This is a genomic window from Actinosynnema sp. NPDC050436 (genome assembly GCF_040655415.1).
In the GTDB taxonomy this organism is placed as follows: Bacteria; Actinomycetota; Actinomycetes; order Mycobacteriales; family Pseudonocardiaceae; genus Actinosynnema.
Window position 1 is genome coordinate 340,969 of the sequence record NZ_JBFAJV010000006.1, and the last position, 47,324, is coordinate 388,292.

45 protein-coding genes (1 of these 45 running past the window's edge) are annotated in these 47,324 nt (G+C 72.7%); 11 read left to right on the top strand and 34 right to left on the bottom strand.

Annotated elements, in window-relative coordinates; translation table 11 throughout:
* A protein-coding gene (locus AB0I60_RS18370) for an acyl-CoA synthetase (RefSeq protein WP_360731266.1) crosses the window boundary here: on the top strand, positions 1-1,138 show its 3' portion. The gene continues 188 nt to the left of window position 1, outside the view; 1,138 of the gene's 1,326 nt are visible here — the last part of the coding sequence; its start codon lies beyond the left edge, outside the window; the stop codon is at positions 1,136-1,138.
* A gap of 109 nt (positions 1,139-1,247) precedes the next feature.
* On the opposite strand, the gene tsaE is transcribed toward AB0I60_RS18370, so the two are convergent.
* From tsaE to glmS, 5 genes are read right to left on the bottom strand one after another with little or no spacing between them, the layout of a single operon-like run.
* Positions 1,248-1,715 carry a tRNA (adenosine(37)-N6)-threonylcarbamoyltransferase complex ATPase subunit type 1 TsaE gene (tsaE, locus tag AB0I60_RS18375; protein ID WP_360731268.1) on the bottom strand — a complete coding sequence of 156 codons (468 nt, stop codon included), beginning with the start codon at positions 1,713-1,715 and terminating at the stop codon, positions 1,248-1,250.
* Positions 1,697-2,800, bottom strand: a complete 1,104-nt coding sequence (locus AB0I60_RS18380) for an alpha/beta hydrolase (protein WP_360731270.1) — start codon at positions 2,798-2,800, stop codon at positions 1,697-1,699. Before AB0I60_RS18380 ends, tsaE begins: the two co-directional genes overlap by 19 nt.
* A 22-nt stretch (positions 2,801-2,822) precedes the next feature.
* A complete protein-coding gene (gene alr / locus AB0I60_RS18385) occupies positions 2,823-3,923 on the bottom strand; it encodes an alanine racemase (RefSeq protein WP_360731272.1) in 1,101 nt (366 codons plus the stop codon).
* A gap of 53 nt (positions 3,924-3,976) precedes the next feature.
* Positions 3,977-5,377, bottom strand: a complete 1,401-nt coding sequence (locus AB0I60_RS18390; RefSeq protein ID WP_360731274.1) for an NAD(P)H-hydrate dehydratase — start codon at positions 5,375-5,377, stop codon at positions 3,977-3,979.
* Positions 5,378-5,425: 48 nt separating this feature from the next.
* On the bottom strand, positions 5,426-7,288 hold the full coding sequence (glmS, locus tag AB0I60_RS18395) for a glutamine--fructose-6-phosphate transaminase (isomerizing) (RefSeq protein ID WP_360731275.1): 1,863 nt from the start codon (positions 7,286-7,288) through the stop codon (positions 5,426-5,428).
* Positions 7,289-7,422: 134 nt separating this feature from the next.
* Here glmS and AB0I60_RS18400 point away from each other — a divergent pair, with 134 nt between their 5' ends.
* The gene (locus AB0I60_RS18400) at positions 7,423-8,256 is read left to right on the top strand and encodes a dienelactone hydrolase family protein (protein ID WP_360731276.1); all 834 of its coding nucleotides are present in this window, start codon (positions 7,423-7,425) and stop codon (positions 8,254-8,256) included.
* Between the two features lie 119 nt (positions 8,257-8,375).
* On the opposite strand, the gene AB0I60_RS18405 is transcribed toward AB0I60_RS18400, so the two are convergent.
* From AB0I60_RS18405 to AB0I60_RS18455, 11 genes are all read right to left on the bottom strand, one after another.
* Positions 8,376-8,825, bottom strand: coding sequence for a hypothetical protein (locus tag AB0I60_RS18405; protein WP_360731277.1), 450 nt, complete (start codon positions 8,823-8,825; stop codon positions 8,376-8,378).
* Entirely contained in the window at positions 8,822-11,635 is a 2,814-nt protein-coding gene (locus tag AB0I60_RS18410; RefSeq protein WP_360731279.1) for a WXG100 family type VII secretion target, read from the bottom strand. The genes AB0I60_RS18405 and AB0I60_RS18410 overlap by 4 nt, the downstream gene beginning before the upstream one ends.
* Complete coding sequence (locus AB0I60_RS18415) at positions 11,635-11,937, bottom strand: hypothetical protein (protein WP_360731281.1); 303 nt, start codon at positions 11,935-11,937, stop codon at positions 11,635-11,637. Before AB0I60_RS18415 ends, AB0I60_RS18410 begins: the two co-directional genes overlap by 1 nt.
* Positions 11,938-12,099: 162 nt before the next feature.
* The gene (locus AB0I60_RS18420; RefSeq protein ID WP_360731283.1) at positions 12,100-12,405 is read right to left on the bottom strand and encodes a hypothetical protein; all 306 of its coding nucleotides are present in this window, start codon (positions 12,403-12,405) and stop codon (positions 12,100-12,102) included.
* A 25-nt stretch (positions 12,406-12,430) separates the two neighbouring features.
* A complete protein-coding gene (gene glmM, locus AB0I60_RS18425) occupies positions 12,431-13,765 on the bottom strand; it encodes a phosphoglucosamine mutase (RefSeq protein ID WP_360731365.1) in 1,335 nt (444 codons plus the stop codon).
* 119 nt (positions 13,766-13,884) lie between these two features.
* The gene (gene rpsI / locus AB0I60_RS18430) at positions 13,885-14,460 is read right to left on the bottom strand and encodes a 30S ribosomal protein S9 (protein WP_360731285.1); all 576 of its coding nucleotides are present in this window, start codon (positions 14,458-14,460) and stop codon (positions 13,885-13,887) included.
* A gap of 14 nt (positions 14,461-14,474) precedes the next feature.
* The gene (rplM, locus tag AB0I60_RS18435; protein WP_015105213.1) at positions 14,475-14,918 is read right to left on the bottom strand and encodes a 50S ribosomal protein L13; all 444 of its coding nucleotides are present in this window, start codon (positions 14,916-14,918) and stop codon (positions 14,475-14,477) included.
* A gap of 498 nt (positions 14,919-15,416) precedes the next feature.
* Positions 15,417-15,704, bottom strand: a complete 288-nt coding sequence (locus AB0I60_RS18440) for a WXG100 family type VII secretion target (RefSeq protein WP_360731287.1) — start codon at positions 15,702-15,704, stop codon at positions 15,417-15,419.
* Positions 15,705-15,786: 82 nt separating this feature from the next.
* Positions 15,787-16,104 (bottom strand): WXG100 family type VII secretion target, encoded by a 318-nt coding sequence (locus AB0I60_RS18445; RefSeq protein ID WP_360731289.1) that lies wholly within the window; start codon positions 16,102-16,104, stop codon positions 15,787-15,789.
* Between the two features lie 155 nt (positions 16,105-16,259).
* Positions 16,260-16,688, bottom strand: a complete 429-nt coding sequence (locus tag AB0I60_RS18450) for a hypothetical protein (RefSeq protein WP_360731291.1) — start codon at positions 16,686-16,688, stop codon at positions 16,260-16,262.
* 22 nt (positions 16,689-16,710) lie between these two features.
* The gene (locus tag AB0I60_RS18455; protein ID WP_360731292.1) at positions 16,711-18,498 is read right to left on the bottom strand and encodes a type VII secretion-associated protein; all 1,788 of its coding nucleotides are present in this window, start codon (positions 18,496-18,498) and stop codon (positions 16,711-16,713) included.
* A gap of 432 nt (positions 18,499-18,930) precedes the next feature.
* Here AB0I60_RS18455 and AB0I60_RS18460 point away from each other — a divergent pair, with 432 nt between their 5' ends.
* Entirely contained in the window at positions 18,931-19,599 is a 669-nt protein-coding gene (locus tag AB0I60_RS18460; protein WP_360731294.1) for a hypothetical protein, read from the top strand.
* Positions 19,600-19,731: 132 nt separating this feature from the next.
* On the opposite strand, the gene eccCa is transcribed toward AB0I60_RS18460, so the two are convergent.
* Entirely contained in the window at positions 19,732-23,736 is a 4,005-nt protein-coding gene (gene eccCa, locus AB0I60_RS18465) for a type VII secretion protein EccCa (RefSeq protein WP_360731296.1), read from the bottom strand.
* 254 nt (positions 23,737-23,990) lie between these two features.
* Between eccCa and eccD the strand changes: the two genes are divergently transcribed.
* Positions 23,991-25,385 carry a type VII secretion integral membrane protein EccD gene (gene eccD, locus AB0I60_RS18470; RefSeq protein WP_360731298.1) on the top strand — a complete coding sequence of 465 codons (1,395 nt, stop codon included), beginning with the start codon at positions 23,991-23,993 and terminating at the stop codon, positions 25,383-25,385.
* A gap of 5 nt (positions 25,386-25,390) precedes the next feature.
* Positions 25,391-26,821 carry a type VII secretion-associated serine protease mycosin gene (gene mycP, locus AB0I60_RS18475; protein WP_360731300.1) on the top strand — a complete coding sequence of 477 codons (1,431 nt, stop codon included), beginning with the start codon at positions 25,391-25,393 and terminating at the stop codon, positions 26,819-26,821.
* A gap of 72 nt (positions 26,822-26,893) precedes the next feature.
* On the opposite strand, the gene AB0I60_RS18480 is transcribed toward mycP, so the two are convergent.
* The 3 genes from AB0I60_RS18480 to eccB all read right to left on the bottom strand — a co-directional run bounded on the left by AB0I60_RS18480 (position 26,894) and on the right by eccB (position 30,064).
* Entirely contained in the window at positions 26,894-28,021 is a 1,128-nt protein-coding gene (locus tag AB0I60_RS18480) for a hypothetical protein (protein WP_360731302.1), read from the bottom strand.
* The gene (locus AB0I60_RS18485) at positions 28,018-28,368 is read right to left on the bottom strand and encodes a hypothetical protein (protein ID WP_360731304.1); all 351 of its coding nucleotides are present in this window, start codon (positions 28,366-28,368) and stop codon (positions 28,018-28,020) included. Before AB0I60_RS18485 ends, AB0I60_RS18480 begins: the two co-directional genes overlap by 4 nt.
* Before the next feature lie 61 nt (positions 28,369-28,429).
* The gene (gene eccB, locus AB0I60_RS18490) at positions 28,430-30,064 is read right to left on the bottom strand and encodes a type VII secretion protein EccB (RefSeq protein WP_360731306.1); all 1,635 of its coding nucleotides are present in this window, start codon (positions 30,062-30,064) and stop codon (positions 28,430-28,432) included.
* Between the two features lie 130 nt (positions 30,065-30,194).
* Here eccB and eccE point away from each other — a divergent pair, with 130 nt between their 5' ends.
* The 4 genes from eccE (at position 30,195) to AB0I60_RS18510 (ending at position 34,818) form a co-directional block, all read left to right on the top strand.
* Entirely contained in the window at positions 30,195-31,532 is a 1,338-nt protein-coding gene (eccE, locus tag AB0I60_RS18495) for a type VII secretion protein EccE (RefSeq protein WP_360731308.1), read from the top strand.
* Positions 31,529-32,257 carry a hypothetical protein gene (locus AB0I60_RS18500; RefSeq protein ID WP_360731309.1) on the top strand — a complete coding sequence of 243 codons (729 nt, stop codon included), beginning with the start codon at positions 31,529-31,531 and terminating at the stop codon, positions 32,255-32,257. Before eccE ends, AB0I60_RS18500 begins: the two co-directional genes overlap by 4 nt.
* 250 nt (positions 32,258-32,507) lie before the next feature.
* Entirely contained in the window at positions 32,508-34,070 is a 1,563-nt protein-coding gene (locus AB0I60_RS18505; RefSeq protein WP_360731311.1) for a S8 family serine peptidase, read from the top strand.
* 136 nt (positions 34,071-34,206) lie between these two features.
* A complete protein-coding gene (locus tag AB0I60_RS18510) occupies positions 34,207-34,818 on the top strand; it encodes a Uma2 family endonuclease (RefSeq protein ID WP_360731313.1) in 612 nt (203 codons plus the stop codon).
* On the opposite strand, the gene AB0I60_RS18515 is transcribed toward AB0I60_RS18510, so the two are convergent.
* Complete coding sequence (locus tag AB0I60_RS18515; protein ID WP_360731314.1) at positions 34,815-35,900, bottom strand: glycosyltransferase family 4 protein; 1,086 nt, start codon at positions 35,898-35,900, stop codon at positions 34,815-34,817. The genes AB0I60_RS18510 and AB0I60_RS18515 overlap by 4 nt on opposite strands.
* Before the next feature lie 49 nt (positions 35,901-35,949).
* On the opposite strand from AB0I60_RS18515, the gene AB0I60_RS18520 reads away from it, so the two are divergent.
* Both AB0I60_RS18520 and AB0I60_RS18525 read left to right on the top strand, forming a co-directional pair.
* Positions 35,950-36,687 carry a PIG-L family deacetylase gene (locus AB0I60_RS18520; RefSeq protein WP_360731316.1) on the top strand — a complete coding sequence of 246 codons (738 nt, stop codon included), beginning with the start codon at positions 35,950-35,952 and terminating at the stop codon, positions 36,685-36,687.
* A complete protein-coding gene (locus AB0I60_RS18525; RefSeq protein ID WP_360731318.1) occupies positions 36,684-37,667 on the top strand; it encodes a lysylphosphatidylglycerol synthase transmembrane domain-containing protein in 984 nt (327 codons plus the stop codon). Before AB0I60_RS18520 ends, AB0I60_RS18525 begins: the two co-directional genes overlap by 4 nt.
* 73 nt (positions 37,668-37,740) lie before the next feature.
* Here AB0I60_RS18525 and truA read toward each other — a convergent pair whose 3' ends face one another.
* The 13 genes from truA to secY all read right to left on the bottom strand — a co-directional run bounded on the left by truA (position 37,741) and on the right by secY (position 46,338).
* On the bottom strand, positions 37,741-38,532 hold the full coding sequence (truA, locus tag AB0I60_RS18530) for a tRNA pseudouridine(38-40) synthase TruA (RefSeq protein ID WP_360731319.1): 792 nt from the start codon (positions 38,530-38,532) through the stop codon (positions 37,741-37,743).
* Positions 38,533-38,588: 56 nt separating this feature from the next.
* Positions 38,589-39,152: a 50S ribosomal protein L17 gene (rplQ, locus tag AB0I60_RS18535; protein WP_360731321.1), complete on the bottom strand. Its 564-nt coding sequence runs from the start codon at positions 39,150-39,152 to the stop codon at positions 38,589-38,591.
* Positions 39,153-39,209: 57 nt separating this feature from the next.
* Positions 39,210-40,262 (bottom strand): DNA-directed RNA polymerase subunit alpha, encoded by a 1,053-nt coding sequence (locus AB0I60_RS18540; RefSeq protein ID WP_015105234.1) that lies wholly within the window; start codon positions 40,260-40,262, stop codon positions 39,210-39,212.
* A gap of 147 nt (positions 40,263-40,409) precedes the next feature.
* Positions 40,410-41,015, bottom strand: coding sequence for a 30S ribosomal protein S4 (rpsD, locus tag AB0I60_RS18545; protein ID WP_360731323.1), 606 nt, complete (start codon positions 41,013-41,015; stop codon positions 40,410-40,412).
* 23 nt (positions 41,016-41,038) lie between these two features.
* Complete coding sequence (rpsK, locus tag AB0I60_RS18550; protein ID WP_015105236.1) at positions 41,039-41,446, bottom strand: 30S ribosomal protein S11; 408 nt, start codon at positions 41,444-41,446, stop codon at positions 41,039-41,041.
* Positions 41,447-41,480: 34 nt separating this feature from the next.
* Positions 41,481-41,861 (bottom strand): 30S ribosomal protein S13, encoded by a 381-nt coding sequence (rpsM, locus tag AB0I60_RS18555; protein WP_360731325.1) that lies wholly within the window; start codon positions 41,859-41,861, stop codon positions 41,481-41,483.
* A gap of 217 nt (positions 41,862-42,078) precedes the next feature.
* Positions 42,079-42,192 (bottom strand): 50S ribosomal protein L36, encoded by a 114-nt coding sequence (rpmJ, locus tag AB0I60_RS18560; RefSeq protein ID WP_010148647.1) that lies wholly within the window; start codon positions 42,190-42,192, stop codon positions 42,079-42,081.
* A gap of 58 nt (positions 42,193-42,250) precedes the next feature.
* Positions 42,251-42,472 carry a translation initiation factor IF-1 gene (infA, locus tag AB0I60_RS18565; RefSeq protein WP_005166804.1) on the bottom strand — a complete coding sequence of 74 codons (222 nt, stop codon included), beginning with the start codon at positions 42,470-42,472 and terminating at the stop codon, positions 42,251-42,253.
* Positions 42,473-42,777: 305 nt separating this feature from the next.
* Positions 42,778-43,122, bottom strand: a complete 345-nt coding sequence (locus tag AB0I60_RS18570; RefSeq protein ID WP_360731326.1) for a DUF1707 domain-containing protein — start codon at positions 43,120-43,122, stop codon at positions 42,778-42,780.
* Positions 43,123-43,132: 10 nt separating this feature from the next.
* Positions 43,133-43,576, bottom strand: a complete 444-nt coding sequence (locus AB0I60_RS18575; RefSeq protein ID WP_360731328.1) for a DUF1707 domain-containing protein — start codon at positions 43,574-43,576, stop codon at positions 43,133-43,135.
* 76 nt (positions 43,577-43,652) lie between these two features.
* A complete protein-coding gene (gene map / locus AB0I60_RS18580) occupies positions 43,653-44,426 on the bottom strand; it encodes a type I methionyl aminopeptidase (RefSeq protein WP_360731329.1) in 774 nt (257 codons plus the stop codon).
* A 50-nt stretch (positions 44,427-44,476) separates the two neighbouring features.
* A complete protein-coding gene (locus tag AB0I60_RS18585) occupies positions 44,477-45,028 on the bottom strand; it encodes an adenylate kinase (RefSeq protein WP_360731330.1) in 552 nt (183 codons plus the stop codon).
* Positions 45,028-46,338, bottom strand: a complete 1,311-nt coding sequence (gene secY / locus AB0I60_RS18590; protein WP_360731331.1) for a preprotein translocase subunit SecY — start codon at positions 46,336-46,338, stop codon at positions 45,028-45,030. The genes AB0I60_RS18585 and secY overlap by 1 nt, the downstream gene beginning before the upstream one ends.
* Positions 46,339-47,324: the final 986 nt, after the last annotated feature.

Genomic DNA, 47,324 nt, shown 5'->3' on the forward strand with positions numbered 1-47,324 from the left:
CGCGGGCGTGCCGGTGGTGCCGCTCAACCCCAAGCTCGGGGAGCGCGAGCTGGCGCACGTCCTCGCCGACAGCGCTCCCGACCTGGTGGTGGACGACGTGCTGCCGTCCGGTCCGCCGACCGACCTGCCGGAGCCGGGCGGCGAGGCACCCGCGCTAATCGTCTACACCTCCGGCACGACCGGGCCGCCGAAGGGCGTCGTGCTGCCGCGCCGCGCGCTGGCCTCGAACCTGGACGCGCTGGCCGCCGCGTGGGAGTGGACCGCCGACGACGTGGTGGTGCACGGCCTGCCGCTGTTCCACGTGCACGGCTTGGGCGTGGGCGTGATCGGCCCGCTGCGGCGCGGCGGCACGGTGCACCACCTCGGGTCGTTCAGCGTGGCGGCGGCGGCCGGGGCGCTGGACGCCGGCGGCACGGTGCTGTTCGGCGTCCCGACCATGTACCACCGGATCGCCGCCGCGCCCGAGCACGCGGCGGCGTTCTCGAAGGCCCGGCTGCTGGTGTCGGGTTCGGCGCCGCTGCCGGTGACCGTGCACGCGCGGCTGGAGGAGCTGACCGGGCACCGGGTCGTCGAGCGGTACGGCCTGACCGAGACGCTGATGAACACCAGCGTCCGCGTGTCCGGCGACCGCCGGCCGGGCACGGTGGGGCCGCCGCTGGACGGCGTGGAGGTCCGGGTGGTGGGCGACGAGCCGGGCGAGGTCGAGGTGCGCGGCCCGAACCTGTTCCTGGAGTACCTCAACCGCCCGGACGCGACCCGCGAGGCGTTCGTCGACGGCTGGTTCCGGACCGGCGACCTGGCCGTGGTGGAACCGGACGGCGCGCTGCGGATCGTCGGCCGGCGGGCCACCGACCTGATCAAGAGCGGCGGCTACAAGATCGGCGCGGGCGAGGTGGAGAACGCCCTGCTGGAGCACCCCGGCGTGGCCGAGGTGGCGGTGACCGGCGAGCCCGACGACGACCTGGGCGAGCGGGTCGTCGCGTGGGTGGTGCCGGCGGGGCCGCCGGTCGCGGAGCGCGAGCTGGCCGACCACGTGGCCCGGCTGCTCACCCCGCACAAGCGGCCGAGGGTGGTCCGCTTCCTGGACGCGCTGCCGCGCAACGACATGGGCAAGGTGCTCAAGCGCGAGCTGCGCTGACGGCGACCGGCCCCGACCCCACCACCGGCCGGGCCGCTGCGGCCCGGGTGCCGACCGCGCCCCACACCACCACCGACCCGACCGGCGCGACCGCGAGCGGGCCGGGCGCTCACACCGGCAGTTCGCGGTCCGCCCACGAGCCGTGCGGTTCGAGGCGGGCGGTGCGGACGTCGTCGTCGTGCCGCTCCAGGGTGATCAGCAGGTGGTCCTCGGACAGCCGCTCCGCGACGCCCTCGCCCCACTCCACCGCCACCACCGCGTCCACCAGGTCGGTGTCCAGGTCGAGGTCGTCCAGCTCGTCCAGGTCGCCGCCCAGCCGGTAGGCGTCCACGTGCACCAGCGACACGCCGCGACCGCCGGGCGCGGGGTCGTGCACGCGCGCGATCACGAACGTCGGCGAGCTGACCCGCCCGCTCACCCCCAGGCCGGCCGCGAGCCCGCGCACCAGGGCCGTCTTGCCCGCCCCGAGCGGCCCGGACAGCAGCAGCAGGTCGCCGCTGCGCACCAGCCCGCCCAACCTGCGCCCGAACTCCTCGGTGTCCCCCACCTCGGGGAGGGTCACGCTCGTCGCCACCACCGCCGCCTGTCCTCCGTCCGTTCCACGGCACTGCGCCGGAGCAGGCCCACCAGGTGCCCGGTGACCAGGTCCGGCTGTTCCATCATCACCATGTGCCCCGCGCCGGGCGCCCGGACCAGCTCGCCGTGCGGCATCTCCTCGGCCATCCGCTCGGCGTGCGAGAACGGCGTCACCCGGTCCGCGTCACCGCTGATCACCAGCACCTCGCAGTGCCGCAGCCCGGCCAGCGCCTTGTACCGGTTGTGCGTGCCCAGCGTCTCCAGGAACTCGGTCAGCACCTGCACCGAGGTCCCGTTGATCATCTGCTCCATCAGGTCGACCAGCGACGTGCTGACCTTCCGGTCGCCGAACGCCAGGGCCCTGATCCCGCTCCAGGTCACCGTGTTCGCCCGCCGCCGCACCCACTCCACGACCCCGGGCTGGAGACCGGCGAGCCGGCCGACGCCCAGGGTGACCGGGTTGTACCGGGACAGCACCGACTTGGGCAACCCGGCACCGCCGACCGCGCCCGCCGCCGTGCCGACCAGGGCCACGCCGCGCACCCGCCGCGCGAACAGCTCCGGCTGCTGCTCGGCCAGCGCCATGATCGTCATGCCGCCCATCGAGTGCCCGACCAGCACCACGGGCCCGTCGGGCACCACGGCCCGCAGCACCGAGTCCAGGTCGTGCGCGAGCTGGTCGATCGTGCTCGACTCGGCCGCGGCCCGACCGGACCGCCCGTGGCCGCGCTGGTCGTAGAGCACCTGGCGGACCCGGGGCCCGGTCAGCCGGGCCAGGTCGCGGCGCTGGAAGTGCCAGCACCGCCGGTCCAGCGCGAAGCCGTGCACCAGCACGACGGTCAGGTCGGGCTCGCCGCCGTCCGCCGGGTCGACCTCCTCGACCGAGAGCGGCACGCCGTCGTCGGCGGCCACGGTCGACTCGCGGTCGGGCGTCAGCCGCCCCAGCGGCTCGTCGGCCAGCGGGTCGGCGGCCCGCCGCTCGTCGGCCACCCTCTTCTGGTTCGCGGCCACGCCGACCGCGACGCCGGTGGCCGCCGCGCCCAGGATGCCGCCCGCCCAGCCGACCGCCTTCCACAGCGCGTTCACCGCGCGACCCCCCTCGGCGCGCTCACCGGTAGGTCCTGGTCACCCGGGGCCGGTACATGCCGGTCACGATCTCGTAGTCGATGGTCCCGGCGGTGTCGGCCCACTCGCGGGCGGTCGGCTCGCCGTGCGCGCCCGCGCCGAACAGCACCACCTCGTCGCCCTCGGCCACCTGGTCGTCCCCGCAGTCCACGACCACCTGGTCCATGCACACCCGGCCCACCACCGGCCGCCGCGCGCCGGCCAGCCACACGTGCATCCGGTTGGACAGCGCGCGCGGCACGCCGTCGGCGTAGCCGACCGGCACCAGCGCCACCGTCGTCTCGGTCTTGGCCGTCCAGCTCATCCCGTAGGACACCGACTCGCCGGCCGGGATGCGCTTGGCCAGCACCACCGCCGAGCGGAAGGTCATCACCGGCCGCAGGTCGTGCGGCTGCGGCACGGGGTTGAGCCCGTAGGCCGCGATCCCCGGCCGGACCAGGTCGAAGTGCAGGTCGGGGCGGGTCAGCAGGGCCGCCGAGTTGGCCAGGTGCCGCAGCGGGTCCAGCCCGGCCGCCACCGCCTCGCGGTACGCCTCGTCGAACCGCGCGGCCTGGGCGTCCGTGGCCGGGTGCCCGACCTCGTCGGCGACGGCGAGGTGCGACCACACGGCGTGCACCCGCACCTCGGGCGTGGCGGCGGCGGCGCGCACCAGCGCGGCCCACTCGTCCGGGCGCGACCCGTTGCGGGACAGCCCGGTGTCGATCTTGAGGTGGACGCGGGCCCGCCGGCCGACCGCGCGCGCCGCGCGGGCGACCGAGGCGAGCTGCCGCTCCGACGCCACCGACAGGTCGACGCCGGCGTCGACGCCCGGCGCGTAGTCCGTGCCCGGCGGGTCCAGCCAGGAGAGCACGGGCGCGGAGATCCCGGCGGCGCGCAGCGCGAGCGCCTCGGCGAGCGAGCACGAGCCGAGCCAGGTCGCACCCGCCTCCAGCGCGGCTCTGGCAACCTCCACGGCGCCGTGCCCGTACCCGTCCGCCTTGACCACGACCATGGTCTCGGCGCGGTGGGCCACGCGGTCCAGGTACTCGACGTTGTGCCGGAGGTTGTCGAGGTCGATCACGACCTCAGCGCGAGGAGCAGCCATAACACCGCTCATGGTGACACAGGGGACGGCTGCGGGGCGCGCGCGGGCGCGGCCTACGACGCCTCCCGGCGCACCGCCCGGATCGCGTCCGGCACCGCCGACAGCAGCGCCGAGGCCGGGATCGGCGCACCGGCCGCCGCCAGCTCCGCCGCCAGGACGTGCACCCGGGCGGCGCAGCCGGCGGCGAGCAACGGGTCCACCCCGGCGGCGAGCAACGAGCCGATCAGCCCGGACAGCACGTCGCCCGAGCCCGCCGTGGCCGCCCACGACGTGCGCGCGCGGTTGACCAGGACCCGGCCGTCCGGCGCGGCGACGACGGTGGCGTGCCCCTTGAGCAGCACGACGGCGTCGAACGCGGCGGCGGCCCGCCGCGCCGCCGCGACCCGGTCCGGCCCGACCTCGCCCGCCAGCCGCTCGAACTCGCGGTCGTGCGGGGTGAGCACGACCGGGGTGCCGGGGTCGCGGGCGTCCCACAGGTCCGGGTTGTCGGCCAGCATGGTGATGGCGTCGGCGTCCGCGCACACCGCGACGCCGGCCTCCAGCACGGTGCGCAGCACGCCTTCCGCGCCGAGCCCGGTGCCCAGGCCGGGCCCGACCACCCAGGACTGCACCCGGCCCGCGTCGGTGATCGAGCCGGTGCAGATCGCCTCCGGCCAGTGCGCCCGGACCCCCTCGGCCGCCGCGCCCGCGTAGCGCACCATGCCGGAGGTGGCCAGCAGCGCCGACCCGGTCGCCAGCACGGCCGCGCCGGGGTAGGTCGCCGACCCGGCGGCGACGCCCGTCACGCCCTGGGTGTACTTGTCGTCGTCCCGGCCGGGCACCGGCCAGTGCGCGCCGACGTCCGCGAGGTCGAGCTCGACCAGGTCCGGCCCGCCCAGCTCGGGACCCAGCCCGATGTCCACCAGGCGCACCTCGCCGCAGTCGGCCAGCGCGTGCACCGGCTTGAGGCAGCCGAACGCGACCGTGACGTCGGCGCGCACGGCGGGCCCGTCGACCGCCCCGGTGTCCGGGTCGACGCCGCTGGGCGAGTCGACGGCCAGCACCGGCGCGTCGAGGTGGGCGACGTGCTCGGCGGCGGCCGGCCGCAGCGGCCCGCGCCCGGACAGCCCGACGATCCCGTCCACCACCAGGTCGACGTCCTCCAGCCGGTCCACGACCCGCCCGCCGGCCCGCCGGAACGCGGCCAGCCCCTCGGCGTGCGCGCGCGCCGGGTCGAGCAGCACCGCGCGCACCGCGATGCCGCGCCGCAGCAGGTAGTACCCGGCCCACAGCGCGTCGCCGCCGTTGTTGCCCGCGCCGACCAGCAGCCCGACCCGCCGCCGCCCGCCGAGCACGTCGACCGCCGCGACGGCCACGCCGAACGCCGCCCGCCGCATCAGCGACCCGGCGGGCACCCGCGCCATGACCCGTTCCTCGGCCGCCCGCACCCGGTCGGTGGTCCACAGTCCCCGCATAGCGCGACAGCCTGCCCGCTCACGCCGGCGCGCGCACCGCCAGGGGGCCTACTCGACGGTGACGGACTTGGCCAGGTTGCGCGGCTTGTCCACGTCGTAGCCCCGGCTGCGGGCGATCTCGGCGGCCAGCACCTGCAACGGCACGGTGGAGATCAGCGGCTGGAGGAGCGTGGGGACGGCGGGCACCTCGATCAGGTGGTCGGCGAACGGCCGGACCGTCTCGTCGCCCTCCTCGGCGATCACGATGGTCCGCGCGCCCCGGGCCTGGATCTCGCTGATGTTGGACACCAGCTTCGAGTGCAGCACCGCGCGGCCCTTGGGCGAGGGCATGACCACGACGACCGGCAGGCCCTCCTCGATCAGCGCGATCGGGCCGTGCTTGAGCTCGCCCGCCGCGAAGCCCTCGGCGTGCATGTAGGCCAGTTCCTTGAGCTTGAGCGCGCCCTCCAGCGCCACCGGGTATCCGACGTGGCGGCCCAGGAACAGCACGGCCTTCGAGTCGGCCAGCTCCCGGCCGAGCGCGCGCACCTGCTCGACGGTGCCCAGCACCCGCTCCACGGCCCGGGGCATGGCCTCCAGCTCGTGGAACTCGCGGGCGACCTCGTCCGGGTACTTGGTGCCCCGGGCCTGCGCCAGGGCCAGGCCGACCAGGTAGTTGGCCGCGATCTGGGCGAGGAACGCCTTGGTCGACGCCACGCCGATCTCCGGGCCCGCGTGCGTGTAGAGCACGGCGTCGGACTCGCGCGGGATCTGCGCGCCGTTGGTGTTGCAGACCGCGAGCACGCGCGCCTTCTGCGCGCGGGCGTGCCGCACGGCTTCCAGCGTGTCCGCCGTCTCACCGGACTGGGACACCGCGACGACCAGCGTGTCCCGGTCCAGCACCGGGTCCCGGTAGCGGAACTCGGAGGCCAGCTCGACCTCGACGGGCAGCCGGGTCCAGTGCTCGATCGCGTACTTGGCGACCAGGCCCGAGTGGTAGGCCGAGCCGCAGGCCACCACGAACACCTTGTCGACGTCGCGCAGGTCCTGGTCGGACAGCCGCTGCTCGTCCAGCACCACCCGGCCGTCGCGGAAGTGGCCGCGCAGCGTGTTGGCCAGGGCCTCGGGCTGCTCCTCGATCTCCTTGAGCATGAAGTACTCGTGGCCGCCCTTCTCGGCGGCGGAGAGGTCCCAGTTCACCGTGAACGGCTTGGCCCCGGCGGGCTCGCCGGCGAAGTCGGTGACGGTGTAGCCGGACCGGTCGATCACCACGACCTGGTCCTGGCCCAGCTCCACGGCCTCGCGGGTGTGCTCGATGAACGCCGACACGTCGGAGGCGACGAACGTCTCGCCCTCGCCGACGCCCACCACGAGCGGGGAGGAGCGGCGGGCGGCGACCACCGTGTCCGGCTCGTCGGCGTGCGTCACCACGAGGGTGAACGCGCCCTCCAGGCGGCGGACGACGGCGCGCACGCTGGCCGCCAGGTCGCCCTTGGTGTCGCCCTCCTCGTAGGCGAACGCCACGAGGTGCGCGGCGGTCTCGGTGTCGGTGTCGCTGCTCATCTCGACGCCGCGCGCTTCCAACTCGGCGCGCAGGGCGGCGAAGTTCTCGATGATCCCGTTGTGCACCACGGCGACCCGGCCGGTCACGTCGCGGTGAGGGTGGGAGTTGCGGTCGACCGGCGCACCGTGCGTGGCCCACCGGGTGTGGCCCATCCCGGCGGTGCCCGCGAAGCCCTCGCGGCCCACCTCGTCGAGCCGGGACTCCAGGTTGCCCAGCCGGCCGGCCTTGCGCTCGACGGCCAGGCCGCCCGCGCCGTCGAGCACGGCGACGCCCGCCGAGTCGTACCCCCGGTACTCCAGCCGCCGCAGCCCGTCGAGCACTACGTCCAGCGCCGGGCGGTGGCCCACGTATCCCACGATTCCGCACACGCCGCACAGCGTAACCAGACCAGGGACGGCATCCGAAAGGGCCACTTCAGGACGTTATCGCAGGTCACAGTCCCCAGTGGTGTAGACCAATCGAGGCGTGCGGGCCCGGTGGGCGATCGACTACCGTTGCGCCGGTGAGCGGCTACTCGGCGAAGCAGGTGCTCGACCAGCTCGGCAGGCCCGGCGAACACCCGGTCCTGCGCGGCGACCTGGCCCTGGTCGGGCTGCCCGGCCTGGTCTACACCCCGGCCTCGGGCCTCGGCCTGCCGGCGGTGGCGTTCGGCCACGGGTGGCTGCAACCGGTGGAGCGGTACCGGGCCCTGCTGCGGCACCTGGCGTCGTGGGGCGTCGTCGCCGCCGCGCCGGGCACCCAGCGCGGGCCGCTGATGTCCTCCCGGCTGCTCGCCGGGAACCTGCGCACCACGCTCGACGTGTGCACCGGCGTCCGGTTGGGCGAGGGCGACATCAGCGTCGACCCGGAGCGGCTCGCGGTCGCCGGGCACTCCATGGGCGGCGGCGCGGCCGTGCTCGCGGCGGCCGAGGACGAGCGGGTGCGCGCGGTCGTGACGCTGGCCGCGACCGAGACCCGCCCGTCGGCGCTGGACGCCGCGCGCCGCGTGCGCGTGCCGGGCCTGCACCTCGCGGCGGGCGAGGACCGCATCGCGCCCCCGGTCGGGCACGCCGAGGCGATCGCCGAGGCGTGGACCGGGCCGGTGCAGCTGCGGACGCTGCCGAAGACCAGCCACCTCGGGTTCGCCGAGGGCCGGCACTGGAGCGAGCTGCTGCTCGACGGCCGGGGCGAGCGCACGGCCCAGAAGTTCGCGCGGGCGCTGACCACGGCGTTCCTGCTGCGCGTGCTCAAGGGCGACCGGCGGTGGGACGCCCTGCTGGAGGACGACGTGAAGGGCGCTCCCCTGACCTACCGGCGCGGGGCGACCACCGGCGGCAGCGTCCCCGCCCGCCGCTGACCGACCACGCCGGACGACGGACGACCTCGGCCCCGACCCGGGTTCCGGGTCGGGGCCGGAGCACGTGCTCACGAGCCGGTCCGGTGCCGCCGCTCAGCACCGGTCCGTCGACTACCGGCTCAGGTGAGCCAGCTCTGGCCGCCGAAGTCGTCCTCGTCGTCGACCGGCGCGGGCCGGCGGGGTGCCGGGCGGACCGGTGCCGGGGGCGGCGGGGCGACCGGCGGGGCCGGCGGCGGCGTCGGCGCGGGGCCCGAAGCCCAGCCGGTGCCGGGCGCCGGGGCCTGGTAGGTCGGCTCGTCGTCCTCGCTGCCGAAGCTGTACTCGCCGCTCTTCTTCTCCGTGGCCGCCGTGGTGCCCCAGCCGCCGGCCGCCTTCTGGCGCTTGCCGGCCTCCTGGATGCGCTCGATGGTCTTCTCGGCCACCGCGGCCTGCTTGTCCAGGCTCGCGCCCGCCTTCTCCCGGGCTTCCCGGGACCGGCGCTCGCGCAGCTCGCGCCGGTCCGCGTGCTCCCGGGAGATCTCGTCCATGCGGCTCTTGGCCGCTGCCAACCGGTCGGACGCGACGCTCATCGGCCCTCCTCACCCAGCACGCCCTGCACGCGGCTGAGGCTCACGTCGTCGTCGAACAGCGACCCGGTGGTGCGCCACTGCCCGGGGCTGCGCTCGGTGTCGCCGCCGCCCTGCTGCTGGCCACCGCCGGCCATGCCGCCGCCCATCATCCCGCCGCCCATCATCCCGCCGCCGGGAGACGACGCCGGCTGACCGTGCTGGTCCTGCATGGACGGCAGGGTGGCCGAGCCGGCCTGGCCCGCGTTGGAGGCGTTGGTGTCCGCGTTGAGCCCCTGGTCGGCGCTGCCGGACGGGCTGTTCCACATGCCGTCCGAGCTGGTCGGGCCGCCGAGCACGGAATCCGCGCCGTTGAAGCCGCCCGCACCGCCGCCGAACACCGAGGCGCCCGACGCGCTGGTCGTGCCGCCCGAGTCGTGCGCCGGGGCGAAGCCCTGGTCGAACTGCGGCCCGCCGAACTGCTGGCCACCGAACTGCGGCCCGCCGAACTGGCCCCCGAACTGCTGGCCGCCGAACTGCTGACCACCGTGCTGCCCGGCGGGCTCGGTGAAGCCGCCCGGAGCACCGCCCGCCGGCTCCGTGAACGCCGGCATCGCGGCCACCGGCTCGGTGAAGCCCGGCACGGCGGCCACCGGCTCGGTGAAGCCGGGCGCGGCCCCGACCGGCTCGGTGGTGCCCGGCGCGGCGGCCACGGGTTCGGTGACGCCGGGCGCGAAGCCCGCGTCCGCGCCACCCGAGCCCGAGGGGTCGGGCAGCCCGCCCGGACCGGACGCACCGGGGTCCGGCGCGAAGCCCGGGTCCAGCCCGATCGCCGGCTCGGCCGGCGCGGGCATCGCGGTCACGGCCTCGTCGCGGCCGGGCAGCGGCGGCAGCGCGTCCTCCGCCGAGTCCTGGCCGAACTCGACGCCGTACTCCTCGGGGGTGCCGTCGCCGTTGTCGACGGTCAGGTTGATCTCACCGGTCAGCGGGTCGACCTCGGCGGTGATGGCCAGGCCGTCCAGCTCGATCACCGCCTTGCCGTCCGCGCCGGCCTCGACCGGGATCGCGCCGTCCGCGCCACCGCCGCCCGCGGCGACACCACCCGCGCCGACCGCCGCGCCGGGCGTGCCCTGCACACCGGCGGTCGCCGGGGCACCGGTCGCGCCGGCCAGCGCCGAAGCGAGCGCCGCGCCGCCGTTCTGGCCGGTCAGGGCCTTGAGCGCGTCGGGGTTGTCGCTGAAGTCGACGTCGTAGGTCTTCGGCTCGCTGGTCGGCGTGTCGACGGTGATCAGCACGTGGCCGTTCTCGTCCGGCTCGGTGACCTTGATCTCGTTGTCACCGCTCTTGATGGTGACGGTCTCCGGCTCCTCCTCGCCCTTCACGCCGTCCGGCTTGCCGTCGCCGTCCTTGTCGTCGGGCTTGCCGTCGCCGTCCAGGTCGTCGGGCTTGCCGTCGCCGTCGGTGTCACCGGGGATCTTGATGTCGTCGGGCTTGCCGTCGCCGTCCTTGTCCAGCGGGTTCTCCGGCTTCGGGATCTCCGGGACGGACGGCGTGCCGCCGCCACCGCCGGAACCCGTGCCGCCACCGGAGCCCGAGCCACCGCCCGAGCCGGAACCGCCGCCCGAACCCGGGCCGCCGCCCTTCTCCTTGCCGCCGCCGTTGCCGTCGCCCTTGCCGTCGTCGCCGCCCTTGTCGTCGGAGACCGCCGGGAACGGGTTCTCGAAGCCGGCCATGTAGGACGCCAGGGTCTCCCACTTGGCGTCCACCGAGGTCTTGGTGTCCGAGCAGCAGGTCTTGAACTGCTCGTACAGGCCCCAGAACTCGACGTTGAACGACTGCTGGATCCACCGCTTGCACTGGTTGATCGCGAACTCTTTGTTCTCGTCGTTCAGGCTGCAGTCGTCGTCGTTGAGGCGTTCCGCGATGTTGCTGCCGGGTACCACCGAGTCGACCCACCCGGCGATCTCGCGCACCCGGTCCTTGCCGTAGTCGCCCTCGCCGCGCGCGAACGAGACGACCTTCTCGGCCATGAACGTGTCGGCCTTGGCGACGCGCTCCCGGTACATCTCCAGGACCTCGTCGGCCTTGCCCTTGCACAGCTCGTAGACGCCGCCGACCGCCGTGCGGGTCAGCTCCGCCGCGCCGTTCAGGCCGTCGCCCAGCTCGGTGATCTTCGGGACGATCTTGTCGGTGTAGTGCTCGTAGGACTTGGTGGCGGCCTTGCCCTCCCACTCGCCGTAGAGCGTCTTCAGCTGCCCGTCGACGTCGGTCTTCATCTCGTCGATCTTCGACTTGGCGGTGCTGAACTCGTCGGCCTCGGCGAGGAACTTCTGGAAGTTGATGCCGCGCTGCTCGTTGTACGGCGTCTGGATGTGCTGGCCGAAGTCGAGGTTCGTCGTGCTGCCGAGGCAGTCGCCGGGCCGGTTGTTCCAGATCGGCAGGAACTTCTCGAACACCTTCAGGCCCGCCTGGCCCGCGTCGAACAGCTCGTCGGAGGTCTTGGTGCCGGAGCCGGACGCGGTCGGCGGCTGCTTGCCGTCCAGCGACGTCTGGCCCTGCTCCACGGCCTTGGTCTGCTCGCGGCTGTTGTAGCCCTTGGTGTCGCTCTCGGCCTTGGCCTCGTCCAGGCGGTCCTGCAGGTCGTCGTCGCTGCCGGCGCCCCAGTCCCAGAAGCTGGACGTGTCGTACCGGTCCTTGTACGTGTCCGCGCCGTCCGGGATGTCCCACGGCGGCGTCGAGGCGACGTACGCGTACATCAGGTCCTGCTTCTTGGCCTCCGACACGTTCGGGTCGTCGAGGACCGCCTTGACGTCGTCCCAGCTCGGCCCGGCCATCAGTACTGGCTCCCCACGTTTTGCGCGTTCGTGGACTCGACGTCACCGTAGGTCGCGGCACCGGAGGCGATCTTGCCCGCGAACCCGCCGAGCGTGCCCGCCATGTTGGTGATGCCCTTGCCGAAATTCTCGATCCCGGACTTGTACTTGGCGAAGTGCTGTTTGTGCGCCTGACCGAATTCGCCTTCGGTGGTCTCGGTCTGGCCGACCTTCTTCAGATCGTCCGCCGTGTCCTTCGCGGCGTCGGAAATGCCCTTCGAGGCTTTTTGCATGGCCTCGGTGCTGGTGCCGTAACCGGCCACGGCGCTCCACTCCCCTCCGTGGCACGACGGCCACGACCTCCAACCGAACTCGTCCGTTGTGACGCGACGCTCCGGTGCCCGGTTCCCATCGTGACACCCCTCGGGGACGCCGGGCGCATTTTCCGCGCTGGTCCTTGCAGGTGTGAACGGGCCGGGCCGGGGTCAGCCCTGCCGGGGCGGCGGAGGGGGCGCGGCCGGCGGCGGCGGGAATTGCCCCGGCGGCGGGCCGGGCGGGAACTGACCCTGCGGACGACCGTGCGGGGCCTGCCCCGGCGGGAACTGACCCGGCGGGAACTGGCCCTGCGGCGGTTGGCCCGGCGGGAACCGGCCGGGAGTGAACTGGCCGCAGGGGGCCTGGCCGGGAGGGTGCGCGCGGCCCTTGCTCCGCTTCACCAGCACGACGATCCCCACCACGACGGCGGCGACGAGCAGGACGATCACGATCAGCGGGCCGAACCCGATACCCATGCCAGCACTCCCGACGCCTCGGCCATCAGCCCACCGAGGAAACCACACCCGCCAGGCGACGCGCCGCCGACTCCGCCAGTTCGTGGGTGGACGCCTCCACCATCACGCGCACGAGCTGCTCGGTGCCGGACGGCCGGAGCAGCACGCGGCCGGTCTCGCCCAGCTCCTCGCCCACCGCCGCCACGGCCTCGCCCACCGCCGCGTCGCCGGCCACCGCCGCCTTGTCGCCCACGACGACGTTGATCAGCACCTGCGGCAGCCGCCGCATCACGCCCGCCAGCTCGGCCAGCGACTTCCCGGTCTCGGCCATCCGCGACATCAGCCGCAGCGCGGTCAGCAGGCCGTCGCCGGTGGTGGCGTGCGCGGGGAGCACCACGTGCCCGGACTGCTCGCCGCCCAGCGCGAACCCGCCCGCGTGCAGCTCCTCCAGCACGTACCGGTCGCCCACGGCGGCCGTGCGCAAGGTCACGCCGTGCTCGCGCATCGCCAGGTGCAGGCCGAGGTTGCTCATCACGGTGGCGACCAGGGTGTCGTCGGTCAGCTCGCCGGCGTCCTTCATGGCCAGCGCGAGGACCGCCATGATCTGGTCGCCGTCCACGTCCTCGCCGGCCGCGTCCACGGCCAGGCAGCGGTCCGCGTCGCCGTCGTGCGCGATGCCCAGGTCCGCGCCGTGCTCCACCACGGCCGCGCGGACCAGGTCGAGGTGGGTGGACCCGCAGCCGTCGTTGATGTTCAGGCCGTCCGGGCGGGCGTGGATCTCCACGACCTCGGCCCCGGCCCGGCGGTAGGCGTCCGGCGCGGCGGCGGACGCGGCCCCGTTCGCGCAGTCCACGACCACCTTGATGCCGTCCAGGCGGTGCGGGGTGACCTTGAGCAGGTGCTCGACGTACTGGCCCTCGGCGTCCTCGACCACCCGGACCCGGCCGATGCCCGCGCCGGTCGGCCGGTGGCCGGGCTCGCCCATCCGGCGCTCGATCTCGTCCTCGACCGCGTCGGCCAGCTTGTGCCCGCCGGAGCCGAACAGCTTCACGCCGTTGTCGGGCATCGGGTTGTGCGAGGCGGAGATCATCACGCCCATGTCCGCGCCCAGCGCGGCGACCAGGTGCGCCACGGCCGGCGTGGGCAGCACGCCCGCGAGCAGCACGTCGGCGCCGGCGGCGGTGAGGCCCGCCACCACGGCGGCCTCCAGCATCTCGCCGCTGGCCCGGGGGTCGCGGCCGACCACGGCGACCGGTCGGTGCGAGCGGTCGTGCTCGGCGAGCACCCGGGCGGCCGAGGCGGCCACCGAGAGCGCGAGTTCCGGTGTCAGGTCGGCGTTCGCCAGACCACGTACGCCGTCAGTGCCGAACAGCCGACCCATGATCGCCATGACCTCCGTGATGAACCACACAACAACGGGCGGAAAGCACTGCGGGAGCAGCAGTTCGACGAAGAACTGGCTGCTCCCGCAGGGTACTGCCGGAAATCTCGACCGTGAGGTCAGCGCTTGCTGTACTGAGGCGCCTTGCGGGCCTTCTTCAGACCGTACTTCTTGCGCTCCTTGACCCGGGGGTCGCGGGTGAGGAAGCCGGCCTTCTTCAGCACCGGGCGGTCCTCGGAGTCCACGGCGATCAGCGCGCGGGCGATGGCCAGGCGCAGCGCACCGGCCTGGCCGGTGGTGCCGCCGCCGCGCAGGTTCGCCACGACGTCGAAGGTCTCGGGCTTCTCCGTGGTCACCAGGGGCTCGCGGATGAGCTGCTGGTGCACCTTGTTCGGGAAGTACGCCTCGAGGGACTTCCCGTTCAGGGTGAACTTGCCGGTGCCGGGCAGCAGGCGCACCCGGACGATGGCCTCCTTGCGGCGACCCACGGTCTGCGCCAGGTGGTGCGCGCCCGCGCTGAGCACGGGGCGGACGACGGGGGCGGGGGCCGGCTCGGCCTCGTCGCCCTCGACCTCGGCGGTCCCGGAGTCGGTCGCCTCGGCCTCGGGGGCCTCGGTCGCCTCGACGTCGGCGGTCTCGGTGGCCTCGACGTCGGCGGTCTCGACGGCGTCGACCTCGGCCTCAGGGGTGGTCACGGCGTTTTCCTCGGTCACTGGGCGACCTTCTTGATCTCGAACGGCTGCGGCTGCTGCGCCGTGTGCGGGTGGCTCGGGCCCGTGTAGACCTTGAGCTTGCCGGCGATCACGCGGCCGAGGCGGTTCTTGGGCAGCATGCCCTTGATCGCCTTCTCGACCAGCCGGTCGGCACGGGTGTCGAGCACCTCGCCGAACGACCGCTGGCGGAGGCCGCCGGGGTGGCCGGAGTGCCGGTACACGAACTCCTGGTCACGCTTCTTGCCGGTCAGCGCCACCTTGTCCGCGTTGATGATGATGACGAAGTCACCGGTGTCAACGTGGGGGGCGTAAGTCGGCTTGTGCTTGCCGCGCAGCAGCGTCGCGGCCTGGGTGGCGAGCCGACCGAGCACCACGTCCTGGGCGTCGATCACGTGCCAGGCTCGGGTCACCTCGCCGGGCTTCGGGCTGTACGTGCGCACGGGTCTACCTCGTCGTCACTTGCGTCTGGGGTCATTGCGGCGGCTGCTCGGGCCAGACACCCCAGGTGGGCAGGTGGACCAGAACGAGGCACGCGAGTGCGCACCGGGTACCGCACAACAACGTAGGAAGATACCGGTTGGGCCGTGGCCGGGTCAAAACGACCCCGTCCAACCGGGTCGGAGCCCTCGTCGCCGGGGCGACTCGGACACCGGACGGGAGGACCCGTCAGAACGCCCGTAACGCGACGTTCAGGTCTTCGAGAGTACGCACCCCCGCCGGCCGGGCCGCACCCGGGCGACCGCCGCCCCGTGATCACCCCGGCGGAAGCGCCCGGGACGTCGGGAGCGGACGTGCCGAGGACGGACGCGCACCGCGTCGTCGAGGGCCGCCGCGCGGGCCGTTCACCCGGCGGCGAGGCCGCACCCGGGGCAGACGTACGCGAGCCCCGGATGCCGGTGCGGCTCCGGGGCCCGCGAGGGGTCACGTGGTGACGCGGTTCACCAACGCGCGGTGTTCTTCTGCTCCGCGGCGGAGTAGGCGTCGTTCGCCGAGGCGACGGCGGTGCCGATCGCGGCCAGGACCTGCTGCAGGTCGGCGGCCGAGTTGTCCCACTTGGCCTGGACCTCCTGGTAGGCACCGGAGGTGGCACCTTCCCACTGGGCGATGACCGGCGCGATGCGGGACTTGAGCTGCTCCAGCTCCTCCTGCACCTTCGCGGCCTGGCCCTGGATGTCACCGGCAGCCGAACCGAGAGCGCCGAAGTCGATCTTGATCTCGTCGTTCATGATCTCCCCTTGGAGGTGAATTCAAAACGTACAGGAGGGTAATTCTGGAAAAGCAGTGGAGCGGGTGCCGGCGAATTCGCCGTCACGCGCCGCCGCCGAGGCGACCGGTGATGGTCGACATCTCCTGGGCCTGCTCCTCTTCCTGCTGGACGTAGGTCTGGACGCTGCCGGTGATCTGCTCGGCGATGGCGACCAGCGCCTCCTGGAGCTTCGCGGCGTCGTCGTTGAACCGGAGCATCAGGTTGTTGAACGCGTCCGCCGCGGAACCCTTCCACGCGGGGGCGAGGCCATCAATGGTGGAACCGAGGTTGCGCAGGATGCCCTGCACGTTCTCGTTCGTGCCCATGATGTCCTTGGCGGCGTTCTCAAGCGCCGGAACTCCGGTTGCGTAACCAGCCATTGGGTATGACCCCCTATGTCGGCGAGACCAGGCGTGCTTGCCTTCTCGGTTCGTACAAGGCTTCTGACGCAGAGGGTGCCACGGTCGGTTCCGCGCTGTCGTGGCTTCTTCCCAAGTAGTTGCGCTAGTAAACGACCACCCCGCCGGGGCGGGGGTCAGTAGAGGATTCGCGCTTGCGAAAAGTCCTCGTCATCGGCCGGTTCGACGGGCAGCCGACCGCTCGGGCCGGCCACCGGGCGGGCCCCTTCGGAAGTCCGCCGCGATGCGGTATTTGCATTCGCGTCCGTTTGCTCGTGCGATTTCCCGGGTTCCGGCGCGAGCAGTTCCGCACCGGTCGGCAACCACTCGACCGAAAGGCCCCGGTGCGCCCGGAACCCGGTCGCCACCCGGCGCACGTCCTCGGAGGTCGGCGCGTGCCGCTCCGGCTGCACGTCGCGGGCCCTGGCCCGGTCGGCGAGCCCCCGGTTGCGCTCGCGCAGCGCGGCGGTCCGCGCGCCCGCGTCGGCGGCGGCCCGGCGGCCCCTCGTCACGGCCGCGTCGACGTCCGCGCGGAACCGGGCGAAGACCTCCGGGACACCGGTCACCGTCGTACCCCCACTCGCGCGGTCAGTTGGTCACGGTCAGCGTGCGGACGACCTGCTCGCACGCCCGGCGGACGCGGTCCTCACCGGACGGCGGCGCCTGGCAGCCCACGCTCACCTGGGCGTCGCGCTGGAACAGCACGTACCAGTCGATCGTCGCGGTACCCGCCCGCTCCCGGTAGTAAACGACATCCTTGCCGCCGAAGCTCCCGGAGGTGTCGAAACCGGACAGGTCCGAGCCCTTGTCGTACTCGGCGCGCAGCTCCCGCTCCGCTCGCGCCCGGTCCGCCGACGAGTCGTAGTCGAGCTTGCGCTCGGTCACCGTGATCACGTCGTCGGGCGACTCCGGGGCCAGCGGCTTGAGGAACACCTGCCGGGTGCCCGCCGCGCCGCCGCTCTGGTCCCAGCCGGGCGGCGCGACGAACCGGTAGTCGTACTGGGCGATGGTCTTGCCCGGCTCGCCGGACGACGTCGTCGGCCCCACCTCGTCGGCGGTGCGCTTGGTCAGCGCGTACGCGACCGACCCGCCGACCACCACGGCCAGGCCGAGGGACACCCCGACGACCAGCGGCGTGCGGCTGCGCGGCCGGGGCGGCGGCGGGGGCGGCTGCTGCGGGAAGTACGGCGGGCGGGGGAAGCCGGCGGGCGGCGACGGGGCACCGGCGGCGATCCGGCGGGTGAGCTTGCGGGTGGCGTCGTCGGTGATCTTCTGCGTCACGCCCTGCTCGGGCAGCGCGCCGGTGCGCATCGGGTCCGCGCTCACCGCGCGCAGCGCGCCCCGGGCGACCACCGTCTCCGGCTGGTCGATGCTGGTCGGCACCACCCCGGTCTGCTCCAGCACCAGCCTGCCGACCAGCGGGATGCGGCTGGAGCCGCCGACCAGGAACACCCCGGCCAGCGCGCGCGGGTCCAGGCCGGCGTCGCGCACCGCGCCGGCCACCAGCGCGGCGGCCCGGGTCAGCGGCGGGCCGATCAGGCGCTCCAAGTCCGCGCGGGTCACGTGGGCGTCCGGGAACGGCGGCGGCATCGGCACGTCGGTGTAGGAGTGCCGGGACAGCGTCTCCTTCGCGCCCCGCACGTCCTGGCGCAGCACCCGGCGCTTGCGCCGCTCGGCCATCCCGCGCCCCTCCACCAGCTCCCGCCACGCCTCCGGGTCGCCCGGCGAGACCAGCGAGCCGACGTGCTCCAGCAGCGCCTGGTCGACGTCCGCGCCGCCGAACGTCGGGTCGCCCTTGGTGGCCAGCACCCGGAACCCGCCGCCCCGCCGGACCACGACGCTCGCGTCGACCGTGCCGCCGCCCAGGTCGAGCACGGCGAGCACCGCGCCCTCCCGGACCGCGTGCGACGCCGAGTGGAACACGGCGGCGGCCACCGGCTCGGGCACCAGCCGCAGCTCCTGGCCCAGCCCCCGGCCGGCCTCGGCCAGCACCCCGGTCCGGATCGCGCCCCAGTCCGCCGGGTGGGTCAGCACCAGCAGGTCGACCGGCACGCCGCCGGCCACGTGCCGGGCCTCGGTCACCACCCGGGTGAGCACCGCGCGCACCACGTCCACGACCTTGAGCACGCTGGTGCCCAGCAGCAGTTCGCCCTCGTCCACCCGGCGCTTCGGGTGCGGCTCGTAGCGGGAGGGGTCCACCGCCGCCTGCCGCTCGGCCTCCTGGCCGACGAACAGCGCGCCGTCCGCCGCCGCGAACACGGCGGAGGGCAGGATCGGCTGGCCGTCGACCACGACGACCTGCGGTTCCCGGCCGTCGACCGAGATGGCCACGCAGGTGCTCGACGTCCCGAAGTCGACCGCCACGCGCAAGCTCATCGGGCATCCCCTCGTCACCGGCTGCCTGGAGGGTATCCGGACCGGCCCGACCGGGCGGCCGGGTCCGGCCACTCGCGCGACGGCGCTCCGACCGCGCGCCGCGTGCCGGGACGGCGCTGGGAAGCGGTGGCGCGACCCGACTGTCACCGTCCACCTGCGGGCCACGCGAACGGGCGGTTCCGGTGTCGCCGTCCGGCGGGCCGCAGGCCGCCCGCGAGACGCATGGACGGTCCTCCGCCGGCCGCCGCCCCCCGTGCGGTGGGCGGGCCGGCCGGACCGTCACCGGAGTGGTTGGTGCAGGTCCCCCGATCGAGCAGAACCCGGTTCAGGGGGTGGTCCGGCACCCGCTGTTCACATAATGGGCTGGATGATGCCCGCAGGCGGGGCGACCTCCGCCCCGCGTCCCGCCGCCCGGGCCGAACGGAGCCGACCATGTCCGCGATCGAGGTGTTACCCGGTCCGCACGCGCTGACCGGTGAACGGGCCCTCCGGCACGCCGCCCGGTGGACCGACGCGCTGCGCGGGGTCGCGTCCGTGCGCGACCTGCCCGTGCCGGACACGCCCGCCGACCGCGAGCTGCGGCTGCTGGCCGGGATGCTCGGCGGTGACCGGCTGCTCGACGCGCCGGTGCCCTTACCGCTGCCCGACACGTCCGCGATCCGCGCCGACGCCGACCGGATGCTGGCCCGCTACGGCCGCGACGGCGACGGCGAGCGGTACGCCCACATCGGCGACGACACCCGGGCCGAGGTGCTCGGCTGGGACCTGCCCGCGCTGGTCGCGGACGCCACGGGCCTGCGGGTCAGCCCCCGGCTGCGGCTGTACTTCGCCCGCGACGACGCGGGCGGCGTCGGCTTCCGGCTCGACTCGCGCCGGTTCGGCGACCTGCGCCTGGTGGTGCCGCTGGACCCGGTGGGCACCACCCTCATCGCCGGCCCCGCCGGCATCCGGGGCTACCGGGGCCCGGTGCTGTTCGACGGCGTGTGCGTCCCCCACGGACGCGCCCCCGGCACCTCCGCCCGCTCGCTCAACATCGGTCTGCGCAGGCTCGGGCCGCAGCGCGCCGCCGACCTCTTCCGAGTGCCCTGCACCACCGCGTAGCCCCGGAGAGCCGACTCCGCCGGTCACCTCCCGCGCACGGCGACCGCGCGCCCCCGGACCGTGACGGCCGCGCCCCGGGAACAGAACGAGCAGGGCCCCGCCGTGGCGGGGCCCTGCGTGCGTCGTGAGCGGTCAGTCCGGCTGGATCCAGGCGACCTGGATGCGCTGCTGGCCGAACTTGCGGGTGACCAGCGTGCCCCGGCCGGGCGGTTGCGGCGACGCCTTGAGGGTGCCGACGATCGCGCCCTCCTCCTTCGAGCCGGAGCCGACCAGGATCGGGGCCGAGATCTCCTTGAGCTTGCCCAGCACCGGGTCGTACATGGCCCGCGACGCGCCACCCATGCGGCGGACCGCGATGATGTGCAGACCGACGTCCTTGGCCTGCGGGATGAACTCGGCCAGCGGCTGGAGCGGGTTCTGCGCGCCCTGCGGGGCGACCAGGTCGTAGTCGTCCACGACGACGAACAGCTCGGGGCCCTTCCACCAGGAGCGGTTCTTGAGCTGCTCCTGGGTGACGTCCGGGCCGGGCAGCCGGCCGGTCATCGAGCCGCGCACGTCCTTGACCATGTCCACGAGCTGCGCCGACGACACGGCGTAGGCCAGCAGGTGGTCGGTGTCGATGAAGCCGAGCATGGTGCGCCGGTAGTCGACCAGCATGATCAGCGCCTCGGACGAGGTGTAGCTGGTCATGATGCCGCGCACGATCGTGCGCAGCAGGTTCGTCTTGCCGGACTCGCCGTCGGCCAGGCACATGAAGTGCGGGTCGGACTCGAAGTCCAGGTAGACCGGCGCGAGCTCGTCCTCGTTGACGCCGACCGGCACCAGCCTGCCCCGGTTGGGGTTGAGCTGCTGGACCTGGCCCATCAGGTCGTTGTGCTGGAGCAGGTCGGGCAGCAGCCGGACCTGCGGGGCGCGCCGGCCGCGCCACGCGGCGGACACCTTGGCGATCATGTCCTGTACGCCGCCCGCGACCGTCTCGGCGTCCGAGGACGCGTCGACGCGCGGCAGGGCGGTGAGGAAGTGCAGCTTCTGCGGCGACAGGCCGCGACCGGGCCGCCCGACCGGGATGTTGACGGCGACCTTGCGGTCCACGTCGGACTCCGACGGGTCGCCGAGCCGCAGCTCGAACCGGGTGCCCAGCAGGTCCTTCATCGCGGGCCGGATCTCCGCCCACCGGTTGGCGGCCACGACCACGTGCACGCCGTAGGACAGGCCCTGCGCGGCCAGCGCCTGGACCTGCGGCTCCAGCGACTCGAACTCCTGCCGGAAGTTCATCCAGCCGTCGACCACCAGGAACGCGTCGCCGAAGTCGTCGTCCCGGATCTCGCCGCGCCGCTTGCGGTTGCGGAACTCGACCATCGAGTCGATGCCCTGCGCGCGGAACCGCAGCTCGCGCTCGGCGATCAGGCCGCTCAGCTCGGCCACCATCCGGCGGGCCTTGTCCACGTCGAGCCGGGACGCGAACCCGCCGACGTGCGGCAGCTTCTCCAGTGACGCGAGCGTGCCGCCGCCGAGGTCGAGGCAGTAGAACTGCACCTCCTCGGCGGTGTGGGTGAGCGCCATCGACGTGATCAGGGTGCGCAGCATCATCGACTTGCCCGACTGCGGGCCGCCGACGATCGCGCCGTGGCCGGCCGCACCGGCGAAGTCCGCCCACAGCAGGTCGCGGCGCTGCTCGAACGGCTTGTCGACCACGCCCAGCGGCACCTGGAGCTTGCCGTTGGAGAAGAAGCCGGGCGAGGTCAGGCCCCGGTCCTCGGTCGGCTGCAACGGCGGGAGCAGGGTGTCCAGCGACGGCGGCTCGTTCAGCGGCGGCAGCCACACCTCGTGCGCCGGGGGACCTTGCCCCACCAGGCGCTCGACGATGACCTCCAGCTCGCTGGGCTCGTTGCTGTCCTCCTTCTGCTTCTCCTGCTTGACCGGCTCGACCGGCTTCACCGGCTCCTTGGGGATCTCGACGTAGTCCGGCACGAAGAAGCGGGGCCGCTTGTCGCTGGACACCACGGCCGAGGGCCCGGCCACCTGGATGCCGGCGGGCCGGTACGGGCCGGACACGTACAGCGCCTTGAACCGGGTCAGCGGCGAGCCCTGCACGCCCAGGTACCCCGAACCCGGGATGGGCGGCAGCTCGTAGGCGTCCGGCACGCCGATCGCGGCCCGCGACTCGGCGGCGGAGAACGTCTTGAGACCGATCCGGTAGGACAGGAACGTGTCCAGGCCGCGCAGCTTGCCCTCCTCCAGGCGCTGCGAGGCCAGCAGCATGTGCATCTGGAGCGACCGGCCGACGCGGCCGATCTGGAGGAAGATGTCGATGAAGTCCGGCTTGGCGGTGAGCATCTCGGAGAACTCGTCGATGCAGATGAACAGCGCGGGCATCGGGTCGAGGTCGGCGCCGTTCTCGCGGGCCTTCTCGTAGTCCCAGACGTTCTTGTAGTTGCCCTTGGCCAGCACCTCCTGGCGGCGGGCCACCTCGCCGGCGATGGCGTCCTTCATCCGGTCGACCAGGGTCAGGTCGCCCGCCAGGTTGGTGATGGTCGCCGCCACGTGCGGGGCCTTGTCCAGGCCGAGGAAGGTCGCGCCGCCCTTGAAGTCGACCAGGATCATGTTGAGCGAGGTCGAGGAGTGCGTGGCCAGCAGGCCCAGCACCAGCGTGCGCAGGAACTCGGACTTGCCGGAACCGGTCGCGCCGATGCACAGGCCGTGCGGGCCCATGCCCTCCATGGCCGCTTCCTTGATGTCCAGCTCGACCTGCTGGCCGAACTCGCCGATGCCGAAGGGCACCCGGTAGCGGTCGCGCACCGGCCGGGGCCGCCACGCCTGCTGGACGTCGAAGGTCATCGGGTCGCCGGGCAGGCCCAGGAACTCGATCAGCGGCGGGTTGTTGGACATCGACAGCGGGTCCTCGTCGCTGCCGCCCGCGTCGACGCCGCCGACCCGGTAGGGCGCGAGCCGCCGGGCCAGCGCCTCGGCCTCGACCACGCTGAGCCAGTCCGGCCCGCCGAACCACTCGACGCCGCTGGCGCTGCGCGCGCCCAGCTTGCCGTCCTCGATCACCAGCCGCAGGCCGCGCCGCGCGGTGAGGTTGCCCAGCGACTCGGACAGGTCCAGCAGCGTGACGCCGACCAGGCCCTCCTCCAGGACGATCTGCTCCTCGCGGGTCACGTCGCCGTCGTCGATGAGGATCACGATGTGCGGCTGGTCGGCGGGCGGCGGCGCGTTGCGGGTGAACCGCTGCCGGTCGCGCAGCAGGTCGTCGAGCATCTGCTCGACCTCGGCCAGCGAGCCGGCCATCATCCGCATCTGGCCGATGCCGTCCACGATGTGCGGGTGCTGCACGTGCGGCAGCCACTTCATCCACTCCCACTGGGCCTTGGTGCGCCCGGTGGTGACGACCGCGATCAGCAGGTCGTCCGGGGAGTGGAAGGTGGCCATCTGCGCCAGCAGCGCGCGGGCCAGGCCGCGCTTCTCCTCGATCCCGCCGAGCAGGCCCACGGCGGCGAAGCCGCGCAGCGCGATGGAGATCGGCAGCTCGGGCACCAGCGAGTGCGCGCGCACGAACCGGCGCAGCGCGAGCGTCGCGATGGGCTCCAGCTCCTCCACCGGACCGGTCTGCGGCGGCACCAGGCGGGTGGCCAGCCGCTGCGAGCCCCGGCCCGCGCGCAGGTGGCAGAAGTCCGGGTCGTTCTGCCGGCGCTCCCACATCCGGCGGGTGGTGGCCAGCGACCACAGCATCTGCGGGTCCGGGTGCACCCACTCGCGCTCGGCGCGCTGCTCGTTGGCCGCCTCGCGGGCCCGGTCGCGCATCTGGCCGAGGTACCGCAGGTAGTCCTTGCGGTCCTCGTTCATCTCGGCCTTCTTCTGGCCCTTGCCGGAGCCCATGCCGCCCGCCATCATGCCGATGGTGGAGATCATCATCATGCCCGGCATGATCATCGCGGCGGGGTTCTTGTTGCTGTAGCTGAACATCAGGACCATCATCCCGATGGACGAGACGATCATGACCGCCGGCATCGCCTTCATCATGACGTTGCCGGGGATGACCCGGGGCACCTCGGGCGGCGGTTCCAGGTGGACCTCGCCACCCGGCGGACGGGGAGCGGCGAGGCGTGCCGTGCGCTTGAACTGCAACGTGCTCACCTGACAGGCACCTCTTCACACTCTCGAACCAACGCACGCGGGGTGCGCCAACCAGTCGCAACCGACACTATGGCGCATCGCCGGAACGGGCGGCGGTGGGTCCGGGAAAATCGCGGTCGGACGTGTTGTGCCGATCCGCCCTGCCGGGACACCCGTTGAGGCCATACTTGGGGCCGCCCGGTGGGCCCCCGAGCAGACGAATAAGGTCGGCACGGCCCACAAGCACACGAGCAACGAGGACTTAGGGGGCGCTGGTGGCGACCGGTACGACGGTGTTCAGCCGGGTCACGGTGGTTGCGCCGCGAACGCGTATCGACGTCGCGCTGCCGGCCGACGTGGCGGTGGCCGACCTGCTGCCGATGCTGCTGGACATGGCCAAGGAGGCCACTCCGGACGGCGGCGTGCGGCACGGCGGCTGGACCTTGGCCAAGCTGGGCGACAGCCCGCTGGACCCCGGCCGCACGCTGGCCTCGCTGGGCGTGGTGGACGGCGAGCTGCTCCAGCTCCGCAAGCGCAACGAGAACCCCCCGCCGCCGCTGTACGACGACGTCGTCGACGCGATCGCGGAGTCCGACCCGGACAGCTTCCGGCCGTGGACCAAGGACACCGCCCGCCGCTACGGCCACATCGCGGGCGCGCTGGCCCTGATCACGGCCGCCGTCGCGGTCCTGCTGTCCGGCCCGCTGGTGGGCGGCAGCGGGCTGTGGCCCGCGATCTGCGCGGGTGCGACGGCGATCGTGGCGCTGGCGGCCGGCGCGGTCATCGCCCGGTCCTACGACGCGACCGGCACCGGCGTGCTGATCGCCGCCGCCGGCGGCCTGCCGATGGCCTACGTGGCGGGCCTGTACACCGTGCCGGGCGAGATCGGCCGGCCGAACCTGCTGCTGGCCAGCGTGCTGGTGCTGATCTTCGCCTCGGCCGCGATCCTGCTCATCGGGCGCGGCATCACGGTCTTCATCGCGGCGGCCACGGCGGGCGCGCTGAGCGGCCTGGCGTTCCTGATCGGGATCTTCGTCGACCACCCGGTGGTCGGCATCGCGGCGGCGACGTCGGCGGTGTCGCTGGCGATGATGTCGGCGCTGCCCCGGCTCACCATCCAGCTCGCGAAGCTGCCGCTGCCGACCGTGCCGGGCAGTGCCGAGGACCTCAAGGAGGACACCGGCTTCCCGGAGTACGCGGTGATCGAGCGGCGCACCGCGAACGCCCACGAGTACCTCACCGGCATGATCATCGGCTGCGGCGGCATCGCGGCGGTGTTCTCGGTCATCGCGGCCGGCGACGGCACGGTCTTCGGCCCGATCCTGGCGGTCGTGGTGGCACTGGTGCTGCTGCTGCGCGGCCGGGCGTACGCCAACGGCGCGCAGGCGGTGGCGCTGCTGGTGTCCGGCATGGTGGCCGGCGCGGGCGTGCTGGTCGGCTGGCTGGTCGAGTCGGACCCCGCGAACCGGCTGCTGTTCGTGTTCGGCACCCTGGTGGTGGTCGGCGCGGGCGCGCTGGTGCTCGGCGTGATCTTCCCCAACCAGAAGTTCTCCCCGGTGCTGCGCCGCACGGTCGACGTGCTGGAGGCCATCCTGATCGCCTCGGTGCTGCCGCTGGCGCTCGCCGTGATGGACCTCTACGTCGCGATGCGCCAGCTGATCCCGGCCTGACCGCCGTGAAGCGCACCGCACGCAGCCTCGCCGCGCTCGCCGCCGCCGCGCTGGTCCTGGTGACCGCGCCCGGCGCGTGGGCCCAGCCGACCTCCGCCGCGCCGACCCGGCCGAACTCGGTGCCGCCGCCGGTCGACCTGGGCAAGTACCTCAAGCCGTTCAAGCCGCCGGCCGAGGACGTCAACTACACGCCCAGCAAGCTCTGCTTCCAGTCCAACACCGGCAACCAGCCGATCCCGAACAAGCCGTGGGGCCAGATGCAGCTGCGCCTGGAGGAGGCGCACCGCTTCGCCACCGGCGCGGGGGTCAAGCTGGCCATCATCGACACCGGCGTCAACGCCGAGCACCCCCGGCTCAAGGGCCGGGTGACCGGCGGCGGCGACTACGTGGAGACCGAGAAGGGCGGCACGTCCGACTGCGACGGCCACGGCACCGAGGTGGCGGGCGTGGCGGCGGCCAGCCGCGACGAGCAGACCGGGTTCATCGGCGCGGCGCCCGAGGCGGAGATCATCGCCTACCGCCAGACCAGCGACCACTTCAAGTTCGACGACCCGGCCAAGGTCGACAGCCGCCCGTCGGCGGGCAAGGTGCGCACCCTGGCGGAGGCGATCGTGGCCGCCGCCACCGCCGGCGCGCAGGTGGTCAACATCTCGCTGACCTCCTGCGAGCAGCCGCACGAGCCCAGCGACCAGGAGCGCGAGCTGCAGGCCGCGATCCACTGGGCGGTCAACGAGAAGGACGTCGTCATCGTGACGGCGGCGGGCAACATGGGCAGCGACGGCAAGGGTTGCAGCGTCCAGAACGACAACCAGAACGTCGACGCGGTCAACGTCGTCGCGTCCCCGCCCTGGTACGCCGAGAACGTGCTGTCGGTGGCGTCGATGGGCCAGACCGGCGCGGTGTCGAACTTCTCGGTGTGGGGCCCGTGGGTCAGCGTGGCCGCGCCGGGCGAGGACATCACCACGCTGGACCCGGCGGGCCAGGGCCTGGCGAACGTGCACGTCGACGAGCGCGGCGCGGCCAGCCGCATCCAGGGCACCAGCTACGCGTCGCCGTACGTGGCGGGCGTGGTCGCCCTGGTGCGCCAGCGCTTCCCGACCCTGACCGCGCGCCAGGTGATGGACCGGGTCAAGGCGACCGCGCAGCACCCCGGCAACCCCGGCGGGCGCGACCACAAGGTCGGCGCGGGCATGATCAACCCGGTGGCCGCGCTGACCGCCGAGCTGCCGTCGGAGACGGGTCAGCGGGCGGACGCCCCGGACCAGCTCATGACCAACCTGGACCCGCTGAACCCACCGGACCACACGCCGCTGATCGTGGCGCTGTCCGGGACGGGCGCGGCGGTGACCCTGCTGCTGCTCACCCTGTTCACCGTGCACACGATCAACCGCAACCGGGCCCGCAGGGCGCCCCCGGTCAAGCGCAGCGTCATCTGACCCGACGAGGACGGGCCGCACCCCGCGCGGGGTGCGGCCCGTGCCGCGTTTCCCGGCGTCCGGTGCGGGCGGTCAGTCCTCGCCGAGCACCTGGGGTGCGGTCTTCTTGGGCTTGCCGAGGATCTCCTCGGTGGAGCCGGACAGGCGGACCTTGGACTTGTGCTCCTTGTCCCCGCCCTGCCCACCACCGGCACCGGCCATGCCGCCCATCATGCCGCCGCCCACCACGCCCCCGGTGGCCGCGCCGGTCGCCGGGCCCCCTCCGCCGGTCGGGGCGGGCCTCGGCGCGGCGTCGGACGGTCGGGGCTCCTGGACCATGGAGGCGCCCCCGGGCGCGAGCTGCGGCTCGGGCGTGGTGCCCGCGGGCACGCTCCCGCCGCCGACCCCTCCCCCCACGCCGGCACCGGGCGTTCCGCCACCGCCGCCGGGCTTGGGCGCCTCACCTGCGCCACCACCGGGCGTTCCCCCGACGGCCGCGCCACCGCCAACGGCACCACCACCGGCCGCACCACCGCCGGCACCCGCCCCACCGGCACCGACGACCGCCGGGCCGGGGGCGCGGGTGTCGACCGGCTTCGGCCCGGTGAACGACCAGTTCTCCTCGGGGTACCGGTGCTCCATCCGGACCTCCGCGAAGTCCGAGGTGCCGGCCACGCCGTCGCACAGCTCCAGGAACGCTTCCAGCACGTCCCGCACGCTCTCGTGCAACTCCTTGGCCGGGTGCTTCAGCTCGTCCAGCGCCTCGACCACCCGCCGGTCGCCGTCCAGCGGCAGCGCCGCCGCGTCCGACACCGCGTCGGCGGCATCGGCGAACACCCGCGCCATGTCCGAGACGATGTCCCGGATGGCGTCGGCGGTCCGGTCCAGCGCGTCGCCCATCGCGTGCATGGCGTCGGACATGTCGTGCCCGGCCAGCCCCACGGACTGCATGTGCGCCACGAAGGAGTCCGCGTCCCGGCCCTGCCAGGCGGAGTCCAGCGCGCCCAGCGGCTTGGTCAGGTCGCGCGTCACGTGCTCGGCGACCAGACCGGCCCGGCGCCACCGCTCCGCCTCGTCGTGCAGGTCGTTCCACGTCCCGACGACCGGCCTGAAGTACTCCTCGACCAGGTCCACCACGCCCAGCCGGCGGCTGATCCCGGACAGGTACTCCAGCTCCGGCCCGACCTCGGCGGCGAGCTGCCGCCCGTCCTCACCCCTCACCGCCGGTCCGCGTTCCGGATCAGGGCGGCGGCCTCGTCCTCCTGGGAGCCGTAGTGCTCCGCCACCGCGTGCAGGTTGCGCGCGGCGGAGGTCAGCACCTCGCACGCCCGGTCGAGCTGCCGGTCGAGCAGCGCCGCCGCGCGGCCGTACGCCTCGGCGCTGCGCAGCACGCGGCCGAGGTCGCCGAAGCTCTGCGGGCGGACGGGCTCGGCCCTCAGGTCGGCGCGGGCGCGGGTCAGCTCCTCGGCCGCCTCGTCCACCCGCTTCGCGTACAGCTCGACCCACCGCGCGTCGACCGCGATCCGGCCGGCGCGCGCCGGGGCGGCAGGTCGTGGCACCTCGTTCACCCGGACACCTCCTCACCCTCGGACGGTGCCCGGGTCGCGGCGGTTCCGCCAGGTGGCGGGCTCAGCCGCCGGACGCCTTCTTCTGCTGGTCCTCCGGCAACTGGCCGAGGTTCTTCGGCACCGGGATGGAGTCCCAGCTGCGCGCCGCATCGGTCCGGTTGAGCTGCGGGCCGTTGGGCAGCAGCCGCAGGATCGACTCCGGGCCCGGCGTGAACTGGTCGCCCAGCCCGAGCGCGCCGCTGACCACCGTGTCCGGGACGCCGTACTTCACGCCCCGCCCGGAGACCAGGTGGATGGGCCCGCTGCGGAAGTCCTGGGTGGAGGTCGCCGAGCGCACCACCGCCGACTTCCCGGACGCCATCATGAACTTGCCGACCACCTCGCCGGTCGCGCCGACCTGGTTGATGTCGACCGCGACCGCGTCGGAGGGCACCGGCAGCGTCGGCGCGATGGTCACCTGGGTGTGCTGGGACCGGTTGTCCGCGGTGACGTTCTCGGCCCGCCAGTTCAGGCACACCACCCGGTTGTTCTGGTTGGGCTCCAGCACGTCCGGGACCTCGGTCGGGTAGTCCAGGAAGTCCAGCGGCTGCGCGGGCTTGCGGGTGTCGATGCGGGCGATGTCGACCCGCTTCGCGTCCGCGCCCTGCGCGTAGGCGGCGCGGATCAGGTCGCCCGCCGCGCGGCTGATCTCCTGCAGGGCGTCCTTGAGGGCCACGTAGAACACCGGGTCGGCACCCGTGCGCACGACCTCGATGACGTCGCCGACCTCCAGCGTCACCCCGTTGAGGTAGGTGACCGGCTCGCCCAGGCCGGGGATCTCCGGCGCGCGCAGCGGCTTGGCCTCGGGGATCGCGTTGAGCAGGCCGGAGCTGATCGCGCGGACCGTCTTGTCGCGCAGGTTCAGCGCGGTCAGCACGTCCGCCTTGGACAGGTCCACCTTGGCCCGCACGGTCGACGTCGAGGTGATCTTCGAGTTCACCGGGGCCTTGTAGATCAGGTACGCCTGCTTGTCGTCGGTGCCGGTGCGGACCAGCAGCGCCTTGGTGCCGTCCAGCAGTTGGCCGCCGCTCATGCCCGCGAGCACCGTGGTCTCGAACTTCCCCTTGGCGGTGGGGTTGTTCAGCGTCTCGTCCAGGTCGAGCGTGTCGCACACCGACCACTCCGGACCGATCCGGTCCTCGACCTTGGCGGGGAGCTGGTCCGGGCCGTCCGGGATGCCGGTCAGCCGGCCCTTGGGCATCTTGGCGAGAGCTTTCTCACTGACCAGCTTCGGCTCGCCGCCCGCCACCTGCGGCCCGGCGTTGGCCAGGCCCGCCTGCGCGTCGCCGCCGCCGACCGCGTTCTGCGCCTTGTCCGGGTTCTGCTGGTTGAGGATCAGCAGCCGCGCGGAGGCCAGGTTCGTCATCGGGATGAGCTGGTCGGGGTCCTTGCGCACCACGTAGACCTGGCCGGTCTCCTTGCTGATGGCGATCTGCGTGTCGCCGTCGATCTTCGGGTCGGGCGAGAAGAAGCCGAACACCAGGAAGCCGATCAGGCCGATCACGCCGAGGATCACGCCCACCGCCGTCGCCCGCGAGTGCGTGCGCATCGGGTCGTGCAGCATCACCGCGTCTCTGCGCACCAGGGCGGACTGCATCCTGCGCAGCACGAAGCGGTAGGCCTGGACCTGTGACTTGGTGGTGGGTGTTGATGCCATTCTCGGCTCGCTGCTCTCCCAGTCGCGGTACGGTCTGCACGATAGCCGGACGGCGGGTGGCGCGTGTGCGGGTTGGTCAGACCCGGGCCGGCGCGCTCGCCGAACGCCGACGGAAAGAGAACCAGATCGGATGTCCGTGACCACCCCACATCCGGGCCCGCCCAACCCCGCCATGGCGCGCGCGCAAGCCGCCGGGGGTGCCGTGCGCGCCGCACTGCTGCGGGCGCGTCGCCGCGCCACCGGGGCCAGCCTCGGTTCGCTCCCGGTCGCCAACCTGGTGGTCCTGGAGGTCGGCGTCGCGGTCGGCCTGGTCCTGCTCGCCATCGGGACGACCGGTGACCGGGTCGCGCCCGCCCTGCTCTACACCGCAGGCGGGATCGTGCTGGTCGCGCTCGTCCTCGCGTTCACCCGGTCGCGGGGCCGGTGGCTGACCCAGTGGATCGGCCTGGTCGTCCGCTACACCCTGCGCGGCCACGCGCGCACCGCCAAGCGGTCCGGTCCGGTGGAGATGAAGCCGCCGTCCGAGGAGGAGACCTCGGTCATCGGCCCGGACGACCCGCGCGTGGCGCTGCTGCGGCTGGCCGTGCCGGACCTGGTGGTGGCCAAGGGCGTGGACCACGAGCGCCGCCCGCTGGGCATGGCCTGGCACCAGGGCGCGTGGACCGCCGTCCTGCTGGTCGACCCCGCACCCGGCCTGATCACCGCCGTGGGCAGCGCCCCGGCGCTGCCGCTGGGCGCGCTCGCGCCGACCCTGGAGGACCGGGGCGTGGTGCTGGACGCGATCTCGGTGATCTGGCACTGCTACCCCGGCAGCGCGGCGCTGCCCGCCAACTCGCCGGCGCTCAACTCGTACCTGGAGGTGCTGGGCCCGCTGCCCGCAGCCGCCCGGCGCACCACGTGGATCGCGGTCCGGCTGGACCCGAAGCGCTGCGCCGCGGCGATCCGGGAGCGCGGCGGCGGCGTCGTCGGCGCGCACCGGGCGCTGATCGGCGCGCTGTCCCGGGTCCGCAACGCGCTGGAGTCGGCGGGCGTGGCCATCCGGCCGCTGGACTCCGACGAGCTGATCCGCGCGGGCATCTCGGCCGCCGAGCTGACCTCGGTGGCGGGCTCCAACAACTCGGTGTCGCTGCGCGAGAAGTGGGCCGGCGTGACGGCGGGCGGCGTGGGGCACGCCTCCTACGCGATCACCGGCTGGCCCGCCAAGGGCATGAGGAACAACCTGAACGCGCTGACCGGCGTCCGGGCGCTGTCCTCCACGCTGTCCATGACGATCTCGCCGAGCAGCGAGCAGGGCCAGGTCGGCCTGCGCGGCCTGGTGCGGGTGTCCGCCCGGACGCCGTCCGAGCTCGACCGCGCGGACGACCGGCTCAAGGCGCTGTCGGACAAGCTCGACATCACGCTCACCCCGTTGAACGGCCTCCAGGTCGCGGGCCTGGCCGCCACCCTGCCGCTGGGAGGTGTCGCGTGACGAACTCGCGCCTGCTCGACACCCGGGGCCAGGGCCGGGGCGTGGCACCGGAGTTCCTGGTCTCGCCGCAACTGCTGGACGTGGTGTCGCCGTCCGGCGACCGGGGCGGCATGGTGCTCGGCTCCGGCCTCAAGGGCGAGCCGCTCACCATCTCCGTGCTGCGGTCCGCGCCGACCCGCATGGTCGTCGTCGGCGGCCTGTACCTGGCCCGGCAGATCGCGTTGCGCGCCATGGCGACCGGGGCGTGGATCACCATCGCCACCGGCCGCCCGCAGGCGTGGCAGCCGGTGGTCCGGGCGGCGGGTGCGGGCCAGGACGGCCGCCCGTCGCCGCTGGTGCAGCTGCGCCGGCTGAGCCCGGTGGAGCTGCCCAGGCCGTCCGAGGACAGCCCGCTGCTGGTCGTGCACGACGGCGGCCACGTGCCACAGGAGCTGTTCCCGCCGCGCTCGCCGTGGCAGACCACCATGTACGTGCTGCCCTACCTGCACCCGCAGGCGGCCACGACCGCGAACACCGCCGACCTCGTGCTGCTCCAGCGGCTGCCGGTCGGCCAGGCCCAGCTGGCGAGCCAGATCTGGCGGCTGCCGCCGCAGATGGCGCACCAGCTCACCACGTTGAAGGACGACCAGGTGATCGCGCTGGGCGCGAACCTGTGGCGGCCCCTGCGCCTGGTGACCACCCCGGGCGAGCAGCAGATCCTGGGTGCCGTGCGCCGCGGCGACTGACCACCCGCACCGCCGTCGACCCGTGCCCCGGACCCCCGGTCCGGGGCACAGTCGTCCCGCCGCCGTCCAGTCACCCTCCGCAGCTAGTCATTCACAGCGCGAATAAATTTCTGTGGAGAGGCCATTCGCCGGATATTGCCGGCGTTTCCTTGCGCCGGTCCCTCGCGGAGAACTAGGAAGTTACCCACCGTGTCCGACCGGTTTCGGGGACGAACCCGGTGGGGCGCACACTCTGCGAGGAGGGGGACCCATGGGAGACGTTCACGCGCCCGGCCCGAGACGCCTGGCCGGCGTCGCGCTGGCCACCGGAACCGCCCTGGTGGTGAGCGCCGCGCTCACCGGCCCGGCGGCCAACGCCCAGGGCGACATCCGGGGGTTCGGTGCCGAGGACTCGGTGCGGGACAGCTACATCGTGGTGCTCAAGGACGTCGGCGCGGCCGACGCGAACGCCGTGGGCGCGTTGAGCGCCAAGTACCAGGCGGACGTCGAGCACACCTACACCAGCGCCCTGCGCGGGTTCTCCGCCACCATGCCCGAGGCGCGGGCCCGCGCGCTCGCCGCCGACCCGGCGGTCGCGTACGTGCAGCAGGACGCCCGGGTCGGGGCGTTCGACACCCAGGCACCCACCCCGTCCTGGGGCCTGGACCGGATCGACCAGGCGGCGCTGCCCCTGGACAACTCCTACACCTACCCGAACGACGGCGAGGGCGTCACCGCCTACGTCATCGACACGGGAATCCGCTTCTCGCACAGCGACTTCGCGGGCCGCGCCACCTCCGGGCGCGACACCGTCGACAACGACAACGACGCCACCGACTGCAACGGCCACGGCACCCACGTCGCCGGCACCGTCGCGGGCACCCGGCACGGCGTGGCGAAGAAGGCGAAGCTGGTCGGCGTCCGGGTGTTGGACTGCGCCGGCTCCGGCACCTACGCCGGGGTCATCGCGGGCATCGACTGGGTGACCGCGAACGCCGTCAAGCCGGCCGTGGCGAACATGTCCCTGGGCGGCGGCGCGGACGCGACCGTGGACCAGGCGGTCCGCAACTCCATCGCGGCGGGCGTGACCTACGGCCTCGCGGCGGGCAACGACAACGGCGCGAACGCGTGCAACGTGTCACCGGCCCGCACCACCGAGGCCATCACGGTCGGCTCCACGACGAACACCGACGGGCGCTCGTCGTTCTCCAACATCGGCACCTGCCTGGACATCTTCGCGCCGGGCTCGAACATCACGTCGTCCTGGTACACCGACGACAACGCCACCAACACGATCAGCGGCACGTCCATGGCGACCCCGCACGTCGTGGGCGCGGCGGCGCTGTACCTGTCGACCAACCCGACCGCGACCCCGCAGCAGGTGCGCGACGCGCTGGTGAACGGCGCGACGAACGGCGTGGTGGGCAACGCGGGCGCCGGCTCGCCGAACAAGCTGCTGCGCGTGGTCGGCGACACCCCGCCCACCGGCTGCCCGGCGAAGACCAACGCGACCGACGTGGCCGTGCCCGACCAGGGCACCGCCACCAGCACCATCGCGGTCACCGGCTGCGCGGGCAAGGCGGGCGCCGCCGCCACGGTCGAGGTGCACCTCAAGCACGGCTACCGGGGCGACCTGTCGGTCGACCTGATCACGCCGAGCGGCGCGGTGCGGCAACTGAAGGTGCAGAGCGGCTCGGACGGCGCGGACAACGTCGACGCCACCTACCCGGTCAACCTCTCGACCGAGAACGCGAACGGCGACTGGAAGCTGAGGGTGCGCGACTGGTACGCCCAGGACACGGGTCTCATCGACACCTGGACCCTCGACCTGTGACCCCCTGATCCGGACGCGGCCCACTCCGCGCCCAGCGGCCCCCACCGGCTTCCCGCAGGTGGGGGCCGCTTCACGCCATCACCCGTTTGATGGACCTGGAACACTGAGGTCAGCGTCGAGCCGAGAGGTGGCAGCCGTGTCCGCAGCACCCGAGCACGGGTACGAGTGGCACCACGAGCCGTACCCGGCGATCGGCCCGCACACCGTCGAGGACTGGCTGGACCTGCCACCCACGGCGGACGGTTCGCGCATCGAGCTGATCCTGGGGTACCCGCACGTGACGCCGCCGCCATCCGGTAAGCACCGGTTCGCCATGACCCGCCTCATCCGACCGGTGGAGGACGCGCTCACCGAGGCTGCCCGAGCGGACCTGTACGCGGTCTGCGAGGTGAACGTCGAGATCCCCACCGCCTTCCGCACCGCGCTGGTCCCGGACGTCGTGATCCTGAACCGACCGCCCACCGAGGTGAGCTTCCCGGCGGGGGACCTGGCACTCGCCGTGGAGATCTGGTCGCCGGGCAACACGCTCGCCGAGCGGGAGTTCAAGGTGCGCGGCTACGCGGGCGCGGGCGTGCCGTTCTTCTGGGCCGTCGACCAGCCGAGCGAACTCAGCGAACTGAAGCTCACCGCGTACCGGCTCGACAACGGCAAGTACGTCGAGGAGAACGTCCTGAAGCCCGGCGACGAAACCACCATCACCGCCGCACCCGTCCCGGTCACGCTCGACGCGGCACGGCTGGTGATCTAGGCGGGCGTCCGGCACTGGGCCTTGTCCGCGCACGCCCGCAGCGCCTCCAGCACGCGCGGCCACGTGCAGTTCGGCTCGGTCTCGCGGTTGTGGGACGCGATGCGCCGGCGCAGGTCGTGGTCGGCTGCGAGCTTCACCACACCGCCCACCAGGTCGTCGGTCACCACGCCTTCGACGCCGTCGCGCACGAAGTCCGTCACGCCCGTCCCCGGTCGGGCCACCACCGGCACGCCGGCGGTCCGGGCTTCCAGGGTCGCCAGGCCGAACGCCTCGGCCACGGTCGGGTTCACGAACACGTCCGCCCCGGCCAGCAGGCGCGAGATGCCGGCCCGGTCCAGCCGGCCCGGCAGCGACACCCAGTCCATGCCGTGCCGCCGCAGGTAGCGCCGCATCGGCGCCATCTCCGGGCCGTCGCCCGCGATGGTCGCCCGCAGGTTCCCCACCTGCTCCTGGGCCTCCCGCAGCACTTCCAGCAACCTCATCGGGTGCTTGCGCGACGCCAGCCGGCCCACCGACACGACGTGCACCGAGTCGTCCGACCGCCGTTCGCCGCCGCCGCGCCACTGCGCGGGCTTGATGCCGTTGGGCACCACCGACACCTCGACGCCCGGCAGCGCCTCGCGCATCCGGTCCGCCGCCGCCGTGCTCACCGCGCCCAGCACGAGCGGGGTGCGGGTCCAGCCGCCCACGCGGTCCAGCCAGCGGTACGCCCGCCGCACCGACGGGTCCCACATGCTGTGCACCACGGCGACCGTCGGCAGCCCCAACCGCAGCGCCGAGCGGATGCCCGACCACGCGAACGGTGAGATCGCGCCCACATGCGCGTATACGACGTCCGGCCGCACTTCGGTGAGGATTCGATCAATGTGCTTGCCCGCGCGCGGGTGCACTGGCAGGTTCCACGGCAAGCGCATGGCGACCCGGTGCACCTGGTACCCGGGTGGCCGTTCGGCCAGCCGGGTGGCGGTCACGACGTGCACCTGCTCGCCGGCCTCGCGCTGCGCGTCGGCGAGGCCGGCGACCTGCACCTCGATCCCGCCCAGTCGCGGGAGGAAGCAGTCGGTGACGTGGATGATCGACACATGGACTCCCGTCAAGCCGCCGAACAGACCAACTGACACTCTTGCACCTGTGAGCCGTACCTGCGTGTTCTTCCACGCCCACCCAGACGACGAAGCCCTGCTGACCGGCGGCACCATGGCCCGCCTCGCCGCCGAGGGGCACCGGGTCGTGCTCGTCGTGGCCACCGCGGGCGAGCGCGGGCTGGCGTCGGACCGGCACGACCTGGGCTCGGTCAGGACACGGGAGGCCCACGTCTCGGCGAAAGCCCTGGGCTGCTCACGTGTCGAGTTTCTCGGCTACGAGGACTCCGGCCTGGACGGTTCGACAGGATTCGCCCAAGCGGACGTGTCGGAAGCGGCCGGACGCCTCGCGGAGCTGCTCCACGAGGAGAAGGCCGACCTGCTCACGACGTACGACCCGACCGGAGGATACGGGCACCCCGACCACGTCCAGGTGCACCGGGTCGGCGCGCTGGCCGCCGAGCTGGCAGGCACACTGAGGGTGTGGGAGGCGACGGTCGACCGGACTCTGCTGCTGCGCGGGCTGCGCCTGGCGCGGCTGGTGCGCCGGTTCGACCTGACTCCGTTCAAGTCGGCGTACACGCCGCGCGAGGAGATCACCCACAAGGTCAACGTACGCCGCTACCTGGACCAGAAGCGGGCCGCGCTGGCCGCGCACGCGACGCAGACCACGGGCGGCGAGGACCCGCGCACCCTGACGGCGCTGCTGAGCCTGCCGAAGCCGTTGTTCCGACTGGTGATGGGCACGGAGTGGTACGTCGAGCGCAAACGCTTGCGAGCCCAGTGACCGCCGTCGCCGACAAGCCGGTCCGCCCGGCCACTCCCCGCTGGCGCACCTGGCTGCGGCTGGGTGCCTCGGTCGCGTCGCTGGCCCTGGCGGTCTGGCTGGTGGTGGCCGTCGTGCCGACCGTGGCCGGTGTGGACTGGGCCTCGATCGGCGACCGGATGTCCGACGTCGGCCCGTTCGCCCTGCTCGGCCTGACCGCGCTGTGGCTGGCGGGCCTGTGGGCCTACACCTACGTGCTCACCGGCTCGATGCCCGGCCTGCGCAACACCCAGGCGTTCAGCCTCAACGCGGCGGGCAGCGCGGTCAGCAACCTGCTCCCGTTCGGCGGCGCGGCCGGCGTGGCGGTGACCGCGATGATGGCGGCGAGCTGGGGGCACTCGGCGCGCGCGATCGCGTCGTCGACCATCGTCAGCGGGCTGTGGAACGCGCTGGGCCGGGTCGCCCTGCCGCTGGTGGCCCTGGCGATCCAGGGCGCGGCGGTGTTCGGCCAGGGCGTCCTGGCGGCCACGCTGGGCACCGCGGCGGCCCTCACGGCGGTGGTGATCGCCCTGACGCGCCTGCGGTGGCTCAGCGGCGTGCTGAGGGGCCGTGCGCGGCGGTTCGTGGTGCGGTTGCGGCGGCAGAACGCGACGGTCGTCCGCGACGGCTGGTCGAGGATGACCCTGGGCCTGGTCGCCTACCTGGCGCTCCAGGCGCTGCTGCTGTGGTGCTGCCTGGCGGTGACCGGCACCGAGCTGTCGCTGCCCGCGCTGATCGCGGCGTTCGCGGTGAGCCGGCTGCTGACGCTCGCGGTGGTCACGCCGGGCGGGTTCGGGGTGAGCGAGAACGGCACGATCGCCCTGCTGGTCGCCCTGGGCACGCCCGCCGCGCCGGCCGTGGCCGGGGTGCTGCTGTTCGCCGTGTTCACGTTCCTGGCGGAGATCCCGCTGGGCGGCGCGGCCTGGCTCAACTGGTCGGTCCGCCGGGCCCGCGCCTCCTGAACGCCCGCGATCCCCACCCCCGGCCTGGTCACAGCGCGGGCCTGGTCACGGCGCGCGGAGCCGGTCCGGCGGCTCAGCCGGCCGGTGCCACCCGCACGTTCCGGGTGACCAGGGCGCGTTCCGCGAGCCGGTCGTCCGCCGGGTAGTCGACCCGCACCAGCGACAGGCCGTGCGGCGGGGCGACCGTCACCTCGCTCGACCGCGCCGTGAGCGACAGCAGCGACGCCGGCCACGTCACCGGCTTGCGGCCCTCGCCGACCGCCAGCAGCGCGCCGACCAGGCTGCGCACCATGGAGTGGCAGAACGCGTCGGCCGACACGGACGCGGTCAGCACCTCGCCCGAGCGCTCCCACGACAGCCGCTGGAGCTCGCGGATCGTCGTCGCACCCTCGCGCCGCTTGCAGAACGCGCAGAAGTCCTTCTCCCCCAGCAACAACGCCGAGGCCGCGTTGAGCGCGTCCAAGTCCAGCGGGCGCGGCCAGGCCAGGGTGTCCAGGCGCCGCAACGGGTGCGCGCCGGACGGGGCGTCGGTCACCCGGTACTCGTAGTGCCGCCGCAGCGCCGCGAACCGGGCGTCGAACTCCGGTGGCACCACCCGGGCGGAGAACACCCGGACGTCGGCGGGCAGCGCGCGGGCCAGCCGCCGGGGCAGCCCGGCGACGTCCACGCCCGCCGGCAGGTCGGCGTGCGCGACCTGGCCGGACGCGTGCACCCCGGCGTCCGTGCGGCCCGCCACGGTCAGGCCGACGTCCTCGCGCAGCACCGTGGACATCGTGTCCTCCAGCACCCCGCACACCGTGCGCCGCCCCGGCTGCCGCGCCCAGCCGGAGAACCCGGTGCCGTCGTAAGCCAGGTCCAGGCGCACACGAACGAGCCCGTCGCCCCCAGCGGGGACGACGGGCTCGTCGGCGGACGGGTCCGTCAGGACTCGTCCTTCTTGCCCTCGGCCTTCGGCGCGTCCTCGGACGCGTCGGCGGCGGTCTCCTCGGAGGTCTCGGCGTCGGTCGCCTCGGTGGCGGCCTCGTCCTTCACCTCGTCGTCCTTGACCTCGTCGGCCTCGGTGGCCTTGGGAGCCTGGTCCTTGGCGAACTTGGTCTTGCGGGCGCGCTCCGCCTCAGAGGTGACGGTCTGCTCCTGCACCAGCTCGATCACGGCCATCGGGGCGTTGTCGCCCTTGCGCGCCAGCGTCTTGGTGATGCGGGTGTAGCCGCCCGGGCGGTCCGCGAACTGCGGGCCGATCTCGGCGAACAGCTTGTGCACGATGTCCTTGTCGCGGATGACCTTGAGGATCTCGCGACGGTTGTGCAGGTCGCCGACCTTCGCCTTGCTGATCAGCTTCTCGGCGTAGGGGCGCAGGCGCTTGGCCTTGGCCTCCGTGGTCGTGATCCGGCCGTGCGTGAACAGCGACGTGGCCAGGTTGGCCAGCATCAACCGCTCGTGGGCCGGAGAGCCCCCGAGACGGGGTCCCTTGGTGGGGGTTGGCATCGTATTGCTCCTCGGATTACTTGCTGATCCTCTGCTCCGGCCCGGCCGCGTGCGGCCTCAGAGCTGCTCGGTCTCCGCGTAGTCCTGGCCGTCGTCGTGGCTGTCCACGGTCGTGTCCGCACCCCAGCCCTCGGCGGGGTAGTCGGACGCGGCGGCCGAGGGGTCGAACCCAGGGGGGGAGTCCTTCAGCGCGAGGCCGAGGCCGACGAGCTTCATCTTGACCTCGTCGATCGACTTCGCACCGAAGTTGCGGATGTCCAGCAGGTCCGCCTCGCTGCGCGAGACCAGCTCGCCCACCGTGTGGATGCCCTCGCGCTTGAGGCAGTTGTAGGACCGGACGGTGAGGTCCAGGTCCTCGATCGGCATCGCGAACGCCGCGATGGTGTCGGCCTCGGCGGGCGACGGTCCGATCTCGATGCCCTCGGCGTCGACGTTGAGCTCGCGCGCGAGGCCGAACAGCTCCACCAGGGTCTTGCCCGCCGACGCGACGGCGTCGCGCGGCGTGATGGAGGGCTTGGTCTCGACGTCGAGGATCAGCTTGTCGAAGTCGGTCCGCTGCTCGACACGGGTGGCCTCGACCTTGTAGGTCACCTTCATGACGGGCGAGTAGATCGAGTCGACGGGGATGCGGCCGATCTCGGCACCGGCCTGCTTGTTCTGCACGGCGGGGACGTAACCGCGACCGCGCTCGACCACGAGCTCGATCTCCAGCTTGCCCTTGCCGTTCAGGGTGGCGATGTGCAGGTCGGGGTTGTGCACGGTGACACCGGCCGGGGGCACGATGTCGCCTGCGGTCACCGCACCGGGCCCCTGCTTGCGCAGGTACATGGTCACCGGCTCGTCCTCCTCGGAGCTGACGACCAGCTCCTTGAGGTTGAGGATGATGTCGGTGACGTCCTCCTTCACACCGGGCACGGTCGTGAACTCGTGCAGCACGCCGTCGATGCGGATGCTCGTCACGGCCGCGCCGGGGATGGACGACAGCAGGGTGCGGCGGATGGAGTTGCCGAGGGTGTAGCCGAAGCCCGGCTCCAGCGGCTCGATGACGAACCGGGAACGGGTCTCGTTGACCGCTTCCTCGCTGAGCGAGGGGCGCTGGGAAATCAGCACTGGGTTCTTCCTCTCTCAAACCCGACGACCGCTATTTGACGCCGGGAGTGCCGGTCGCGGAGACCGGCGAACGCGTGCGGCACACCATTCCGTGCCGTCGCGGGACCCGACTGGAGGGCGGCCCGTGCGGGCCGCCCTCCAGGAGGATCACTTCGAGTAGAGCTCGACGATGAGCTGCTCGGTGACGGGCGTGTCGATCTGCGCCCGCTCCGGGAGCTGGTGCACCAGGACGCGCAGGTTGGACTGCACGACCTGGAGCCACGCCGGGATCGGCCGGTCGCCGAACGACGCCCGCGCGGCCTCGAAGGGCAGCGTGGGCAGCGACTTCGGCTTCACGTCGATGATGTCGAACTTCGACACCCGGAAGCTCGGGATGTTGACCTTGTGGCCGTTCACGATGAAGTGACCGTGGCTGACCAGCTGGCGGGCCTGGCGGCGGGTCCGCGCGAGGCCCGCGCGGTACACCACGTTGTCCAGCCGCGACTCCAGGATCTGGAGCAGGTTCTCACCGGTCTTGCCGGTGCGGCGGACCGCTTCGTCGTAGTAGCGGCGGAACTGCTTCTCCAGCACGCCGTACGTGTAGCGGGCCTTCTGCTTCTCCTGGAGCTGGGCCAGGTACTCGGTCTCCTTGATCCGACCGCGGCCGTGCTGGCCGGGCGGGTAGGGACGGCGCTCGAACGCCTGGTCCCCACCGACGAGGTCGACCTTGAGCCGGCGCGAGATACGGGTAGCCGGTCCGGTGTAGCGAGCCATGAGTTCTTACTCCTCCCCGTGCCTCAGACCCGGCGCCGCTTGGGCGGGCGGCAGCCGTTGTGGGGCTGCGGGGTCACGTCCTGGATGGTGCCGACCTCGAGGCCGGCGGCCTGCAGCGAACGGATCGCGGTCTCGCGGCCGGAGCCGGGACCCTTCACGAACACGTCCACCTTGCGCATACCGTGCTCGGCGGCCTTGCGGGCGGCGTTCTCGGCGGCCATCTGCGCCGCGAACGGCGTCGACTTGCGCGAGCCCTTGAAGCCCACGTGGCCGGCGGACGCCCAGCTGATCACGTTGCCCAGCGGGTCCGTGATGGACACGATGGTGTTGTTGAACGTGCTCTTGATGTGCGCCTGGCCGTGCGAGACGTTCTTCTTCTCCTTGCGCCGGACCTTCTTGACCCCGGCGCCCGTGCGGGACTTGGGTGGCATCTCTGGGTGATCTCCTACTTAAGTCTGCGAGGTCTTACTTCTTGCCGGCCTTCTTCTTGCCCGCCACGGTCTTCTTCGGACCCTTACGAGTGCGCGCGTTCGTCTTGGTGCGCTGCCCGCGGACGGGCAGGTTGCGACGGTGGCGCAGACCCTCGTAGCAGCCGATTTCCATCTTGCGGCGGATGTCGGCCTGAACCTCGCGGCGGAGGTCACCCTCGACCTTGAAGTTGTTCTCGATGTAGTCCCGCAACTTAGCCAGGTCTTCGTCACCCAGGTCCTTGACACGGAGGTCAGGGGAGATCTCGGTGGCGGTCAGCAGCTCCTTCGAGCGCGTGCGACCAATGCCGAAGATGTAGGTGAGCGCGATCTCCATCCGCTTCTCGCGGGGGAGGTCGACGCCAGCGAGTCGTGCCATACGGCGCTTGCTCCTGTCGGTTCGCTCCAGGTCTGCTCCTCGCCCGGTCCCGGGACTGACTCGCTGTGTCAGTTCCGGCCGCTCTCGCGGTCGGCGTCCCGGCCCCGGCCTGGAGTCCGGGGGTGTGCCCGCGCGCGGCGGTGCGCGCGTGGGCAGGTGCGAAGAGGCTTGCTGTTGTCGCGTCGGTTGAGGACCGCGACCCAGTGCTCGGTGCTGATCAGCCCTGGCGCTGCTTGTGGCGCAGGTTCTCGCAGATCACCATGACCCGGCCGTGACGGCGGATCACCTTGCACTTGTCGCAGATCTTCTTGACGCTCGGCTGGACCTTCACGCCTGAGCTCTCCTGCTGCTAGCCAGGTGTCCCCGAGGCATCGTGAACACCGTGGAGGTCACTTGTAGCGGTAGACGATGCGCCCGCGGGACAGGTCGTAGGGCGAGAGCTCCACGACAACCCGGTCCTCAGGGAGGATGCGGATGTAGTGCTGACGCATCTTGCCGCTGATGTGTGCCAGGACCTTGTGCCCGTTCTCCAACTCGACGCGGAACATCGCGTTGGGGAGCGGCTCGACTACGCGGCCCTCGACCTCAATGGCCCCGTCCTTCTTGCCCATGTCCTCCGCGTTTCGTGACGGTGGGTACTGCTCCTTGGGTGCGGGCACGCGCGACCCCGACTCCTTCAAGGCCCTTGCGAACCCTGCCGGCCGTGACTGGACCGTCACAGGCATGGCGGAACCGGCGCTACGTGTGCGCCACCCGTCCATAGTACGCGCGTCGGCAGGCAACCCCAAATCGGCCCTGTTCGGGGCTTGGTCTCGTGCGGGTGAGTGGTGGGGTGTGCTGGCCGTGCGTGACGTCTGAGCTGGTCAGAGGCTTGACGCGGGAAGTTCGGGTGTGAGGTCGGGGTTCGCCGGCATCGTCAGGGCAGGACGACGAGCAGGAGACCCCAGAGGAGGAGCCACGCCCACCAGGGGTGCAGGGCCGTGCCCAGCGCGGTGCTGAGGATCGCCCAGACGAGGACGTTGAGCGAGAAGACCGCCAGGAAGAGCGCGTACCGCTTCCGCTTCGACCGCCTGGGCGGCGCGTCCGGCACGTCGTCCCGGGGCAGGTCGGCGGTGAGGGCCGCCAGCTCGGCGTAGCTGTCGGCGGACGCGACGAGGTGGATGCGCTGCTCGTACTCGGCCTCGGTCAGCCGACCCTCCGCCCGCGCCCGGGTCAGCTCCCGGGCGGTCAGGGTGCGGTCGTTGCGCTGGAAGTCGGTCACCTGACCCCGGTCACCCGTCCCGTCCCATCGCCAGCCACACCACGCCCAGCACCGAGCCGGTCGGCAGCGCCACCCACAGGAACCACGGGTGCACGAAACCGTCGCCGCCGAGCAGGCTCACCAGCACCCACAGCGCGAAGTTCAGCGCGCTCACGCTCAGCCAGATCGTGGTGAGCACCTTCATGGCGGTCCGACCGCCACCGCGCTTGGGCGCGACGGGCAGCGGGGGCGGCTGCCGGACGGCGGTGCTCTGGGTGAGCGCCGTCTGCGGCAGGTCGGCGGTCAGCACCGCCAGCTCACCCCGGGTCTTGGCCTGCCAGGCGCGGGACACCCGGAGGTCGAACTCCGCCAGGTCGAGGCTCCCGTCCGCGTGGGCCCGGTGCAGCCACTGCTGCACCAGCTCGCGTTCGGCGTCGGAGGCCCGCATGTCCTCGGGCCGCACAGGCTGCGTCACGCCACCCATGGTGGCGCGATCACCCCCCGACAAGAAGGGGGCTAGCCCCACGCTTGCCCGTGGTGCCACCCCGACGTCAGTCCTCCGGCGCGGTGAGCACCCACGGACCGTCGTCCGTGATCGCCACGCTGTGCTCCCAGTGCGCCGCGCGCGAGCCGTCCGCCGTGATGACGGTCCAGCCGTCGTCCAGCTCCACGGTCCGCTCGCTGCCCAGGGTGAGCATGGGCTCGATGGCGATCGCCATGCCGGCCTTGAGCCGGGGGCCCTTGCCGGGCTTGCCGTAGTTCGGCAGGAACGGGTCCATGTGCATCTTGGTGCCGATGCCGTGGCCGCCGTAGCCGTCGACGATCCCGTACTCCACGCCGTCGCGCTCGCCCGCCAGGATGGTGGCCGACTCGATGGCGAAGGAGATGTCGCCGAGCCGCCCGCCGGGCAGCGCCGCCTCGATCCCCGCCAGCATCGACGCCCGGGTCGCGTCGGACAGCCTGGTCTCGGCCTCGGTCACCGCGCCCACCGCGAGGGTGACGGCGGAGTCGCCGTGCCAGCCCTCCAGGATCGCGCCGCAGTCGATCGAGATCAGGTCGCCCTCGCCGAGCACCTGGGTCTTGCTGGGGATGCCGTGCACGACCTGCTCGTTGACGCTCGCGCAGATGCTCGCCGGGAACCCGTGGTAGCCCTTGAAGCTCGGCACGGCACCGGCGTCGCGGATGCTCTGCTCCGCCAGCTCGTCCAGCTCGCCGGTGCTCACGCCGACCTTGGCGTGCTCGGCGAGCAGCGCCAAGGTCCGCGCGACGACCAGGCCGGCGGCCCTCATGGCCTCCAGCTGGCCCCGGCTCTTGATCTCGATCATGCGGTCCTGACCACCGGGCAACGCGTTGCGCAGAGCATCGAGCAGTCCGTTCACTCGCCCGCGCGCAGCGCCTTGAGCGCGCGCTCGGTGATCTCCTCGACCGAGCCGACGGCGTCGATCGTCAGGAGGATGTCCCGGTAGTAGTCCAGCAGCGGGGCGGTCTCCGACCGGTAGACCTGCTGCCGGTGGCGGATGACGTCCTCCTTGTCGTCCTCCCGGCCGCGCGCGAGCAGCCGCGCCACGACGACGTCCTCGGGCACGTCGAGTTCGAGGACGGCGTCCAGGCGCTGGTCGGTGCGCGTCAGGAGGTCGGTGAGCACGTCGGCCTGGGCCGTGGTGCGGGGGAACCCGTCGAGGAGGAAACCGTTGCCGGTGTCCGCCTCGGCGAGGCGCTCCCGCACCATGTCGATGGTGACCGAGTCGGGCACCAGCTGACCTTCGTCCAGGTACTTCTTCACCTGCCGGCCGAGTTCGGTCTGCCCGCTGATGTGGGCGCGGAAGAGGTCCCCGGTGGAGATGTGCGGCACGCCGAGCTGGGTGCTCAGCACCTGGGCCTGCGTGCCCTTGCCCGCTCCGGGCGGGCCGACGAGAACGAGTCGCACTAGCGGAGGAACCCTTCGTAATTGCGCTGCATGAGCTGGCTCTCGATCTGCTTCACAGTGTCGAGGCCGACGCCGACCATGATCAGCACCGCCGTGCCGCCGAACGGGAAGTTCTGGTTCTGACCCTGGTCGGTGATGTCCAGGAAGAAGTTCGGCAGGATGGCGACGATGCCCAGGTAGATCGAGCCAGGCAGCGTGATCCGCCCCAGGACGAAGCGGAGGTACTCGGCGGTGGGTCGACCCGGTCGGATACCCGGGATGAACCCACCGAACTTCTTCATCTCGTCCGCGCGCTCGTCCGGGTTGAACGTGATGCCGACGTAGAAGTAGGTGAAGAAGACGATCAGGAGGAAGTACAGCGCGATGTGCACCGGGCTGGACTGGGTCACCAGGTGGGTTGCGACGAAGGTCGCGAACCAGCCGGGCGCCGACCCGTCGGTCGAGGCGGTCAGCCGCGAGATCAGGTCGGGCAGGTAGAGCAGCGACGAGGCGAAGATGACCGGGATGACACCGGCCTGGTTCACCTTGAGCGGCAGGTAGGTCGAGGTGCCGCCGTACATCCGGCGGCCGATCATGCGCTTCGCGTACTGCACCGGGATGCGGCGCTGGGCCTGCTCGACGTAGATGACGCTGGCGATGATGAGCAGCGCCGCGAGGCACACCAGGAAGAAGGTCAGGCCGCCCCGGCTCCAGATGATCTGGCCCTCGGCCGGGATGCGCGCCGCGATGCCGGTGAAGATCAGCAGCGACATGCCGTTGCCGATCCCCTTCTCGGTGATGATCTCACCGAGCCACATGATCACGCTGGTGCCGGCGGTCATGACGACGACCAGGACGACCAGGTTCCACACGCTCTGGTCCGGGATGACCGGGACCTCGCAGTTGGCGAACAGCTGGCCGCGCACGGCGAGCGCGATGATGCCCGTCGACTGGAGGACCGCGAGCGCGATGGTCAGGTAGCGGGTGTACTGGGTCAGCTTGCCCTGACCCGCCTGACCTTCCTTCTTGAGCTGCTCGAACCGGGGGATGACCACGGTGAGGAGCTGGACGATGATGCTCGCGGTGATGTAGGGCATGATGCCCAGCGCGAAGATCGACAGGTTGAGGAGCGCGCCGCCGCTGAACAGGTTGATCAGCGAGTAGATGCCCTGCTGGTCGACCGAGTCGATGCATTGGCGGACGTTTTTGAAGGAGACGCCCGGCGCGGGCATGGTCGCGCCCAACCGGTACACCACGACGATCCCCAGCGTGAAGAGGATCTTCTTCCGTAGGTCCGGCGTCGCGAGAGCCGAGCGGAATGCGCCGAGCACGCGAACCTCCATCAGCGTTGCCGCCCCGCCTGGGTCGGCATCCTGCGGTACCGGCTGTGTTGCCGGCACAGTCTTGCGTCTGCCTGGCTTGCGCCTGTCGAGCTGTGCGCTTGCCTGACTTGCGTCTGTCTAGCGCCTGTCCTCGCCCTCGTCCACCGGGCCGGCTCCGACCGGCGGCCGTGGCTGCACGGTGTCGCCGGTGGTTGCCGGTGGTGGCGGACGCGACGGGGTAGCCGCGACCGACCCGGAGGACATCCGGGTTCAGCCCGCGACTTTAACAGCCGCGAGGCAGATCGCCGTAGCCAGTCGTCCTTCACACTTCGTACCTGATCGACTACGCCTGTCCGCAAGCCCCCGAACGGATCAAGTTCCGCTGGTTGCGCCGGCTGCGAGCGGGGCCGCCATCCTCACCAGCAGCGCGCCCCTCCCCTGGGTCAGTCGGTGCTTGGCGCTGGGTGTCGGGTCGGTCGCCGGATGATCACCTTGGGTGTCGCGAAGGGTGCGTCTACCGGCGTTTTCGCAGCCAGGTGGGCGGGTTGTGCGGTGGGAGGCGGGGCTGCGGGTGGGTGGGTGCGGGGTCCGCGAACTGCGGGATGGCCGTCGTGAAGATCAACGGGGCTGTGGGGGTGCTGATCGCGGTGGGGAACCGGGTGTGTGGTCAGTGGCCCTGATGAGGTGGTGTTCGGCGGTATGTGGCCGGTGTGTAGGTGTGAAGAAGATGCGCGCGGTTGGGTGAGCGCGGGGGGGGTGATGCCCGGTCTTGGGCGTGGGGCGGGTGCACGGGGTGCGGGTGCACGAGGGGGTTCCGCCCTGCGCGAACGGGTCTCGTATGGGGGGACTTGAAAGAGTCCTCGCCGGACGGGCGAGCCGCCAAGGATGACGGAAGTGCGTGGGTCGTCGTGTCATCCCCGTGTGGCCCGGTCGGAGACAACCACCCTTGAGTGGGGTGTGCAAGCGAAGGGCGTGCTTGCACACCCCACTCAAGC

Bases quoted from the DNA above. Each gene is read 5' to 3' on its own strand.
- rpsD (WP_360731323.1), bottom strand. From the start codon at position 41,015: ATGGCTCGCTACACCGGACCGGCTACCCGTATCTCGCGCCGGCTCAAG.
- rpsM (WP_360731325.1), bottom strand. From the start codon at position 41,861: ATGGCACGACTCGCTGGCGTCGACCTCCCCCGCGAGAAGCGGATGGAG.
- eccE (WP_360731308.1), top strand. From the start codon at position 30,195: ATGTCCGTGACCACCCCACATCCGGGCCCGCCCAACCCCGCCATGGCG.
- eccB (WP_360731306.1), bottom strand. From the start codon at position 30,064: ATGGCATCAACACCCACCACCAAGTCACAGGTCCAGGCCTACCGCTTC.
- AB0I60_RS18505 (WP_360731311.1), top strand. From the start codon at position 32,508: ATGGGAGACGTTCACGCGCCCGGCCCGAGACGCCTGGCCGGCGTCGCG.
- rplQ (WP_360731321.1), bottom strand. From the start codon at position 39,152: ATGCCAACCCCCACCAAGGGACCCCGTCTCGGGGGCTCTCCGGCCCAC.
- map (WP_360731329.1), bottom strand. From the start codon at position 44,426: ATGATCGAGATCAAGAGCCGGGGCCAGCTGGAGGCCATGAGGGCCGCC.
- alr (WP_360731272.1), bottom strand. From the start codon at position 3,923: ATGGCTGCTCCTCGCGCTGAGGTCGTGATCGACCTCGACAACCTCCGG.
- AB0I60_RS18390 (WP_360731274.1), bottom strand. From the start codon at position 5,377: ATGCGGGGACTGTGGACCACCGACCGGGTGCGGGCGGCCGAGGAACGG.
- infA (WP_005166804.1), bottom strand. From the start codon at position 42,472: ATGGGCAAGAAGGACGGGGCCATTGAGGTCGAGGGCCGCGTAGTCGAG.
- AB0I60_RS18455 (WP_360731292.1), bottom strand. From the start codon at position 18,498: ATGAGCTTGCGCGTGGCGGTCGACTTCGGGACGTCGAGCACCTGCGTG.
- rpsK (WP_015105236.1), bottom strand. From the start codon at position 41,446: ATGCCACCCAAGTCCCGCACGGGCGCCGGGGTCAAGAAGGTCCGGCGC.
- AB0I60_RS18445 (WP_360731289.1), bottom strand. From the start codon at position 16,104: ATGGCTGGTTACGCAACCGGAGTTCCGGCGCTTGAGAACGCCGCCAAG.
- AB0I60_RS18420 (WP_360731283.1), bottom strand. From the start codon at position 12,405: ATGGGTATCGGGTTCGGCCCGCTGATCGTGATCGTCCTGCTCGTCGCC.
- AB0I60_RS18440 (WP_360731287.1), bottom strand. From the start codon at position 15,704: ATGAACGACGAGATCAAGATCGACTTCGGCGCTCTCGGTTCGGCTGCC.
- AB0I60_RS18405 (WP_360731277.1), bottom strand. From the start codon at position 8,825: ATGAGCGTCGCGTCCGACCGGTTGGCAGCGGCCAAGAGCCGCATGGAC.
- AB0I60_RS18410 (WP_360731279.1), bottom strand. From the start codon at position 11,635: ATGGCCGGGCCGAGCTGGGACGACGTCAAGGCGGTCCTCGACGACCCG.
- AB0I60_RS18460 (WP_360731294.1), top strand. From the start codon at position 18,931: ATGTCCGCGATCGAGGTGTTACCCGGTCCGCACGCGCTGACCGGTGAA.
- glmM (WP_360731365.1), bottom strand. From the start codon at position 13,765: ATGGGTCGGCTGTTCGGCACTGACGGCGTACGTGGTCTGGCGAACGCC.